Source organism: Rhizobium sp. FG113 (genome assembly GCF_057809895.1).
Genome location: NZ_JBMDKV010000017.1, coordinates 1 through 57,105, shown reverse-complemented (window position 1 = coordinate 57,105; position 57,105 = coordinate 1). Strand labels below are relative to the sequence as shown.

51 protein-coding genes and 3 pseudogenes (1 of these 54 only partly in view) are annotated in these 57,105 nt (G+C 57.9%); 39 read left to right on the top strand and 15 right to left on the bottom strand.

All coding sequences use genetic code 11. The features are described from left to right. On the bottom strand, positions 1 to 742 hold the 5' portion of the coding sequence (locus tag ACODTZ_RS28145) for a FecCD family ABC transporter permease (protein WP_489029749.1). Its footprint begins 353 nt before the window's first position; 742 of the gene's 1,095 nt are visible here — the first part of the coding sequence; the start codon lies at positions 740 to 742; its stop codon lies beyond the left edge, outside the window. A 2-nt stretch (positions 743 to 744) separates the two neighbouring features. Further along, on the bottom strand, positions 745 to 1,866 hold the full coding sequence (locus ACODTZ_RS28140; RefSeq protein ID WP_489029747.1) for an ABC transporter substrate-binding protein: 1,122 nt from the start codon (positions 1,864 to 1,866) through the stop codon (positions 745 to 747). Positions 1,867 to 2,051: 185 nt separating this feature from the next. On the opposite strand from ACODTZ_RS28140, the gene ACODTZ_RS28135 reads away from it, so the two are divergent. The 3 genes from ACODTZ_RS28135 (at position 2,052) to ACODTZ_RS28125 (ending at position 6,599) form a co-directional block, all read left to right on the top strand. Next, positions 2,052 to 2,954 carry a LysR family transcriptional regulator gene (locus ACODTZ_RS28135; RefSeq protein WP_489029745.1) on the top strand — a complete coding sequence of 301 codons (903 nt, stop codon included), beginning with the start codon at positions 2,052 to 2,054 and terminating at the stop codon, positions 2,952 to 2,954. 720 nt (positions 2,955 to 3,674) lie between these two features. Next, a complete protein-coding gene (locus tag ACODTZ_RS28130; protein ID WP_489029743.1) occupies positions 3,675 to 5,264 on the top strand; it encodes an MFS transporter in 1,590 nt (529 codons plus the stop codon). A 30-nt stretch (positions 5,265 to 5,294) separates the two neighbouring features. Continuing rightward, positions 5,295 to 6,599 carry an aminotransferase gene (locus ACODTZ_RS28125; RefSeq protein ID WP_489029741.1) on the top strand — a complete coding sequence of 435 codons (1,305 nt, stop codon included), beginning with the start codon at positions 5,295 to 5,297 and terminating at the stop codon, positions 6,597 to 6,599. 46 nt (positions 6,600 to 6,645) lie between these two features. On the opposite strand, the gene ACODTZ_RS28120 is transcribed toward ACODTZ_RS28125, so the two are convergent. Further along, positions 6,646 to 7,425 (bottom strand): FCD domain-containing protein, encoded by a 780-nt coding sequence (locus ACODTZ_RS28120; protein WP_489029739.1) that lies wholly within the window; start codon positions 7,423 to 7,425, stop codon positions 6,646 to 6,648. A gap of 229 nt (positions 7,426 to 7,654) precedes the next feature. Between ACODTZ_RS28120 and ACODTZ_RS28115 the strand changes: the two genes are divergently transcribed. The 5 genes from ACODTZ_RS28115 (at position 7,655) to ACODTZ_RS28095 (ending at position 14,516) form a co-directional block, all read left to right on the top strand. Beyond that, a complete protein-coding gene (locus tag ACODTZ_RS28115) occupies positions 7,655 to 9,298 on the top strand; it encodes an L-lactate permease (protein ID WP_489029737.1) in 1,644 nt (547 codons plus the stop codon). Positions 9,299 to 9,364: 66 nt separating this feature from the next. Continuing rightward, positions 9,365 to 10,822, top strand: coding sequence for an FAD-linked oxidase C-terminal domain-containing protein (locus tag ACODTZ_RS28110; RefSeq protein ID WP_489029735.1), 1,458 nt, complete (start codon positions 9,365 to 9,367; stop codon positions 10,820 to 10,822). Further along, positions 10,744 to 11,973 carry an FAD-binding protein gene (locus tag ACODTZ_RS28105; protein ID WP_489029733.1) on the top strand — a complete coding sequence of 410 codons (1,230 nt, stop codon included), beginning with the start codon at positions 10,744 to 10,746 and terminating at the stop codon, positions 11,971 to 11,973. The genes ACODTZ_RS28110 and ACODTZ_RS28105 overlap by 79 nt, the downstream gene beginning before the upstream one ends. A 1-nt stretch (position 11,974) precedes the next feature. Continuing rightward, a complete protein-coding gene (gene glcF / locus ACODTZ_RS28100; RefSeq protein WP_489029731.1) occupies positions 11,975 to 13,291 on the top strand; it encodes a glycolate oxidase subunit GlcF in 1,317 nt (438 codons plus the stop codon). A gap of 292 nt (positions 13,292 to 13,583) precedes the next feature. Then, positions 13,584 to 14,516 carry a sensor domain-containing diguanylate cyclase gene (locus ACODTZ_RS28095; RefSeq protein WP_489029729.1) on the top strand — a complete coding sequence of 311 codons (933 nt, stop codon included), beginning with the start codon at positions 13,584 to 13,586 and terminating at the stop codon, positions 14,514 to 14,516. A gap of 50 nt (positions 14,517 to 14,566) precedes the next feature. Here ACODTZ_RS28095 and ACODTZ_RS28090 read toward each other — a convergent pair whose 3' ends face one another. Further along, positions 14,567 to 15,751 (bottom strand): MFS transporter, encoded by a 1,185-nt coding sequence (locus ACODTZ_RS28090; protein ID WP_489029727.1) that lies wholly within the window; start codon positions 15,749 to 15,751, stop codon positions 14,567 to 14,569. Between the two features lie 72 nt (positions 15,752 to 15,823). On the opposite strand from ACODTZ_RS28090, the gene ACODTZ_RS28085 reads away from it, so the two are divergent. From ACODTZ_RS28085 to ACODTZ_RS28050, 8 genes and pseudogenes are all read left to right on the top strand, one after another. After that, positions 15,824 to 16,645 (top strand): AraC family transcriptional regulator, encoded by an 822-nt coding sequence (locus tag ACODTZ_RS28085; protein WP_489029725.1) that lies wholly within the window; start codon positions 15,824 to 15,826, stop codon positions 16,643 to 16,645. A gap of 261 nt (positions 16,646 to 16,906) precedes the next feature. Then, positions 16,907 to 17,599 carry a CBS domain-containing protein gene (locus ACODTZ_RS28080; protein WP_489029723.1) on the top strand — a complete coding sequence of 231 codons (693 nt, stop codon included), beginning with the start codon at positions 16,907 to 16,909 and terminating at the stop codon, positions 17,597 to 17,599. A 370-nt stretch (positions 17,600 to 17,969) separates the two neighbouring features. Beyond that, a complete protein-coding gene (locus ACODTZ_RS28075) occupies positions 17,970 to 18,323 on the top strand; it encodes an ArsR/SmtB family transcription factor (protein ID WP_489029721.1) in 354 nt (117 codons plus the stop codon). Continuing rightward, positions 18,317 to 18,754 carry an arsenic resistance N-acetyltransferase ArsN2 gene (gene arsN2, locus ACODTZ_RS28070; RefSeq protein ID WP_489029719.1) on the top strand — a complete coding sequence of 146 codons (438 nt, stop codon included), beginning with the start codon at positions 18,317 to 18,319 and terminating at the stop codon, positions 18,752 to 18,754. The genes ACODTZ_RS28075 and arsN2 overlap by 7 nt, the downstream gene beginning before the upstream one ends. A 15-nt stretch (positions 18,755 to 18,769) precedes the next feature. After that, positions 18,770 to 19,297, top strand: coding sequence for an arsenate reductase ArsC (locus tag ACODTZ_RS28065; RefSeq protein ID WP_489029717.1), 528 nt, complete (start codon positions 18,770 to 18,772; stop codon positions 19,295 to 19,297). Position 19,298: 1 nt separating this feature from the next. Continuing rightward, positions 19,299 to 20,357 carry an ACR3 family arsenite efflux transporter gene (arsB, locus tag ACODTZ_RS28060; RefSeq protein WP_489029715.1) on the top strand — a complete coding sequence of 353 codons (1,059 nt, stop codon included), beginning with the start codon at positions 19,299 to 19,301 and terminating at the stop codon, positions 20,355 to 20,357. 2 nt (positions 20,358 to 20,359) lie between these two features. Further along, a complete protein-coding gene (arsC, locus tag ACODTZ_RS28055; protein ID WP_489029713.1) occupies positions 20,360 to 20,785 on the top strand; it encodes an arsenate reductase (glutaredoxin) in 426 nt (141 codons plus the stop codon). Further along, positions 20,778 to 21,011: pseudogene (locus ACODTZ_RS28050) on the top strand (NADPH-dependent FMN reductase); the annotation flags it as partial. The gene arsC and the pseudogene ACODTZ_RS28050, both read left to right, overlap by 8 nt. Before the next feature lie 75 nt (positions 21,012 to 21,086). On the opposite strand, the gene ACODTZ_RS28045 reads toward ACODTZ_RS28050, so the two are convergent. After that, entirely contained in the window at positions 21,087 to 21,974 is an 888-nt protein-coding gene (locus ACODTZ_RS28045; protein ID WP_489029711.1) for a LysR family transcriptional regulator, read from the bottom strand. Here ACODTZ_RS28045 and ACODTZ_RS28040 point away from each other — a divergent pair. Next, on the top strand, positions 21,859 to 22,605 hold the full coding sequence (locus ACODTZ_RS28040; RefSeq protein WP_489029709.1) for an LOG family protein: 747 nt from the start codon (positions 21,859 to 21,861) through the stop codon (positions 22,603 to 22,605). The two genes, ACODTZ_RS28045 and ACODTZ_RS28040, sit on opposite strands and share 116 nt — an antisense overlap. 103 nt (positions 22,606 to 22,708) lie before the next feature. Here ACODTZ_RS28040 and ACODTZ_RS28035 read toward each other — a convergent pair. The 7 genes and pseudogenes from ACODTZ_RS28035 to ACODTZ_RS28005 form a co-directional block, all read right to left on the bottom strand. Then, a pseudogene (locus ACODTZ_RS28035) lies at positions 22,709 to 23,092 on the bottom strand (ATP-binding cassette domain-containing protein); the annotation flags it as partial. A 50-nt stretch (positions 23,093 to 23,142) separates the two neighbouring features. After that, positions 23,143 to 24,003: an SDR family NAD(P)-dependent oxidoreductase gene (locus tag ACODTZ_RS28030; RefSeq protein ID WP_489029707.1), complete on the bottom strand. Its 861-nt coding sequence runs from the start codon at positions 24,001 to 24,003 to the stop codon at positions 23,143 to 23,145. A gap of 80 nt (positions 24,004 to 24,083) precedes the next feature. Beyond that, positions 24,084 to 24,617: a Dps family protein gene (locus tag ACODTZ_RS28025; protein ID WP_489029705.1), complete on the bottom strand. Its 534-nt coding sequence runs from the start codon at positions 24,615 to 24,617 to the stop codon at positions 24,084 to 24,086. A gap of 29 nt (positions 24,618 to 24,646) precedes the next feature. Continuing rightward, a complete protein-coding gene (locus ACODTZ_RS28020; protein WP_489029703.1) occupies positions 24,647 to 26,005 on the bottom strand; it encodes a c-type cytochrome in 1,359 nt (452 codons plus the stop codon). Between the two features lie 10 nt (positions 26,006 to 26,015). Continuing rightward, complete coding sequence (locus tag ACODTZ_RS28015) at positions 26,016 to 27,794, bottom strand: GMC family oxidoreductase (RefSeq protein ID WP_489029701.1); 1,779 nt, start codon at positions 27,792 to 27,794, stop codon at positions 26,016 to 26,018. A 6-nt stretch (positions 27,795 to 27,800) separates the two neighbouring features. Further along, positions 27,801 to 28,508, bottom strand: a complete 708-nt coding sequence (locus ACODTZ_RS28010) for a gluconate 2-dehydrogenase subunit 3 family protein (RefSeq protein WP_489029699.1) — start codon at positions 28,506 to 28,508, stop codon at positions 27,801 to 27,803. 167 nt (positions 28,509 to 28,675) lie between these two features. After that, the gene (locus tag ACODTZ_RS28005; protein ID WP_489029697.1) at positions 28,676 to 29,605 is read right to left on the bottom strand and encodes a LysR family transcriptional regulator; all 930 of its coding nucleotides are present in this window, start codon (positions 29,603 to 29,605) and stop codon (positions 28,676 to 28,678) included. A gap of 145 nt (positions 29,606 to 29,750) precedes the next feature. Between ACODTZ_RS28005 and ACODTZ_RS28000 the strand changes: the two genes are divergently transcribed. Further along, positions 29,751 to 30,155 carry a CidA/LrgA family protein gene (locus ACODTZ_RS28000; protein ID WP_489029695.1) on the top strand — a complete coding sequence of 135 codons (405 nt, stop codon included), beginning with the start codon at positions 29,751 to 29,753 and terminating at the stop codon, positions 30,153 to 30,155. Beyond that, a complete protein-coding gene (locus ACODTZ_RS27995) occupies positions 30,152 to 30,877 on the top strand; it encodes an LrgB family protein (RefSeq protein WP_489029693.1) in 726 nt (241 codons plus the stop codon). The genes ACODTZ_RS28000 and ACODTZ_RS27995 overlap by 4 nt, the downstream gene beginning before the upstream one ends. Positions 30,878 to 30,884: 7 nt before the next feature. On the opposite strand, the gene bhcR is transcribed toward ACODTZ_RS27995, so the two are convergent. Further along, entirely contained in the window at positions 30,885 to 31,721 is an 837-nt protein-coding gene (gene bhcR, locus ACODTZ_RS27990) for an HTH-type transcriptional regulator BhcR (protein ID WP_489029691.1), read from the bottom strand. Positions 31,722 to 31,916: 195 nt separating this feature from the next. Between bhcR and bhcA the strand changes: the two genes are divergently transcribed. The 8 genes from bhcA to ACODTZ_RS27950 all read left to right on the top strand — a co-directional run bounded on the left by bhcA (position 31,917) and on the right by ACODTZ_RS27950 (position 42,662). Continuing rightward, positions 31,917 to 33,107, top strand: coding sequence for an L-aspartate--glyoxylate aminotransferase BhcA (bhcA, locus tag ACODTZ_RS27985; RefSeq protein ID WP_489029689.1), 1,191 nt, complete (start codon positions 31,917 to 31,919; stop codon positions 33,105 to 33,107). After that, complete coding sequence (gene bhcB, locus ACODTZ_RS27980) at positions 33,107 to 34,063, top strand: beta-hydroxyaspartate dehydratase BhcB (RefSeq protein WP_489029687.1); 957 nt, start codon at positions 33,107 to 33,109, stop codon at positions 34,061 to 34,063. The genes bhcA and bhcB overlap by 1 nt, the downstream gene beginning before the upstream one ends. A gap of 11 nt (positions 34,064 to 34,074) precedes the next feature. Then, positions 34,075 to 35,238, top strand: a complete 1,164-nt coding sequence (gene bhcC, locus ACODTZ_RS27975; protein WP_489029685.1) for a 3-hydroxy-D-aspartate aldolase BhcC — start codon at positions 34,075 to 34,077, stop codon at positions 35,236 to 35,238. A 78-nt stretch (positions 35,239 to 35,316) separates the two neighbouring features. Further along, a complete protein-coding gene (bhcD, locus tag ACODTZ_RS27970; protein WP_489029683.1) occupies positions 35,317 to 36,282 on the top strand; it encodes an iminosuccinate reductase BhcD in 966 nt (321 codons plus the stop codon). A gap of 151 nt (positions 36,283 to 36,433) precedes the next feature. After that, complete coding sequence (locus ACODTZ_RS27965) at positions 36,434 to 37,411, top strand: type I glyceraldehyde-3-phosphate dehydrogenase (RefSeq protein WP_489029681.1); 978 nt, start codon at positions 36,434 to 36,436, stop codon at positions 37,409 to 37,411. Between the two features lie 17 nt (positions 37,412 to 37,428). After that, complete coding sequence (locus ACODTZ_RS27960; RefSeq protein WP_489029679.1) at positions 37,429 to 39,705, top strand: NADP-dependent malic enzyme; 2,277 nt, start codon at positions 37,429 to 37,431, stop codon at positions 39,703 to 39,705. Positions 39,706 to 39,956: 251 nt separating this feature from the next. After that, a complete protein-coding gene (locus ACODTZ_RS27955) occupies positions 39,957 to 40,154 on the top strand; it encodes a heavy-metal-associated domain-containing protein (RefSeq protein ID WP_489029677.1) in 198 nt (65 codons plus the stop codon). A gap of 102 nt (positions 40,155 to 40,256) precedes the next feature. Further along, on the top strand, positions 40,257 to 42,662 hold the full coding sequence (locus tag ACODTZ_RS27950) for a heavy metal translocating P-type ATPase (RefSeq protein WP_489029675.1): 2,406 nt from the start codon (positions 40,257 to 40,259) through the stop codon (positions 42,660 to 42,662). Between the two features lie 589 nt (positions 42,663 to 43,251). On the opposite strand, the pseudogene ACODTZ_RS27945 reads toward ACODTZ_RS27950, so the two are convergent. After that, positions 43,252 to 43,587, bottom strand: a pseudogene (locus tag ACODTZ_RS27945) (DDE-type integrase/transposase/recombinase); the annotation flags it as partial. A 210-nt stretch (positions 43,588 to 43,797) separates the two neighbouring features. Then, entirely contained in the window at positions 43,798 to 44,340 is a 543-nt protein-coding gene (locus tag ACODTZ_RS27940) for a TetR/AcrR family transcriptional regulator (RefSeq protein WP_489029673.1), read from the bottom strand. Positions 44,341 to 44,670: 330 nt separating this feature from the next. Between ACODTZ_RS27940 and ACODTZ_RS27935 the strand changes: the two genes are divergently transcribed. The 12 genes from ACODTZ_RS27935 to istB all read left to right on the top strand — a co-directional run bounded on the left by ACODTZ_RS27935 (position 44,671) and on the right by istB (position 57,044). Next, the gene (locus ACODTZ_RS27935) at positions 44,671 to 46,125 is read left to right on the top strand and encodes an aldehyde dehydrogenase family protein (protein ID WP_489029671.1); all 1,455 of its coding nucleotides are present in this window, start codon (positions 44,671 to 44,673) and stop codon (positions 46,123 to 46,125) included. Positions 46,126 to 46,128: 3 nt separating this feature from the next. Then, positions 46,129 to 47,256 carry an ABC transporter substrate-binding protein gene (locus tag ACODTZ_RS27930; RefSeq protein ID WP_489029669.1) on the top strand — a complete coding sequence of 376 codons (1,128 nt, stop codon included), beginning with the start codon at positions 46,129 to 46,131 and terminating at the stop codon, positions 47,254 to 47,256. Further along, the gene (locus ACODTZ_RS27925; protein WP_489029667.1) at positions 47,253 to 48,281 is read left to right on the top strand and encodes an ABC transporter substrate-binding protein; all 1,029 of its coding nucleotides are present in this window, start codon (positions 47,253 to 47,255) and stop codon (positions 48,279 to 48,281) included. The genes ACODTZ_RS27930 and ACODTZ_RS27925 overlap by 4 nt, the downstream gene beginning before the upstream one ends. Next, positions 48,278 to 49,705 (top strand): amidohydrolase family protein, encoded by a 1,428-nt coding sequence (locus ACODTZ_RS27920; RefSeq protein WP_489029665.1) that lies wholly within the window; start codon positions 48,278 to 48,280, stop codon positions 49,703 to 49,705. Before ACODTZ_RS27925 ends, ACODTZ_RS27920 begins: the two co-directional genes overlap by 4 nt. Beyond that, positions 49,690 to 50,625, top strand: a complete 936-nt coding sequence (locus ACODTZ_RS27915) for an ABC transporter permease (RefSeq protein ID WP_489029663.1) — start codon at positions 49,690 to 49,692, stop codon at positions 50,623 to 50,625. Before ACODTZ_RS27920 ends, ACODTZ_RS27915 begins: the two co-directional genes overlap by 16 nt. Then, a complete protein-coding gene (locus ACODTZ_RS27910; protein ID WP_489029661.1) occupies positions 50,622 to 51,419 on the top strand; it encodes an ABC transporter permease in 798 nt (265 codons plus the stop codon). Before ACODTZ_RS27915 ends, ACODTZ_RS27910 begins: the two co-directional genes overlap by 4 nt. Beyond that, positions 51,416 to 52,486 carry an ABC transporter ATP-binding protein gene (locus ACODTZ_RS27905; protein ID WP_489029659.1) on the top strand — a complete coding sequence of 357 codons (1,071 nt, stop codon included), beginning with the start codon at positions 51,416 to 51,418 and terminating at the stop codon, positions 52,484 to 52,486. The genes ACODTZ_RS27910 and ACODTZ_RS27905 overlap by 4 nt, the downstream gene beginning before the upstream one ends. An 18-nt stretch (positions 52,487 to 52,504) precedes the next feature. Continuing rightward, positions 52,505 to 52,951, top strand: a complete 447-nt coding sequence (locus ACODTZ_RS27900) for a RidA family protein (protein WP_489029657.1) — start codon at positions 52,505 to 52,507, stop codon at positions 52,949 to 52,951. Beyond that, positions 52,944 to 54,110, top strand: a complete 1,167-nt coding sequence (locus ACODTZ_RS27895; protein WP_489029655.1) for a M20 family metallopeptidase — start codon at positions 52,944 to 52,946, stop codon at positions 54,108 to 54,110. Before ACODTZ_RS27900 ends, ACODTZ_RS27895 begins: the two co-directional genes overlap by 8 nt. Next, complete coding sequence (locus ACODTZ_RS27890) at positions 54,107 to 54,715, top strand: amidohydrolase family protein (protein ID WP_489029653.1); 609 nt, start codon at positions 54,107 to 54,109, stop codon at positions 54,713 to 54,715. The genes ACODTZ_RS27895 and ACODTZ_RS27890 overlap by 4 nt, the downstream gene beginning before the upstream one ends. Positions 54,716 to 54,792: 77 nt before the next feature. Further along, the gene (gene istA / locus ACODTZ_RS27885) at positions 54,793 to 56,289 is read left to right on the top strand and encodes an IS21 family transposase (RefSeq protein WP_174008068.1); all 1,497 of its coding nucleotides are present in this window, start codon (positions 54,793 to 54,795) and stop codon (positions 56,287 to 56,289) included. Next, the gene (istB, locus tag ACODTZ_RS27880; protein ID WP_174008066.1) at positions 56,286 to 57,044 is read left to right on the top strand and encodes an IS21-like element helper ATPase IstB; all 759 of its coding nucleotides are present in this window, start codon (positions 56,286 to 56,288) and stop codon (positions 57,042 to 57,044) included. The genes istA and istB overlap by 4 nt, the downstream gene beginning before the upstream one ends. The last annotated feature ends 61 nt before the right edge of the window (positions 57,045 to 57,105 follow it).

Sequence of the window (57,105 nt, the reverse complement as noted above, 5' to 3'; positions counted from 1 at the left end):
TCAAGCGCCAGGAGGAGGCGACGGAGAACGGTATGACGAAAACGAGAGCGGCAGCCAACAGACCGACTTTCTCCCAGTCTGTGCGAGCGATACTGCCGAGCGTCCAAAAGACCAGTTGCTGCAGCACATCTTCCGGTGCAATCAACTGCAGAAGCGAGACAATGGCGTTGCACGTGAACACAAGCGCTATACCAAGAAGGACAACCGTTTCCCGTCCGCCAGCCGCCAATTTGGACATAGCCTGCAGCAGCAATACCGAGCCGAAGGAAAACGCAAACGCCATCAGGGACATTGTCCAGTTTGGGGACACACCAGGCAGGACGAAATGAAACGTGATCGCAAGCGATGCACCGACCGCTGCTGCCGATGATACGCCAAGCGTGAATGGGCTCGCGAGGGGATTGTCCAGGACCGTCTGCATTTCTGCGCCGGCGAGCGCAAGCGCGCACCCGACCAAAAGAGACATGGCGGCATAAGGAAGGCGGACATTCCAGATGATCACTTGTGTCACCGGATCAAGTGCTGAAGGGGATAGTATCCCCTTCAGCAATTCGGCAATCGGCAGACCGGAAGGGCCTGTTGTCGCATCAATCGTCGCGGCCACAGCCATGCAGATCGCAAAGGCCAGAACGGTAAGGAGGCGCCTTCTTACCAAATGTCTGTATCGAAGGATCGCAGCCTGCGAGCGTGGCGTGGCGGAGCTTTCAGGGCGTGCTGCGCCGCTTCGAGGGATGCTTTCCATGTTCAATGCTTTTCTGCTGCGTCGACCCAATAGGTGCCCGTGTCAGGAAGTGGCAGATACTTGGCGTAAAGCTCATGTCTCGTCTGCTTTGGATCGAGATCCTTGAAGAGCTCCGGATGGATCCACTTTGCAAGTACTTCGACGGCGAGAATGTTGTATGGAGTATTGTAGAACTCGTGCCAGAGACCATGCGCCCGTCCTTCACGGATCGCAGTCAGGCTCGAAAATTCAGGTCGAGCCAACACATCCTGCAATGTCTTGGCGGCCGTCTCTTCATCGACCTGGGCCCCAAGCTGAAGTCCCGGCGCTCTGTTGCCCGTTGCCACATAGATGTCAGGCTGGGCCTTCAATGCATATTCAACGCTGATGTCGCCGATCGCTCCGGGAACCACCCCCTCGGCGATATTTTTCCCGCCGACAAGTCTGATGACATCTCCCATGCCACCATTGCCGGTGGTGTGTCCTGGCGCCTTCCATACACCGGCAAGAAGTTCAAGGAAGACTGTCGGCCGTTTGTCTTCCGGAATATCCTTCACTTGCTGCTTGATGCGGTTCAAATGTTGGTCGTAGAAGCTCAGGAAGGCATCGGCTTCCTGCTGGCGCCCCAATGCTGCGCCAAGCGCCTTCATGCTCTGTTCGGTGCCCTCGATCGGGTGAATGCGAAAATCCACAAAAATGACCGGGATGCCAGCCTTTTCCAAGACGTCGGCAATTGGGCTATGCTCACCCGGTCCATGTCCTGCAATGCTGAAAACAGCAAGATCGGGCTTAAGCGAAAGGATCTGCTCTACACTGACGCTCGCCTCGGACGTTTCACCGATCAGCGGAATATCCTTGGCTTCGGGGTATTTTTCCATGTAGCCGTTGAAGGTCTTTTCATCGAGTCTGCGAAGATCGTTCTGCCAGCCAACAATGCGCTTGAATGGTGCGTCATGATCAAGGAGTGCCATTGCATAAAACAGTCGCCCCTCGCCAAGGACAACGCGTTGCACGTGATCGGGCACGGTAACGTGACGGGAAAGAACATCAGTCACCTCCGCTGCGTGAGATGGAACGGCAGAAAAAGCTGCCGCAGCGAGAAGCGCTGATTGGAACAGGCGGGTGAATGCGCGAGCGAATTTCACGTAGGTACTCCTGGGCGTTGGGAAACTGGATTTCGAAGATACTTGAGTGACATAATCACGTTTGATTCCTATTGCCGCATCCAATGGAGGATTGGAATTGCATTGTCGTCAGGTCGACATGCATAGAATGAATTTTGGCCAATATATTTTGGTCACGTATGCATACTTATGAGATCGAAGGGGTCATGGTGCAGCACATCAACATCAATAATCTTGACCTGAATTTGCTCCGGGTATTCGACGCCGTCTATCGAGAGTCGAGCATATTGCGAGCCGCCCAACGTCTTGGTCTCAGCCAACCGGCCACCAGTCATGCGATTGGACGATTGAGGCGCGCTTTGGATGACGACCTTTTCGTCAGGACAGCGAATGGAATGATGCCGACCCACCGGGCAGAGAAGCTCGCCGGCCACGTCAGCAAAGCCCTGGAGGCGATTGAGACAGCCTTGCGGACGGAGGCGTTTGACCCGGCGTCGTCGGCCCATACATTTCGCCTGGCAATGGACAATTTCAGTGCGATTACAATGACGGGCAGGTTGATGGCCGCCGTCGAGACCGCCGCGCCGAATGTGAGGCTGGACATTCGCCCCAGTGGCACGATTGATGTGGACAGGCTCATGGATGAAGGCGAGCTCGATCTTTTTATAGGGCGGAAAAGCGAGGTCCGGGAGCGATTTGCGTCCAAGGAACTGACAACGGCTGATTTTGTGGTTGTTTGCGGCAACGATGCGATGGGTGAGAAAATGTTGTCGATAGACGAGCTTGTCGCCCGGCCGCATTTGCATCTCTCGTCAACCGGCGACGACACCAGCTTCCTCGACACCTGGCTGGCGGCCCGCGGTCAAAAGCGGGAGATCAAACACTCCGTTCCTTTGCTCGGCTGCATTCCGCTCATTGGAAAACTCGATGCATTTGTTGTCGTTCGCCGACCTTTGGCGGAAACACTCGCCGAGATGACGCCCATCGGAATAGCCGAGCTTCCGTTCCACTCGCCCAGACTCACCACGTGTTTGCGCTGGCACAGGCGGCTCGATCCACACCCAGCTCATCGCTGGCTCCGCGATCTCTGCGCGTGTCTGGAACAGTAGGTCGGCACCGCCATCATCCTGAACTCAACCACCCGCCGTGCCGGACCGCCGGCCGTTCCAATTCTCGTGCAACCGTTAGGCTTGCCGAGAAGCCCGGTATCATGATCTCTGAGGCTGAAAAGGAACGATGGGTCCCTCTTCCCCCAGGCGCAAAACAGCCCTCTTGACAAATTGCTCACTATACGGAACATTTATTCAGCATAGGGATCAATTGACCGGTCACGGTTTTCGGCCCCTGGGCTAAAAAAGAATAAATGGGAACAACGTCATGGAGCCAAAGCGCCCACATAAACGGCTTGCAAGTGTCGAAACATGTTCGCTCTCCTCATGGAGCAGCGTGCGATTTCGTCCATGCTTCGGCTGTCAGTAGGACACGAGCGGTCAACCACGCAAGCACGCGGGGCTCCGATCGGAAATTCAAACCGTCTCAGTGACATAGACTGAGGTCGATGGCTTTTGTCGTCGCCTCCGCGGAACAGGTTGTGCTGTCATCCGGCTCGGCGATGTCAATCGCAGGCCTGGGCATTGGCGCAAACGCGGAAGGCTGTCTGACCGAGGCTATCGTTCAGTATCGATACGGTTTGCCATGCTTCCCTTGAAACAATCCATTCCGGTCAGGTCGCCCGGGATGTTTGGACCGCTACCTGCCAGACTTGTCCATCAGCCGTGCGGTACCGTCACACAAAGTCAATCCTTCAGATGAAACGGGAGTAAATTCAAATGAGTAGCTGGGAAGAAAACGTGGCGACGCTACCGTCAACCAGGAAAACGGAATGGCGGCTTATCATCGCCTCCACACTCGGGGGCTTCTTCGAGTGGTATGACTTTTATGTTTATGCGGCGCTGGCAACGCTACTGGCACCGATGTTCTTCCCGGCAGGTAATGACAGCGCGGCGTTCATGGGGGCTCTGGCGACATTCGGCGCGGGCTTTCTGATCCGCCCTGTCGGCGCATTGGTCTTCGGGCGTCTCGGCGATCTGGTCGGTCGCAAGACGACGTTCCTCGTCACAATGTCGATGATGGGGCTGGCGACGATCGGCATCGGATTGATCCCGACTTATGAGACGGCTGGCATATGGGCGACGACCCTCCTGGTGGGACTTCGTCTCATCCAGGGTTTTGCTCACGGCGGCGAAACCGGTGGTGCGGTGACCTATCTGGCCGAGAGTGCGCCCGTCGATCAGCGTGGCTACCAGACGAGCTTCTTGCAGACGACAGCTGCGGGCGGCCTGCTCGTCTCGATCGCCGTGACGCTGGGTTTGCGACTGGTCATAAGTGAAGAGCAGTTTCAGGCCTGGGGCTGGAGAATTCCGTTCCTCGTATCCGTACTTTTGCTTGCAACCTCGATCTATATTCGTTCGAAGCTTCAGGAATCGCCGGTTTTCAAGAAGATGAAAGCCGCTGGCGAACTGTCGAAGGCACCGATTTCCGAAAGCCTTGGGGATCGGGAAAACCGGAAGAGAATGCTGCTTCTTCTCGGTATCTGTGCCGGGTTGGGAGCAATCTTTGGAACCTGTCTTTTCCAATCGATGTTTTTCCTTTCCAAGACACTGGCTCTGCCTGTTTCCCTCGTTCAGATCATCGTCTGCATCGCCCTCGTCGCCGCAACGCCCTTTTATCTTCTGTTCGGACGCCTATCGGACCGCATAGGGCGCAAGCCGGTCATGATCGCAGCATTCATTCTCCAGGCCGCAACGACGTTTCCGATCTTCTGGGGTTTGACGCACTACGGAAACCCGAGACTTGAGCAATTTCTGGCGAACGATCCTGTTGACGTGACGGCGCCGGCCTGCAAGTTCAGGGTGTTTGCTGCACCAACCACCGAATGCGATCGTATCACCGGTCAACTCTCGGAATTGGGCGTCGCGTTTGAAACGAAAGCTGCACCCGAGGGAAGTCAGGCGCAGGTCACGATCGGCGGCAAAGTCGTCGATGCCTCGAACCGCAACAGCCTTCGTGAAGCTTTCGTTGCCGCCGGCTGGCCGCAAAAGGCTGACGCTTCGGAAGCGAACTTGCCAGCACTCACGGCTCTGATTTTCCTGCTTAACCTATATCTCGCCATGGCGTTCGGCACGATTGCTGCCTTTATGGCCGAACTCTTCCCCAGTCGGCTGCGATACACGTCGATGTCTCTTCCGTTCCATCTCGGGGCCGGATGGGTCGGCGGCCTTCTTCCGTTCGGCGTCGCGGCCCTGAGCATCTACTACGGCTCGCCTTATGCAGGCCTCTGGTACCCTGTGGTTATCTCTGCTTTTGCAGCCGTCGTCGGTCTGGTTGCCATGCCGGAAACGCATAAACGTACGCTTTGAGCACGGCAAAGTCGTATCGGCCCAGGATGGATGGTGTTGATACGGCATGGCGGGAGACGCGCACGAGGCGCGTCTCCCGCTTCAGAGGGGCCGTATGTCTATGACATCGACGGCAAACGCTACCTGGATTCGATGGCAGGCTTGTGGTGCGCTTCGCTCGGTTTCGCGGATCAGCGGCTCGCCGATGCCGCCTACCGCGCCTATCAGAACCTTGGATATTACCACAGCTTCGGTGGAAGGGCCTCACCGGCGGCGATCGAGGCGGCCGAAACGATCGCCGGGCTGGTTCCGATCGACAATGCTCATGTCTTCTTCGCAACTTCGGGTTCGGAGACCATCGAAACAATGGTGAAACTGGCATGGCTCCATTTTCTTAGGAGAGGAGAAACGGCTCGCCGCAAGATAATTGCCCGCGATCGGGCCTTTCACGGCTCCACCATATTCGCGGCTTCGCTTACCGGTCTGCCGCACATGCACCGCGAATTTGGCTTGCCACTCACTGATATCGTTCGCGTCGGTTGCCCGGATCCCTATCGCGGCAAGCAGCCTAAAGAAGATGACGACACCTTCTCGACACGTCTGGCGAATGAACTCGAGGAAACAATCCTGCGCGAAGGACCGGACACGATCGCAGCGTTTATCGCCGAACCGATCAATGCCGGGGCAGGGGTGATCATACCGCCCGCAGGGTATTTCCCGAAGATCCAGGCGGTACTTCGCAAACACGGCATCCTGTTCCTTGCCGATGAAGTCGTCTGCGGCTTCTGCCGGACCGGCGAGTGGTTTGGAAGCCAGTCTCTTGCCATCCGGCCCGATATGATGGCGATGGCGAAAGGAATCTCCTCCTCCTACTTTCCGATTTCGGCTGTAGCGCTCTCAGAAGAAATCTATGACTCGGTGAGAGAGATCAATTCGGCAGGAGCAAACTTCGGACACGGCTTCACCAATTCGGGGCACCCGGTTGGCGCAGCGATCGTCAATGAGGTCATCCGCATTTACAAGGAGATGAACGCGACTGAACGCGTCCAGGAGCTTGGAAAGCGGATTTTGGCATCCGCTGTGGCAGAGCTCGGTGACATCGAGATTGTCGGTGATATCCGCGGCAAAGGCTTGCTTATTGGTGTCGAGATCGTCGAGGACCGTGAGGCAAAGCTGCCTTTTCCCGCTGATAGAGGCGTGCCTTTGGCAATCGAGCAGGCCGCGATGAAACGGGGACTGATCCTGAGACCGCAGGGAAACACGATTACGTTGTGCCCCCCAGTCATCATCTCTGACGCTCAAGCTGATGAGGTGGTAGACACAATCTCGGCCGTATTGCGCAGCCTTCCTCGCTGATCAAGGCCAAGTTTCATCAAGACTGTTCAGTGGTGGTCCCGGCAGCTCAGGTTTTTCCCGCGCTGAGGCCACCACTGTCGAGCCTTCGAAGTGAGATATCGAGCTTTGCTTCGGCTTCACGAATTTCCCTTGTTGCCCGGCGCAGATAGCTCAGATGCTCATGGGCTGCCGATTGGGCGGCATCTGGACGTTTTTCTATGATCGCTTGAGCTATAGCGAGATGCTGGTCTCGCAGAAGGTCACGCACATAGGGGATCGTGAACAGACGTTGGCGGTTGTGTAAAACATCCGTGCGCAGATTTCCAGATAGCGCACGCATGATCTGCAGAACGACCAGGTTATGGCTCGCCTCATAGATGGCGATATGCAGTTCAGCGTCAGCGTCAGCCTCGTCTTCCGGATTGTTAGCTTCATGCGCCTGCTTGATCCTCTCGACGCATTCCTTGATGCGCTGGATCTCCGGTTCGTTGGCCCGCTGAGCGGCCATAGCCGCAGCAGAGCTTTCAACCACATCGCGAAATTCGAGATAGTCGTCGGCGATTTCGCTGCGTTCTGATAACATCGCGATGAGGGGGTCAGTGATGCTTTTGGCACCGATCTGCGCGACTTTGACGCCCTTACCATCTTTGGTCAAAAAACCGCGCTCTTCCAGGGACTTAAGGGCGTCGCGCAACGTCGGGCGTGACACGTTCAGTTTTACTGCCAACTCTCGCTCTGGAAGGAGTGGATCGCCCGGGCGCAAGGAACACTCATAAATGAGGTTTTCGATGTGCCGCATGACCGCATCTGCGGCTCTTTCAGGCTTGTTCATCTTGTTGTCGCTCATGACTTCCAACTGCTGGGTAACTTACACTTACCGATAGCCTAGACGACTGGGCACACGCAACTTTTTTCCACGATGCGGAATAATTTATACCGCTTGACATTTACGGTAAAAATATTTTACCAAATATCAAGGGGCGCCGGGGAGGGGCCCTTTTCATCAAGCAAATGCCGGGAGTCGCCCGATCGCACAGCAGGAGGTGCGGACGATCGGCATAGGGAGGAAGCACTACATGCCCTGGTCACAGGTCTACGACCCATTTCACAACATGGTCATATCGACCCTGCTCGCCGCATTGCCGATTGTCGTTCTTCTGGGCGGCATCGGCATTTTTCATATGAAGGCCCATCGCGCCGCCATTCTGGGGTTGATCGTTGCCCTGATCGTGGCGATTTTCGGCTTCGGCATGCCTGCAAAAATGGCTGGCACCACCGCAGTCTACGGTGCCGCATACGGCCTCCTGCCCATTGGCTGGATCATCCTCAGCGTCATCTTTCTCTATCGACTCACCGAAAAGACCGGGCAGTTCAATATCTTGCGAGACAGCATCGCCGGCCTGACGCCCGATCGTCGCCTTCAGGTCCTGTTCATTGCTTTTTCTTTCGGAGCGTTTTTTGAGGGTGCGGCAGGCTTTGGAACGCCGGTCGCCGTAACATCTGCAATGCTGATGGGACTTGGCTTCGCACCGCTGGCCGCAGCCGGCCTGTCGCTGATCGCAAACACGGCACCAGTGGCCTACGGCGCACTTGGTTCGCCTGTGATTGCCCTTGCAGCAGTCACTGGACTAGACTTGCATGACCTGTCTTCGATGATTGGGCGACAGCTGCCCTTCTTCTCCGTTATCTTACCCTTCTGGCTCGTCTGGGCTTTCGCTGGACGTAAGGGAATGCTGGAAGTCTGGCCAGCGCTGCTGGTCGCGGGCGTATCCTTTGCTGTGCCGCAGTACCTTGTCTCGAACTTCCATGGTCCATGGCTCGTCGACATCATCGCCGCAATTTCCTCGATGGTATGTCTTGCCGGCTTCCTTCGTGTGTGGACACCCAAGAAGATCTGGACCTCCACTGGAAACGGCAGTGAGGAAGCGGAACCTGTTCTGCTGAAGCATAGCCACTCGAACGGCACCATCTTCAAGGCATGGCTGCCTTGGCTCATCCTGTCCGTCTTCGTCTTTGCCTGGGGTACACCGCAGATCAAAGTCTGGCTCGACTCAATCTGGGTCTACCGCCTGCCCGTTCCAGGACTGAATGAGATGGTCCTGAAAGTTCCGCCGATCGTCGAAGCACCACATGCCGAGGCTGCGATCTACTCACTCAACCTGTTGTCTGCCACCGGTACTGGCATTCTGCTTGCAGCCATCCTGTCGGGCTTTGTCTTGAAGTTCTCGCCTGTCAGCCTTGTACGCGAATACTTCAAGACGCTCTGGGTCGTCCGCTTCTCGCTCGTCACCATCGCCGCGATGCTGGCTCTTGGTTACGTGTCCCGTTTTTCAGGCACGGACGCGACTCTCGGCTTGGCATTCGCTCAAGCGGGTTGGATCTATCCATTCTTCGGTACCCTGCTGGGCTGGATGGGCGTTGCTCTGACGGGTTCTGACACAGCATCGAACGTATTGTTCGGCGGCCTGCAAAAGATTACGGCCGAACAGATCGGTGTATCTCCCATTCTCATGGCTTCAGCAAACTCAGCTGGTGGCGTCATGGGTAAGATGATCGACGCGCAGAGCATCGTTGTGGCTTCTACCGCGACCAACTGGTATGGTCAGGAAAGCAAGATCCTTCGCTATGTGTTCTTCCATTCGATCGCTCTTGCCTGCCTCGTTGGTATCCTCGTGATGGCACAGGCTTACGTCCCACCATTTACCTCCATGGTGCCGTAACTGGCCTGACGGCGAGGGGCTGAGCCCCTCGTCGAACATCTCAAAGCCAAGAGGAGGAGAATTCAGATGTCTACTATAGCGATGCCAGTGCCCGACGCGGCAATAATTGCCCGCAAGCCCGAGATCGTAGCGGCACTAGCAGCAGTGCTGCCGGCCGATGCGATCATTTCGGACCCGGAGGAGACGCGCGCATATGAATGCGATGCGCTGACAGCGTATCGCTGTCCGCCGCTTGCTGTCGTCCTGCCGCGTACGACAGAAGAAGTCGCGGCCGCAATGCGCATCTGTCATCAGCTGCAAGTTCCAGTTATTCCGCGCGGCGCGGGAACGTCCTTGGCCGGTGGAGCACTACCGACAGCCGACAGCGTGGTCATCGGAACTATGCGATTGAGAGAGATGCTCGAGATCGACACCGAAAACCGATTCATCCGGGTCCAGACCGGCGTTACCAATCTATCGGTCAGTGCAGAGCTCGAGCCAGAGGGCTTCTTCTACGCACCCGACCCCTCGTCACAACTTGCATGCACGATCGCCGGCAATATCGGCATGAACTCGGGCGGCGCGCATTGCCTGAAATATGGTGTGACGACAAACAATCTGCTCGGCGTGCGCATGGTCCTTTCGGACGGCGAGATCGTCGAACTTGGCGGACCGTATCTCGGTTCTTCGGGCCTCGATGTCCTTGGTCTGATCTGTGGTTCGGAAGGTCAATTGGCCATCGTCACTGAAGCAACGCTGCGCATCCTGCCCCGCCCTGAAGGCGCACGGCCTATGCTCATCGGCTTCGATAATGCTGAGACGGCCGGGGAGTGCGTGGCCCGCATCATCCGCTCGGGTCTGCTGCCCGTCGCGATCGAGTATATGGACGACGTTTGTCTGCGCGCGGTTGAAACCTTTGCAAAGGCGGGATATCCCGCATGTGCTGCGGTTCTGATTGTGGAGGTCGAAGGGTCAGAAGATGAAATCGCCGACCAGATCGAACGCATCAGGGTTCTCGCCTCCGCATTGAATCCAGTTGAGTTCCGCAGCAGCCGCAATGCTGATGAATCTCTGGCGATCTGGAAAGGTCGCAAGTCAGCATTCGGAGCGATGGGCAGGCTCGGCGATTATCTCTGCCTCGACGGGACGGTGCCTGTCTCAAAGCTGCCCTTTACGTTGAAGCGCATCGGCCAGCTTTCGAAAGAATATGGCCTGGAAGTGGCTAACGTCTTTCATGCCGGCGACGGCAACATGCACCCCCTCATTCTTTTCAATGCAAATCAACCTGGAGATCTCGAAAGGGCTGAAGCTTTCGGCAATGACATTCTGCGGCTTTGCGTGGATGTCGGTGGGTGCCTGACGGGCGAACACGGGGTCGGGATCGAGAAGCGCGACCTCATGACGAAACAGTATGCGCCGGAGGACATGGCCATCCAGATGGAGGTCAAGGGCGCTTTCGACCCGAAGTGGCTGCTCAATCCCGCGAAAGTCTTTCCTCTCGAGGTCAGTCAACGTTACCGCGAGGAGGCGGCAAGATGCTTATGAGGACAAGCGTCGAAGATACTTTCGGCAGACTAGATTCAGCTGCCCCGAAAACTGAACAGGATTTGGCCGCATTCATCTCGGACTGTTACGCGTCGAGGAAGAAATTGCGCGTATGTGGTGGTGGGACACGATTACGCCCGTCGATTTCAGAAGATGCGATCCTGACAACGAGAGAAATCAACGAGGTCGTCACCTATGAACCGGGTGAACTGACGCTCATCGTACGGCCAGGCGCATCCGTTGAAACCATTGAAGATTTGCTCGCAGCCGAGGGTCAGTCGCTCGCTTTCGAGCCCATGGATCACAGGGCTCTGCTGGGTTCCAATGGCACGCCGACGATTGGAGGCATGGTCGGCGCGAATGTGTCCGGCCCAAGGCGGATTCAGGCTGGCGCCTGTCGAGACCATCTACTTGGGGTTCGCTTTGTCGATGGGCAGGGCCGGATCATCAAGAATGGCGGGCGCGTTATGAAGAACGTGACCGGGATGGATCTGGGCAAGTTGATGTGCGGCTCGCACGGCACGCTCGGCGTGCTGTCGGAAGTTGCACTGAAGACACTTCCTCTGGCCGAAAGCCAGAAGACGCTCGTCTTTCATGGCCTGTCGGTCCGTGCGGCGGTCGAGCTCTTCTCGGCGGCGCTTGCCACACCATTCGAGGTATCGGGTGCAGCATTTCTTGATGGTACCGCCTGGCTAAGGGTCGAGGGTCTGACACGACAGGTGGAGTACAGATGCGCTCGGCTTACCGGCATTTTCCGTCATCGCGAAATCGATACGCTTGAGGCCGAGACGAGCCGCAGCCTATGGAAGTCCTTTCGCGATGTTCGCCACTTCGAGGACCAGTCGGATGCCGTGTGGCGTATCTTGGTCAAGCCGACAGACGCACCGGCTATAGCCGCATCTCTCCACACGCTCGGCGGCAAGATTTCACTCGATTGGGGTGGTTCATTGCTCTGGTATTGCGGAAACTCCGATCCATTGGCTGTCCGCGCGGCCGCCAAACAGGCCGTTGTAACCCTGGTTCGACCAGGAGCCAATTTCGATGGCTCGTTCTTCGCTCCCGAAGCACCCGGCGTGGCACGCCTCGCTGCGTCACTGAGAAAGACATTCGACCCCGCCGGGCTTTTGAACCCTGGGCTGATGGGAGGCTGAAATGCAGACAAATTTCAATGCGGAGCAGCTCGCCGATGCTGCGACCGCTCGCTCGAACGAAATTCTCCGGTCATGTGTACACTGCGGGTTCTGCACGGCAACATGTCCGACATACAAGGTATTGGGTGACGAACTCGACAGCCCCCGGGGCCGCATCTACCTGATCAAGGATATGCTGGAGAACAGCAAGATTCCTGATGAAAAGACGGTCAAGCATGTGGATCGTTGTCTCAGCTGTCTGAGCTGCATGTCGACCTGTCCATCGGGCGTGCACTATATGCATCTGATCGATCATGCCCGCGACTACATCGAAAAAAACTACAAGCGTCGTTGGGATGATCGCGCGCTTCGTTGGATCCTCGCCAAGATCCTGCCCTATCCTGGGCGGTTTCGCCTGGCGCTCTTCGGTGCCAAGCTCGCAAGGCCGTTTCGAAAGTTCGTCCCCGATGCTCGTTTGCGCGCAATGCTCGAAATGGCACCGGCCGAAATTCCATCGCCCAGCCCAAATGACAGACCGCAAACGTTTGCGGCGGATGCCCCGCGCAAGAAGCGTGTGGCGTTGCTCGTCGGATGCGCGCAGCGGGCACTGAATACGGATATCAACGATGCAACGATCCGGCTCCTGCGTCGGCACGGATGTGAAGTCGTCATCCCCAAGGGTGTCGGATGCTGTGGAGCACTGACCCACCATATGGGAAAGTCGCACGAGAGCCATGACATGGCGGCTGCCAACATCCGCGCACTTGTGGCAGAGATCGATGGCGAAGGACTTGATGCCGTGGTTATCAACACCTCCGGGTGCGGTACGACGGTGAAGGACTACGGCCATATGTTCCGGAATGATGCCCTGGCCGACGATGCGGCTCGAGTGGCAGCTCTGGCCAAGGACATTTCGGAGGCCATGATCGACATCGGTCTGAAGGACGCAACGCACGCGGCACCGCTACGTGTCGCATACCACTCGGCTTGTTCTCTGCAGCATGGGCAGCAGGTGCGTTCGCCGCCAAAGGACCTGCTGAAGGCTGCCGGCTTTCAGGTCCTTGAACCGCGCGACAGTCACATTTGCTGCGGTTCGGCTGGAACCTATAACCTCATGCAGCCGGAAATCTCCACACAGCTCAAGCAGCGCAAGGTTTCAACACTTGAGGCCCTGAAGCCCGAGGTGATCAGTGCTGGCAACATCGGCTGCATCATGCAGATTGGTTCAGGAACCGGTATCCCTATCGTCCATACCGTCGAATTGCTCGATTGGGCAACCGGAGGTCCGAAACCGAGAAACCTCACACTTGAGGAGAGTGGCGAATTGGTGCCCGCATAAGACAAATTGCAGAGTTTCATCAGAAGGGGCGCATTATCGGCGCCCTTTTTTGTGAACTTGAGAGACGCTGGAAAGTCCAGGCTAAATCGATTTAAATAGCGATCAAGCGGAATTTGGCTCAAAACAGGCCAGAGACCACAAATGTCGTGCGGAATTTATATGTTCGAGAGACGTTTTAGCTCGCCAAGCCGCTGTTTTTGTAAAGAAATTCTTAGAGCTTATTGTATAGAATTATCCGAACACTCGCGGCGGGGGGCGCGGATTACGAGAGCAGAATCGTGAGGCCGAATGCATGTTATCTGGACTTTCCGCAGCACAGGCGTCACAGGTTTTTTTCTGCCTCCCGATAGCGACGTGCGTCATTGATCGTGATTTTCGCTATCTCGCCGTAAACAAGAAGTTCGCAGATCTGGTCGCGGGCGATGTCTCAACGCTCATTGGCGCATCAATGACGGGCTACTGCCCGGAAACTCTGGTCGAAAATGCCCGGCGGGATTTTACCAATTTCGAAGGTGGCTCGATCGTTCGCGATCACGAAATCGAGTATCGGGGTGGATACTATCTTGTCTCCGTGAGCCCTGTGTTCGGCCCAGACAGCCGGTCGGTTATCGCAATTTCGGTCGCCCTCACGGATATTTCGAACAGAAAGACATTCGAGTCCGGTCTCGAAAACAATAACCGCCATCTGGCTTCGGCATATCGACGCGCGAAGGTGCTTGCCGATACCGATCCATTGACAGAACTCCTCAATCGCCGAGGACTGGACAAGACCTTCGAACGGGAGATCAGGCGAGCCCGGAGGGAGAGTGGACCGATATCGATCCTGATCATCGATATTGATTGGTTCAAGCTCTACAACGATCGCTATGGTCATCCTGCCGGCGATGCCGCCGTCGGAGCGGTTAGCAGCGCGATACGATCAGCCATTCGTCGACCAGGTGATTCCGCTGCCCGATACGGTGGAGAGGAGTTTCTTGTTATCCTCCCCCAGACCGATGCGAACGGTGCGAAGATCGTAAGCCAGGCGATCCAGAACGCATTAGCAAGGCTCAACATTTTACATGATGCGAGCCCGCTTGGGCAGTTGACCGTCAGCATCGGTGTCGCTGGAATACAAAAGGTAGCTGGAAGCCCTGACGCGTCTGAGATTATGGAATCGTTGATTTCGATCGCCGACAAATCGCTCTACCAGGCAAAAGCGTCCGGTCGGAACACGATCTGCTAGTCAAAGAAACAGGGGCGAACATCGATCCCCCCCTGTTTGGTGCGTGAGGCTCAAGCGTGTTCTGCGCGCCCGGCCAGGTAGCCGAAAGCTGACATCAGCAATGTGATGACAATGCATGCGATCAGCGGTGCGGCCCAACCGCCAGTGCGATCGTGCACGAAGGCAGCAGCGGGAGGGCCAGCGGCTGCAAGCGAATATCCGACGCATTGCGCCATGCCTGAAAGAGCGGCGGCGCGGTGAGGGTTGTGTGCCCGCAAGCTGACAAAGGCAAGGCCGAGGATAAAGGCAGCACCCGCGCTGAAGCCAAAAAGCGCAACCCAGAAGATTGCCCAGCCCGGCGCGAGCCAAAGCCCGAGCAGGGAGATGCCGGTCAACAGTGAAACACCGGCAGCCAAGCCCTTTTGATCGCGAAGCCTGCCAATAACAGGACCGAAAACAAGACCGGGCACAGCTGTCGCAAGTTGGGTAACACCGTGGAGTGAGCCGGCCTCGTCCGCCGAGTAACCAGCCGCAATCAGAATGGTTGGAAGCCAACCAACGATCACGTAGTACACCAGCGAGGTCAGGCCGAGGAAGATGGTGACCTGCCAGGCGAGGGCAGAATGCCAGATACGGCCTTCACTGACCGGCTCAACGGTGCGCCGCGTGGATGTGCTGGCGGAACCAAGCTGTGGCAGCCAAACCAAGGCTGCAACGATCGGGATAATCACGAAGAATCCGAGTGCGGTCCGCCAGTTCATACCAGAAAGCGATGCCAGCGGCACGGCCGAGGCAGAAGCGACGGCGGCGACAAGTCCGGCAGTCAGGGCATAGGCACCGGTCAGCTCGCCGACCTTGTCAGGGTAATCCCGCTTGAGCAGGCTCGGAAGCAAGACGTTGGCGACGGCAATGCCGGCCCCGAGGATAGCGGTCCCGAGGAAGAGAAATATGACGGGATTAAGCGAGCGAACAACCAGACCAGCCGCGATGAGCATCAGGGAAAGGAAAAGCGAGCGCTCGATGCCATAACGCTTGCCTATGATCGCTGCGAACGGGGACACAGCGGCGAACGCAAGCAAGGGTAGAGTGGTGAGGCCGCCCGCGAGTGCTCCACTGATGCCCGTCGTTTCACGGATCATGCCAAGAAGTGGGGCGACACCTGTGACCGGTGCACGAAGGTTGGCAGCGATCAACAGAATACCAATGACGGGCAGCAATGGTTGGGTGATTTGGGAACGTGATGCAAAGCTACGCATTTTTTTGATCTCAGTTTTGGGTTCAGTTGGTTTACACCTTTCTTTTCTTGCTGAATTTGCTTATTTTGCCTTATGATCTCTAAAACTGGCCAAAACGATTCTTTGCGATCCGCAGTCCTGACTTACGATCCGGACTTGACCGATCTCCCAGCGCTTGCCCTCCGACTGGACCTTGCAAAGGTGAAGGAGGAGACGCCGGTGCACCAGCATCGCAAGGGGCAGCTGGTTCTTGCCCTGCACGGCGGGGTTGTTTGCCAGGTTCCCGGTTCCTGGTGGATGGTGCCGCCGCAAAGCGGCGTTTGGATCCCTGGGGCGACACCGCATAGCAATCACGGGACCACAAACGCGCAATTATGTTGTCTTTTCGTTGACCCCGACGCAGTGTCGCTGCCGGACAAATGTTGCACCCTTTCCATCACTCCGATGTTGCGGGAGATGATCCTGCGACTTGCTGAAAACCCCGATGGATACGAAGCAGGCAGCCACCTTGAGCATATCGCCCGAGTGCTCCTTGATGAATTGGCCCTCATGCCGGTTGAGCAACTGCATTTGCCGATCTCCGAGCATCCGAAGGTCAGGGAAATGGCTGAAGCGCTGATAAAGGATCCAGCCGACAGGAGAACGCTTCCACAATGGGCAAGGCAGTTGGCACTGAGCGAACGCTCGTTGAGCCGTCTGATGCTGAGCGAGACCGGGCTCAGTTTTGGGCAATGGCGCCAGCAGTTGCATCTTATCGTCGCGTTGAGGGAGCTTGCAGCTGGGTATTCTGTCCAGGAGGTGTCGGGAGATCTCGGCTACAATTCGGTCACAGCGTTCATAACAATGTTCAAAAAAGCGACAGGGCAATCGCCAGCTCGATATTTCGCGCGCCGCAGCACAGCCGTTGGCACCTGAAGAACATCCATATATGCTGAAACAATTGGGGCGCTGGTCGTTTATCCAATCAGAGCAATCGATTTGCCGAGGCGATCATCGGTGTCATTGAAACACCGAATGCATCTTGGCAGAACTTAGCGATCGATTGACCGGAAACGCTGGTCAATTTTTCTCCATATTGGGTATCATCTTTTCCAAACGGCGCGGAGCTGCGGTGTCTTCCGGCCGTCAATAACCATCTGGATTCAGGGTGACACGATTATGCTTGTACGGGATATTATGACTTCGCCGGTGGTTGGCATCGAGGCCTCGGCATCTATTGTAGACGCCGCCAAGTTGATGCTGGCAAATCGGGTTAGCGGATTGCCGGTTTTCGATGAGAAAAAGCAGGTAGTTGGCGTTCTCACCGATAGCGATTTTCTGAGACGTTACGAGGTCGGAACTGTTCGCAAGCGGCCCAACTGGCTCGAATTCATTGTCGGACCTGGACGGCAAGCCGAGGAGTATGTCCGCTCCCATGGGCGCAGGGTCAAAGATGTTATGTCCCAGGATGTGATCAGCGTTTCTCCCGAAACACCGCTTGATCAGGCGGTGGAACTGATGTCGGAACGCAACATCAAGCGGTTGCCCATACTGGATCGTGGTCAACTCGTCGGTATCGTCTCTCGCGCCGACCTCATGAGGGCGATGTTGCTGTCTTTGGCAGCACAGCCAAGCTCGATCAACGGCGATGATGCCATCCGCCGTTCCATTCTCGCGGAGCTGGATCAGCAGTCGTGGTCGAGTGCAATACGTGTCAATGTTGACCATCGCAATGTAGAGCTTTCCGGCTTGATCTTCGATGAACGGGCCAGGCAGGCTGCGATCGTCCTGGCTGAGAACACAGCCGGCGTGCGTTCCGTTACGGATCAGCTTGGATATGTAGAACCGATATCTGGATTGTTCATCGAGCCATCGAAGACCGGAAGCTGATTCCCTGCCATTGATTGCTGGATCCTTATCCGCCCGGCACGAAAATCCGCTTCAGCACGCGCATTTCGATGCGCCTTGCTCAGGGAAAGCCGTGCAGATGTCTGGTCCAGAGCGATCAAGTCGCGACTTCGTTTTTTCTAAAGCCATGGTTAGATCGGAAAAATCGGCGCTGATGAAGATGTTGGCACAGGATACGCGCTGGCCACTTCTTGACGAACCGAGATCTGCTCTGGATATGAGCCGTGGTGACTTATGGTCACCTCAGGCTCCATCAACCTGCCTTGCAGGGTATCTGCGACTTTTAGCTGCGCATAATCCGCCTCCGAACGGAGGCGGTTGACTTCTCCAATGTATCCATTAATCTCGATATATGGAAAGCAACACGGCAATTGCGGCCCTTGCGGCCTTGGCACAGAACACCCGCCTCGAGACGTTCCGTCTGCTCGTGCGGCACGAGCCGGATGGAATTCCGGCAGGCGAGCTCGCCCGGCAACTCGAAGTCCCGCAAAACACGATGTCGGCGCATCTTGCGACGTTGTCCCGTGCCGGTCTGGTCAAGAGTGAACGCCAGAGCCGATTGATCATTTATCGGGCCGATCTCGACGGCCTGCGCGACCTGACGCTATTTCTGCTGAAGGATTGTTGCGGCGGTTCGACGGAGCTTTGTGCTCCCCTGATCGCAGAACTGACGCCATGCCGTACATCGGGGGCCAACCCATGTTGAGCGCAATCGCATTGCACGGAGTGGCCGGTAGCGACGCTCGTCTCCGCGAAGCGCTCCGTGCGGCGGATCTCCCGACCGATGACATTGAAGACGATGGCCGCGCTTTCTTTGAAGCAGCCTCAGTCGACGGCCAAACGATCGGATATGCCGGCCTCGAACGCTGCGCCGGCGATTATCTGCTGCGGTCTGTTGTCGTTCTGCCGGCACATCGGAGTCATGGGGTCGGCCGAGCCATCGTCGAGGCAACGCTGCGCGACGTCGATGGCAATGTCTTCCTCGCTACCACAAGCGCCGCCCCGTTCTTCTCCGCCATCGGGTTTTCCGAAGTTCCTCGGGCCGAAGTGCCGGCTGCGGTGCTGGCGACCCGCCAACTATCATCCATTTGCCCCTCATCGGCGACCATCATGAAGCTCAACAGGCCTCCGACCTAACCACGGACCACGACCATGACTGACAACACCTATAACGTGCTGTTCCTCTGCACGGGCAATTCCGCTCGCTCTATTCTCGCCGAGTCCATCCTCAACAAAGAGGGCGGCGGCCGGTTCAAGGCCTATTCCGCCGGCAGCCAGCCGAAGGGCGAAGTCAATCCGCACGCGCTGAAGGAACTGGATGCGCTCGGCTATCCATCGACGGGTTTCTCATCGAAGAGTTGGGACGTGTTCGCCCAGGCAGGTAGCCCAGAGATGGATTTCATCTTCACCGTCTGCGACAGCGCAGCCGGTGAAGCCTGCCCTGTATGGATTGGCCATCCGATGACCGCCCACTGGGGCGTCGAGGATCCGGCGGCCGTCGTTGGAGCTGAAGTTGAGATCCAGCGTGCTTTCGCCCAAGCTGCACGGTTTCTGAAGAACCGGATCACCGCCTTCGTCAACCTGCCCATCGCCTCGATCGACCGCCTGGCCCTCGAACAGCACGTTCGCCAGATCGGTTCATTGGAAGGCGCGTCGGTCAAATCCCCGAAGGCCAAGTAAGATGTCAACATTCGAGCGATACCTGTCCGTTTGGGTCTTCCTCTGCATCGCCGTCGGCGTTGCCCTCGGTCACCTGATGCCCGGCGTCTTCCAGATCATCGGCGGCGCCGAGATCGCCAAGGTCAACATCCCGGTCGCGATCCTGGTCTGGCTGATGATCATCCCGATGCTGCTGAAGATCGATTTCCGCTCACTGACGCAGGTCGGCTCCTACTGGCGCGGGATCGGCGTCACGCTGATCATCAACTGGGCGATCAAGCCGTTGTCGATGGCGTTGCTGGGCTGGCTGTTCGTCGGCTGGCTTTTTCGACCCTATCTGCCGACAGACCAGATCGACTCCTATATCGCCGGTCTCATCATTCTGGCTGCAGCACCCTGCACGGCCATGGTCTTTGTCTGGTCGAACCTGACGCGAGGCGAGCCGCTGTTCACCCTGTCGCAGGTCGCCTTGAACGACGCGATCATGGTGGTTGCATTCGCGCCGATCGTCGGCCTTCTGCTCGGTCTCTCGGCTATCACCGTGCCGTGGGCGACGCTTGCCCTGTCGGTCGCTCTCTATATCGTCGTCCCTGTGATCATCGCCCAGGTGCTGCGCAGCCGTCTAACGGCCGATGGAACGACCCGCGCACTCGATCGCTTGCTTGCGAAGCTGCAGCCGGTATCGCTCCTCGCGCTCCTCGCGACCCTCGTGCTTCTCTTCGCCTTCCAGGGCGAGCAGATCATCGCCCAGCCGGCCATCATCGCCTTGCTGGCTGTGCCGATCCTGATCCAGGTCTACCTGAACTCGGGGCTTGCCTACCTTCTGAACCGCTTGGCAGGCGAGCGCCACTGCGTCGCCGGGCCGTCCGCCCTCATCGGTGCGAGCAATTTTTTCGAACTCGCGGTCGCCGCTGCCATCAGCTTGTTCGGGTTTCAGTCGGGCGCGGCACTTGCCACCGTCGTCGGTGTCCTGATCGAGGTGCCCGTGATGCTGTCGGTCGTCTGGATCGTGAACCGCTCGAAGGGTTGGTACGAGGCATCGCCCGCCGTTTCCCGCAACACCATCATCGAAAGGCCCTGACCATGGACGCCACCATCTATCACAATCCCGCCTGCGGCACGTCTCGCAATACGCTGGCGCTGATCCGCGCCGCCGGGATCGAACCCACCGTCATCGAGTACCTGCAGAACCCGCCATCGCGCGAGCAGCTCTCGAAGATGATCGCAGATGCCGGCCTGACGGTCCGCGAAGCGATCCGTGAGAAGGGCACGCCCTATGCGGAACTCGGCCTAGACAATCCGGGCCTAACGGAAGAGCAATTGCTGGACGCGATGATTGCCACCCCGATCCTGATCAACCGACCACTCGTCATCACGCCGCTCGGCACCAGACTTGCTCGCCCATCGGAGGTCGTGCTCGACATCCTCCCGGCAGACGCCTTCAAAGGGCCATTCACCGAGGAAGACGGCGAGCAGGTCCTCGACGAGGAAGGAAAGCGCATTGTCTGATACATTTCCCGCACTGCATGACGACCATCTTCAGCCGATCTCGCCAGAGTCCCTTCGCCCGGCGTTCTCCACCCACAAGCCACGGATCCCGATCCTCTATGGATCGCTCCGGGAAGTGTCGTATAGCCGCCTCCTTGCCTTTGAGGTCCGGCGGCTGCTCGAGCGCCTGGGATGCGAGGTGCGGATCTTCGATCTCGCCGGGTTGCCGCTTCCCAACGAGGCGCCGGTTATGGGGTGAGATCGCCTTTGCCCTGATCGATGGAACGTTTCGCCGCAACACCGATTGATTTCCCGCTCTGGATCAACCGGCTTTCTGCCGGGCGAATATTTCACCGATGTAGTCGGTTACAGCGCGTATTCTAGCGCTTGAGCGGACGGCGCTGTGCATTGAAAGCCAGATCTCCTGATCCAGCTCGACGATATGCGGAATAACCGCATAGAGATCCGAGTTGCCGGCCGCAATGAAATTCGCCAGGACGCCGAGGCCGCTGTCATGAAGCACACCGTCGAATATGCCCAACGCATAACTGCATCGCATCCAGGGGACTGGCGCTCTGGGCAAGGCTCTCAACCATTTGTCAACGTCGAAGTCGGAGCGTGGTTCATCGAAACCAACGAAGGATAGACTATTCCAGTCCTGCCTGTCGATCTTGACGGCATTCGCATCGTGATAGGCTTTGCTCGAATACAATCCAAACGACAAGTTCCCAACCTTCCTTGCGGTCAATCCTGTTTGTTCGGGTCGAAAAGGTCGAATAGCGATGTCGGCCTCGCGGCGTGTCAGACTATAGGGGCGATGCGAGGTGATGATCTCGACCTGCACGTTTGGATAGATCATGCGGAAGTCGGCAAATCTTGTCGTGAGGAAATAGGACATCCATTCATCGGTATTTATTCTAACCGTGCCTTCGGCTGTATGTGCGCCGCGCTGATCACGGGTTCGCTCGATCTCGAACGCAATCTCCTCCATTTGCTCGGCCCAGGCGATGATCCTCAAACCGGCCGGCGTAGCGAAGCAACCGGTCTGAACGCGCTCAAGAAGCTTTTCGCCCAAGGCGGCCTCAAGCTCATCGATGCGCCTGGAAAGCGTGGCCGGGCTTAGACCGGTGCTCTCTCCAGCCCGCCGAAGTGTTCCCCAACGTGAGACGGCAACAAGCAGCCGTAGATCATCCCAGTTCGTATGTTTCAAAATTAAAACACCATGCGTTATTCATGTCTGTTTACATACAAATATAGAACATCAACAAGAGAGGGAAGATCTACAAGAAAGGGCATTTACCGTGAACATCTGCATTTTCGGGGGCGCCTCCCCACAGACTGAGCAATGCTTCCTCGAGCTCGGAGAAAGGATCGGCGCGGCAATCGCTGAAGCTGGCCACCTACTGATATTTGGGGGCGGAGCGAACGGGATGATGGGAGCAACCGCGACTGGTGCGCTCCGCCAAGGTGGCAAGGTGGTCGGTATTCTGCCCCGGTTCTTATTCGACAGGGAACCACCCCATCCCGGTGTTTCCGATATGCGGGTCGTCGACACGATGCATCAACGCAAATCACAAATGTACGAACTTGCAGACGGCTTTGTCGCTTTGCCAGGCGGTTTCGGCACGCTTGAAGAAACCGTGGAGATCATCACATGGCGGCAGTTATCGCTGCACGACAAACCGATCGTCTTCCTCGGTGAGGAAGGCTTTTGGTCCGGGATCGAAGCGACCTTCGACACCATGTTCCGCTCAGGGTTTCTAAGCCCTCGCGACAGGGGGTTGGTGTCCTTCACGCAAACCCCGGAGAAGGCTCTGAAACTTATCAGCGATCCGCGGTAATCTCAACCAAAGCCGAACTTCGAGCACCGACGAGTACGCGCCATTGCTCTGCACGCAGGACCGACGAGGGCAGGCGGATGTACGATCATCCCGTCAATGAAGATCAGCCACGCAGGCTATTGGAAATGAACTTGCGGAACCGCTCCGATCTCGGATTGCGGAATACCTCGTCTGCGGGGCCATCCTCTTCGATGACACCCTCGTGCAGGAAGACGACGCGGGTTGCCACATCGCGCGCAAACGCGATTTCGTGCGTCACCAGCAACATCGTCCGTCCCTCATTGGCGAGCGCGCGCATCACGGCAAGAACCTCGCCGACACGTTCGGGATCGAGTGCCGATATCGGTTCATCGAACAGCATGACCTCCGGATGCATGGCAAGTGCCCGGGCAATCGCCGCGCGTTGTTGCTGGCCGCCGGAAAGATGGGCCGGATAGGCGTCACGCTTGTCGGCGATACCAACTTTTTCGAGCAACGTCATCGCTTTATCAAAGTCCAACCTGGATACCGTTGGACCTTGTCTCAGCCTCAGCAAATTCACGCAAGGTTGTTGGCGCTATCGCCACCGGTCACGTCGTAGGCCGCGCCGGAAACCATGGCCGCTTCGTCGCTTGCAAGAAACACGACAACCGGGGCAATCGCATTCGGATCGATCCATGGCACCTCTAGTGGGGACTTGGCGGCCAAGATTCCCGCAGCCCGTGACTCCAGTTCTTGGATGGGGTCTTGGTTGGAAAGATCATTGACAGCTTGCGCGTAACGCTGCCGATGGCGGGTGAGGGGTGTATCGATCAAGCCGGGGATAACGGCATTGACGGTAATCCCATAGTGACCAAGCTCGAGTGCAGCGGACTTCATGAGCCCTAGAATTCCCCACTTTGAAGCTGAGTAGGCTGAACCGAACTTGGTTCCATGGCGGCCTTGAGTGGATGAGGTAACGATAATCCGACCGCCGCCATTGCCGACAAGATGCGGCCCAACGGCCCGGATAGCATTGAACGTTCCGGTCAGGTTGACATCAATTTGATCCTGCCAGTCCGCGTCGCTCATGTCCAGGATCGACCGGAACGCCTGTATGCCGGCATTCGCGAAAAGAATATCAATTTTCCCGAAGGCGGCACGCACATCCTCTGCTGCCTTTCTGAGCGCAATGGCATCACGTTGATCCAGTTGGAACTGTCGCCAATCCGCACCGGCTTCGGTCACAAGACGACCGGTTTCGTTCAGGTCTTCGATCGACGCCGGCATGACTTCCAACGTGCTACTGACGGGACCGGCTATATCAATGCCCACCACCGTTGCGCGTTCGCGCGCGAATGCAATAGCCGCAGCGCGGCCGATGCCACGGGCCGCACCAGTAATGATGGCAACTTTGCCTTTCAACCGTCCTGATGGCATTAAACTCTCCTTTTGAAATGAAAATGGCCGGCCCGCCGTAGAGGGTGGCCGGCCATTCTTATGGACTCCTGCAGACACTATTATGAGTTTTGCCCTTGCGATCGCGTTGCCTCGTGCAGGAACCAGCAACGCCGTTCCGTCTGATCGATCCATTCTTCCAGAAGGCTGGCTGTTGCAACGTCGGTTGCTTCGGAGCAAAGATTATGGGTCTGGCGCATCTCCGACAGGAGTTGCGCGTTGTCGCTTTCGAGCTCGGCAAGCATATCGTTAGCATCCACATAAGCGGCGTCGTTATCGGCGAGGCGCTGCTGGTGCGCGATCTGGCCGATCGAACGCAGAGTCACCCCACCAATCTTGCGAACACGCTCGGCGATTGGATCCGTCATCGCCAATATCTGCTGCGCCTGCTCATCGAGGAGGAGGTGATAGTCACGGAAATGCGGTCCGCTTACATGCCAGTGGAAGTTCTTCGTTTTGATATAGAGAGCAAAGCAGTCAGCCAGCAGGGCGTTGAGCCCACCGGAAATCGCCTTGACGCTTTCTTCATTGAAGCCAGAGTGAACGCGCAAAAATGCGCGTTCCTGTATGCTTGCGGCAGTCGTCCTGGTTTTCATCAGAATTTCCTTTCTTGGAGACACCCGATTTATTTCCGTTGGGGACTTTCAGCACCGACGGCGGAACGGACACGTTCGACCTGATCCGGGGTTACGGCCTTGCCGGAATTGCCCCAGCTCGAACGAACGAAAGTTGCAAGATCGGCGACTTCCTTATCCGTCAGCCGGTTTGCGAACGCAGGCATGGCAAAGTCAGTCGGCGCTTTGGCAGTTGGCGGGATCGTCGCACCCTTGAGAATGATGTGTATGATCGATGTCGGATCGTTTGCGTTCAACACCGGGTTCTCGGCGAGGGCCGGAAAGGTTTCCCGGTAACCTTTGCCCGAGGAAAGATGGCAAGCAGCGCAATTGTTGAGATAGTCCAATGCGCCAGGTCTTGAGACGTCTGCGTTTGCAAGCATTGCCTCCGTCCCGTCCTGCGAGGCGACCTTTTGCTCGCCCCCGTCGGCCGGAAGTGATTTCAGATAGCGTGCGATCGCTGTCAGGTCGGTAGTGGTCATGAACTGGGTACTGTGCTGGACCACATCGGCCATACCACCGAATGCCGCGGACTTCTCATTGCGGCCCGTCTGGAGGAACTGGACGATGTCGTTTTCTGTCCAGCTACCCAGCCCGGTGACAGGGTCGCCCCTGAGATTGTTGGCGACATGATTGTCGACAAAGCCACCGGACAAGTAATCCGGGCCGTCAGCTGCGGAAAGTGCCTTTTCCTGGAGACCTGGCCCACGCGGCGTGTGGCAGCTCCCACAATGCCCAAGGCTTTCGACAAGATAGGCTCCGCGAGCGATTACCGGATCAACGGATGCAGTAGCAACGGCCTCGGGAGCCTTCACCGTAGGACCAAACACCCAGCGCCAGTATGTCAACGGCCAACGCATCGATAGCGGCCAGGGGATGTCCACGGCGTGGTTTTTCTCCGCAACTGGCGTGACCCCTTTCGTGAAGAAAGCATAGAGCGCTTTCATATCGTCGTCGGAGACCTTGGCATAGGAAGGGAAGGGCATAGCCGGGTAAAGCGAGGCACCATCAGGCAGGATACCGCGTCGTACGGCGCGCTCGAAATCCCCATAGGTATACGAACCAATGCCGTTCTCTTTGTCGGGGGTAATGTTGGTCGAATAAACGGCCCCGATCGGCGTCTCGAGAGGCAAACCACCGGAGAACGGCTTGGCTCCCGGTGCCGTGTGGCAGGCGACACAGTCGCCCAGACGGGCGACGTATTCTCCATGCCGGACCAGTTCCGGCGTGATGGCCACGCCGAGGTCGGCGGTTGCGTCGCCACCTATGTTGCCGAAGGCAACCGTAGCAAGCCATGCGCCGACGGCACCCACTGCGCCAACGACAACGATGGCGCCGAACAGGCGAGTTTTGGTGATCTTGATCGTCATGTCACCATCCTCACGCCTGAACCAGCGGCCCAGGGTTCTTCAGGTACTGCGTCCTGATTGCATCGGCGGCCATGAAGGCAAGCGATCCGACGAGCCCGGTCGGGTTGTAGCCGAAGTTCTGCGGGAAGGCAGATGCCCCCGTGACGAAGAGATTGGGAACATCCCAGCTTTGCAGATACCTGTTGAGCGCGCTCGACTTGGGATCCGAACCGGTAATCACACCGCCAGTTGTATGTGTCGTCTGGTACTGGCGAACGTTGAAGTGATCCCCTGCCTGCCGGATTAGCGTCGAATGAGACTTTGGGTTCATTCGCTCGACAATTTCCAGAGCGCGATCGGTGACGAAGCGGCTCATCCGGTACTCGTTATCGTGCCAATCGAACGTCATGCGAAGCAGTGGTTGACCCAGGGAATCGCGGTACGTGGGATCGAGGTCGAGATAAGCATCCCGGTATGACATGACCGAACCATGGGTCACAACGTTGGTCGTATGGAGATAGTTTTCCTTGGCGGCCTTCTTCCATGACGCGCCCCAGCTCGGAGTGCCTGCTGGCACGGCAAGCTGCTGTATCGGCCGCCCACCAGTCTGGCCGCCGATGATGTATGCACCACCCACGAAACCGTGTGGCTTGTGGTCGAAATGGTCGGCATTGAACTCGTCGACGATCTGCGATCCGCCCGCTCCCGCGCCGATGAACGGATTGATCGGTACATCCTTGTCGAAGAACAACGAAGTCGAACTCATCATCTGATAGGCGTAGTTCTTACCGATGACACCCTTGCCACTGACGGGATCGTATGGTTCGCCGATGCCTGAAAGGAGCATCATGCGCACGTTATTTGTCTGATAGGAGGACAGGATCACGAGATCGGCAGGCTGGAAGATCTCTGCGCCGGCGGCATTGACATAGGTGACGCCTGTAGCACGTTTTCCGGTCGAATCGAGGTTGATACGCGTAACGTGGCTCTGGGCTCGCAATTCGAAATTGGGGAGCTGGAACAGAGCCGGCAAGATGGTCGTCTGTGGGGAGCCCTTGGAATAGAGATAGCAGCCGAAGCGCTCGCAAAAGCCGCAGAGATTGCAAGGACCGAGCCGCACGCCATAGAAGTTCGTATAGGGTTCCGAACAGTTTGCGCAGGGCTGCGGGAATGGTTTGTAGCCGAGTTCACGGGCCGCCTTTGCAAACAGGAGTGCCCCGTAGGTATCGGCGACAGGCGGCGTCGGGTATTCTCGAGAGCGCTTCCCTTCGAAGGGATTGCCGCCTTCGGTCGGAACGCCATTGATGTTACCTGCTTTTCCTGAAGCACCGTTAAGATGCTCAAACTTGTCAAGGAACGGCTCCAGCTCGTCGAACGTGACGTCGTAGTCCTGAATGGTCATGTCATCGGGCAGGAATTTCCTGCCGTAGCGCTCGACATTGTGGCTGAAGAATTTTAGGTCCTCTGGCGACGGGCGGTAAAGCTGGCCGTTCCAATGGGTTCCGGCTCCGCCGACATGGTCCGGCAGAAGAAACGCATTGTATTGACGATACGGGACGGCCGTGTCCCCCATCTTGTGCCGAACCGTGACCGTCTCCAGGGAGAGCTTGCGGAAGAGCTCGCCACGGACGCCGTATTTCAATTCGTCAACGGCCTTGGGGTAGGTGTAGTCAGGCGACGTGTTGCGGTTCTCGCCGCGCTCGAGCGCGACGACATTGAGGCCCTCGCTCGCCAATTCCATGCTCAGGATCGAGCCTGTCCAGCCGAGGCCGATGACGACGGCGTCGACGGATTTCATAACTGTAGTCATCTGCTATTACGCCTTCTCACCAAGGATTGAGACGGGGCCGAGGGGATAGGCCGTTCCTGGCTTCTTCATCCAGTCCGTGAAGTCGGCACGCGCGCCCGGGAAACCGATCATCTTCCACGAGCCCATCTTGTAGTTTCCGCCGTACATGGGGTCAGCAAAGTAGCCTTCCTTGGTGTTGGCAAGCAGCTGCAAGAAAAACTCGTCAGATTTGACGCTGGGGAGTGTAATCTCACCCTTCTGAAGCGCGGTCAAAACCACGTCCTGAGCGGTTGAATCGAGCTCAGCGAAATCCTTTTCGCTGGTCTTGCGACAGTATTCATTGAGTTCCTTGATCGCGACACGATAAAGCTCGCGGGGCGCATAGCGCATCTGGTAGCCGAGTGTGAAATCCGACTCCGGATGGAACGGGCCCTGCAGGTACCAACGCGCACCGTGGCCGTAGTCCGTTTCCATCTGCCTGTCGATAAATTCCGGCACGTGCAGGTCCAAGGCGCCGGGACCATCTTCATTCGAAGGGATCAGGCGATCGGCCGCGGCCTGGATGAAGCTCCACTCGGCTTCATTGAAGTATGTGGGGGTGTATGTATTCTGGCTTAGCTCGTCGGCACGCGCCGACATGTTGTCGAACGGCGTGGTTGCAAATGCCGTAAGGGGGATTGCGGTAAGTGCACCTTTGAGAAAATTTCTCCGGTGAACCTCGGGTGTATCTGACATAGCCTCTCTCCTTTCCTTCATTCGGGACGATGTCGCCGCGCTATGCGCAGCGCCATCCCCGCCGTGGATAGAGGCTAGATTACCTTGAGATAAAGAGGACGGTTACGACCTGCCCGGCAAATAACTCTTGCGAAATGGGTAGTGTCTGAAAGGCACATACATGGAGGTCAGATATTTTCCCAATAGGGCGGCGTTCCGAACTTCTGCACTATAAAGTCGAGAAATACCCTGACTTTCGGCGAAACGACCTTTTTCGGAGCGTAGACTCCCCAAATCGGCGAATCTATGTCTGCTGCGATATTCCAGTTCATCTCGACCATCAAGGGCGTGAGGCGATTTGCCCTGACGTCGTCAGCGATCAACCAAGTCGGCAAAAGCGCGATACCCTGTCCGGCAATGGTCGCATCACGAAGCGCCTCCGTGTCGTTGGTTCTGAGATGACCGCTGACAGATATTTCCTCCATGATGGTACCGGCTTCATTGGTTGGCTTGAAATACCAGTGAACGGTCTGCCCGACCGTGAAGGTGAGACATTCATGCTCCGATAGCTCGTCGGGTGACTTGGGAGTTCCGAAGGCCTCCAGGTATTCCGGGGCGGCCACCAACAGCCTACGCTGTGTGGACAGCCGTTTAGCGATCAAAGTAGAATCATGCTGGGCGCCTATTCGCACGGCTAGGTCAGTACCCGTTTCCAGAAGATCGACCGTGAGATCCGTAAGGGTCGCGTCGAGTGTGATTTCGGGGTAACGCTCGAGAAACTCTTTCATGAAGGGCATGATGTGGCGCCTGCCAAAGGCGCTTGGAATATTGATGCGCAACACCCCCTGAGGACGCCCGTTCAAGGATGACGTGGTTTGCCGCGCCTCCTCGAGGTCGGCGAGCACCTGCGCGGCCTTTGAATAAAAGACGTTCCCCGCCTCGGTCAGCTTGAGCCGCCGTGTTGTGCGGTTAAACAGTGCCGTACCAAGATCTGACTCCAACGCCGCCACATAGCGGGAAACCGTGGACACTTTCATGCCGCTTTCTGATGCAACTTTCGAGAAACTCCCGAGCTCTACGGAACGCACGAAGGCGCCCATTGCGGCGAAATAATCCATCTGGTGAGCGCTCCCTTTTGCGCAACAATCTTTTGCGTACAGAGACGTTTCTAGTCCCTTAGAACCGCATTACCTGAAAACAGTCGTAGTGAACGGAGTAAAAGCCCTGACGAAATACAGCGTTTTCTCCTTTTGTTTATTCTGAATGGACGCTGCCATGCTGGGCGCAATGTTAATTCTTGTTGGATGCCAACTTATCGGTGAACTGGTTCGCCGTGTTTTCTCCCTTCCGGTCCCAGGGCCGGTAATCGGGATGATATTCCTGGCCGCCGTTCTGATCTTCCGAGGGGAAGGCAAGGCCGATCGTGAAACACGATCCGACCTGACATCGGTATCGAATTTCCTCATCCGGTTCATGGGCCTGCTTTTCGTTCCGGCGGGCGTCGGGATCATCTCCGAGTTCAAGGTGATCGAAACGGAATGGCTGCCGATTGTCGTCGGCGTTTTCGGATCGACCGTTCTCAGCCTGGCGGTGACCGGAGTGATGATGCACTGGCTCTCGCATCGACAGAGCCCGAAAAACGATAGCGAAGGAGTGGCAGGCAAATGATCAAGAGCGATGCAATTCTCAATCTTTGGGTCCCGCTGTCCGCCACACCCCTTGTATGGCTCGTCATTACGATCGGAGCTTATCTGGCTGGCGCCCGGCTTCAAAAGCAACTCGGAGACTCGCCCGTCGTGAGCCCGGTTTTGCTGGCGATCATCGTGGTATCTGCGATCGTCCTTTTGACGGGCACCAGTTACGACGCATACTTCTCCGGTGCTCAGTTCATCAACTTCCTGCTTGGACCTGCCACCGTGGCGCTGGCAATACCGCTTGCGAAGAATTTCGATCTGATCCGGCGGGACGTCCGCAGCGTCGGTCCTGCGATGATCGCTGGCTCGCTTACCTCGGTTGTCAGCGGCGTGGCGATCGTCTGGGCTCTCGGCGGGACACCCGACGTTGCTTTGTCGATTGCGCCGAAAGCCGTAACGACACCGATCGCCATGGCTGTGTCGGACGAAATTGGTGGCGTGCCTGCTCTGACTGCGGCGCTGGCTATCCTTGGAGGCATTATTGCCGCGGTTGTCGGCCAGGCTATCCTGCAGCGGCTCAAGGTGCGCGACTGGCGTGCGCATGGTCTCGCGGCCGGGGTAGCCGGAAGCGGGGTTGCGGCCGCGCAGGTCGCCGGTCGTAGCGAACTCGCCGCCGCGTTTGCTGCGGTAGGGATTGCCTTGAACGGGTTGTTTACTGCACTGATGGTGCCGCTTCTGCTTCAATTCTGGCATTAGAACCTCATCAGTCCGTCGCCCGAGGACTGGCAAGAGCAGGCGACCCGAGTTGCCGGGAAATCTCATTGGCCGCCTCCGACACGAGGTGGCCAATTTCCCGTACTCTATTGTCAGGCATCCGGATCGTCGGACCTGAAACGGAAACACCGGCGACCGCTTCACCGTAGCTATTGACGATAGATGCCGCAACGCACCGCATGCCAATCGTTCGCTCCTCATCATCGAACGAAAAACCACGGCGCCGCGTTTGTTGGATTGCCTCACGCAATTCGTTGGCGTTGGCGATCGTTTTGTCGGTAAACCGCGTAAACTTCGCCGTTTTGAGAAAAGCGCCCAGCCGCTCTTCGTCGAAAGCACTAAGCAGCGCCTTGCCGATCCCTGAAGCGTGAAGCGGAGAACGTGTCCCCGGCGGAAAGAACGCACGGATCGTGTCATGCGTCTCGACCTGGCTTACAAACAGGACGTCCCCATCCCGCTCTATGCCGAGGTTCGACGTTTCGCCCGTCTTGACCATCAGATCACGCATAACGGAGCGACTGCGCTCCACGATATTCGTTCGTCGCAGAAATGCCGATCCAAGACGGAATGCTTCAGGACCGACGAACCACTCCTGCCGTTCTGTGTTACTCTCGACATAACGCCTGTGTTCAAGGGTCGCTAGAACGCGGTGCATGGTCGCCGGTGACTGATCCAGGAAATCAGCCAGTTCCGTCAGGGTAATGCCCTCGTGTGAAGCCAGCGCCTCCAGCACGTCAAGCGCGCGATCGAGTGCCTGGATCCCGGCGGCTGGCTGCTCGGGTTTCGCGCCTTTGGGACGTCCTCTTTTGCGAAGGGGTTGCTGCATGTGATCCTCGTTCTGACTCGTTCGAGCCCATAAAAAATATGCGCATGAAATGGGATTGCGAACAATGAAAAATTATAAATTATTGTATTTGCTAACTTAAATTAATTTTCATGCTCAAATGAAAAACGATTTCAAAAAAATTTACTTATTGTCCTGGCCATGGTAGCAATATTCATAACCAAGGAGGAGCCGCCAATGAGCACTCAAAACCCAATCTTCATTCCAGGCCCGACGAACATTCCGGAGGTGCTTCGCAAGGCCGTCGATATGCCGACGATCGACCATCGTAGCCCGCTTTTCGGAAAGATCCTGCACCCCGCGCTGGAAGGCGTGAAGAAGGTGCTCAAGACCACGCAGTCCGAGGTCTTCGTCTTCCCGTCCACCGGCACGGGTGGGTGGGAAACCGCGATCACCAACGTCCTGTCTGCGGGTGACAAGATCCTGGCAACCCGCAACGGCATGTTCAGCCACCGCTGGATCGATATGTGCCAGCGCCATGGTCTCGATGTTCAGGTCGTCCTGCAGGAATGGGGCGAAGGCGTTCCTGCCGACAAGTTCGAGGAAATCTTGACGGCCGACAAGGCGCACGAAATCAAGGTTGTCCTTGCAACGCACAACGAGACGGCAACCGGAGTACGTTCGGACATTGCAGCTGTTCGCAGGGCACTCGACAACGCAAAGCATCCTGCCTTGCTCTTTGTCGATGGCGTCAGCTCGATCGGCTGCTACGATTTCCGCATGGACGAGTGGGGCGTCGACGTTGCCGTGACGGGTTCGCAGAAGGGCTTCATGCTCCCGCCGGGCCTCGCCATCGTCGGCTTCTCACCCAAGGCGCTGGCCGCCGTTGAATCCGCGACGCTGCCGCGGACGTTCTTCGACATTCGCGACATGGCCAAGGGGTACGCCAACAACGGTTTCCCCTACACGCCGCCGGTCGGATTGCTGAATGGCCTTAAAGTGGCGACCGATATGCTGCTGGAGGAGGGGTTGGACGACGTATTTGCGCGCCACCACCGGATCGCCGAGGGTGTCCGCCGCGCAGTCTCTGCATGGGGCCTCAAGCTCTGCGCAGCCCGTCCTGAACTCTATTCCGACAGTGTCAGCGCCATCCGCACACCGGAAGGTTTTGACGCCAACAAGATCGTCGCCCATGCGCTGAACGCCTATGGCGTCGCATTCGGAACGGGTCTTGGGGATGTCGCAGGCAAAGTCTTCCGCATTGGCCATCTCGGCAGCCTGACCGACGTCATGACGCTCTCCGGCATTGCGACGGCCGAAATGGTGATGGTGGACCTCGGCTTGCCGATCACCTTGGGCTCCGGCGTTGCGGCCGCTCAGGAACACTATCGCCAGAGCGCAAACACCGCACAGAGGAAGGCCGCGTAATGAGCGAGATCTACATTCCCACTTACGACGACATGCTCGCCGCGCACGAGCGGATCAAGCCGCATATCCGGCGCACACCGATCCGCACCTCGGACTACCTCAACGAGCTCAGCGGTGCCCAGCTGTTCTTCAAGTGCGAAAACTTTCAGGAGCCGGGCGCCTTCAAGGTGCGCGGCGCCGCCAACGCCGTCTTCGGACTGGACGACACGCAGGCAGCCAAGGGCGTAGCCACGCATTCGTCAGGCAATCATGCTTCGTGCCTGTCCTACGCGGCGATGCTGCGCAAAATTCCGTGCAACGTGGTGATGCCCCGCACGGCGCCACAGGCCAAGAAGGACACGGTCCGCCGTTATGGTGGCAAGATCACCGAGTGCGAGCCGTCGACGACGTCTCGCGAGGAAACCTTCGCGAAGGTTCAGGCCGCGACCGGGGGCGACTTCGTTCACCCCTATAACGATCCGCGCGTCATTGCGGGTCAGGGTACTTGCTCAAAGGAGTTCGTGGAGCAGACGGACGGGCTTGAATTTGTCGTCGCACCGATTGGTGGCGGCGGCATGATCTCGGGCACCTGCCTTACGCTGTCCACGCTCGCCCCTGAGACCAAGGTCATCGCCGCCGAACCCGAGCAGGCCGATGACGCCTATCGCAGCTTCAAGGCCGGTTACATCATTGCTGACGATGCACCGAAGACCATCGCGGACGGATTGCTCGTCCCGCTGAAGGATCTGACCTGGCATTTCGTCTCCAATCATGTCTCCGAAATCTACACGGCGTCGGACCAGGAGATCATCGATGCCATGAAGCTCGCATGGAAGCACTTGCGCATTGTGCTGGAGCCTTCCAGCGCCGTGCCGCTCGCAACCATCTTGAAAAATCCCGAGGCGTTTGCCGGCAAGCGCGTTGGCGTCATCGTCACCGGCGGCAACGTCGATCTCGACAAGCTGCCCTGGAACTGAGGAGAGGAACTATGAACGCACATGCAGATTTTACCGGCCTTGAGGTCGGATACGACGTTCCCGCACTGCCCGGCATGGATGAAAAAGACATCCAGACGCCTTGCCTGATCCTTGATCTCGACGCTCTGGAGCGCAACATCAAGAAGATGGGCGACTATGCCAAGGCCCACAACATGCGTCATCGCGCCCACGGCAAGATGCACAAGTCTGTCGACGTTCTGAAGCTCCAGCAGGAGCTCGGCGGCGCTATCGGCGTCTGCTGCCAGAAAGTCTCGGAAGCGGAAGTCTTCGTCCGCGGCGGCATCAAGGATGTGCTTGTCTCCAACCAGGTCCGCGATCCCGCGAAGATCGACCGGCTGGCACTCCTGCCTCAGCACGGCGCGCGCATTATCGTCTGCGTCGACGATCTGGCAAACGTTGAAGAGCTGTCCAAGGCAACCAAGAAGTACGGCACGACGCTCGAGTGCTTCGTCGAGATCGACTGCGGCGCCGGTCGTTGCGGCGTGAAGACCACACCTGAGGTACTCGAGATCGCCAAGGCGATCGACGCAGCTCCGGGTCTGAAGTTCACCGGCATCCAGGCCTATCAGGGCGCCATGCAGCACATGGACAGCTATGAGGACCGCAAGGCGAAGCTCGACGCTGCAATCGCTCAGGTCACTGATGCTGTCGAAGCGCTCAAGGCAGCAGGGCTTGAACCTGAGCTTGTCTCGGGCGGCGGCACCGGATCCTATTATTTCGAATCCAATTCCGGCGTCTACAATGAGCTGCAGTGCGGTTCCTACGCATTCATGGACGCCGACTACGGCCGCATCCACGACAAGGACGGCAAGCGCATCGACCAGGGCGAATGGGAGAATGCGCTGTTCATTCTGACCTCGGTGATGAGCCATGCCAAGCCGACCCTCGCTGTGGTCGACGCAGGTCTGAAAGCGCAGTCCGTCGACAGCGGTCTTCCTTTCGTTTACGGCCGCGACGACGTGAAATACATCAAATGCTCGGACGAGCACGGTGTGGTCGAAGATCTGGGCGGCGTCCTGAAGATCAACGAGAAGCTTCGGCTGGTGCCCGGCCATTGCGATCCGACCTGCAACGTTCACGACTGGTATGTAGGGGTACGCAACGGCAAGGTCGAAACGCTGTGGCCTGTTTCGGCGCGCGGCAAAGCGTACTGATCAAGCCAAGCATAAGAGATAGCGACCGGGGGCATTTTTAATGCCCCCGGCATTGTCACAAAAGCGGGAGGAATTCTCATGATCATTGTCCCTGAACGCGAAATTGCAGGACTTATTTCGGCATCGGATTGCTTCACGGCTGTGGAGCAGGTTTTCGCGTCGATGGCCAGAAAGTCCGCCTACAATTTCCCTGTCATCCGCGAAGCGATCGGCCACGCGGACGCGCTCTACGGTTTCAAATCGGGTTTTGATCGGGAGAGTCTGGCGCTGGGCCTCAAATCCGGAGGCTTCTGGCCCAACAACATGGCCAAGAGCCTGACCAATCACCAGTCGACCGTGTTCCTGTTCGATGCCGATACCGGAAAATGCCGCGCGGTTGTCGGTGGCAACCTGCTGACAGCACTTCGGACGGCGGCGGCCTCGGCTGTATCCATCAAATACCTCGCCCGGCCCGATTCTCGGGTCCTTGGCATGGTCGGCGCAGGACATCAGTCCACCTTCCAGCTGCGAGCGGCTCTCGATCAGCGGCCGTTCGAAAAGGTCATAGGCTGGAACCTCCATCCCGAGGCTCTCTCGCGCCTGGAAAAGGTTGCCGCCGAGCGTGACATTCCGTTTGAAGCGGTCAATCTTGATCGGTTGGGCGCGGAAGCGGACGTCATTATCACCATCACTTCGTCTTTCTCTCCGATCCTGAAGGCTGCGCAAATTCGCCCCGGCACCCATCTCGCTTGCATGGGAACCGACACCAAGGGCAAGCAAGAGGTCGAGGCCGAACTGGTGGCCGCATCTGTGATCTTCACGGATGAGGTGGCACAGTCCATAAGTATCGGCGAAGCACAGCATGCCGTAGCCCAGGGCCTGATTACGCCACAGCGTATTCTCGAACTTGGTGCCGTCATCAACGGAGACCGTACCGGCCGCCTCACGCCGGAAGAGATTACCCTTTTCGACGGCACGGGCGTGGGTCTGCAGGATCTTGCAGTGGCGTCGGCGGCTGTGGATCTGGCGGTTCAGAAGGGCGTCGCCATTGAGGTCGATTTCTAGTCAGGGCGAGACTGTTCTGGTGACCTGTAAGACAAGGGGTAATAGCAGTGTTGTGTGGAGGGCTGCCTAAAGCAGCGCATAAAGGATTTGCGTTCGGACGCTCGCTCCTGAAAGGCAGCTCGATCATCTTCGGGCCTTTAGGATGTAAACCATGAGGGTGGCAATCAATGGGTTCGGCCGTATCGGCCGTTCTATTCTTCGACTTGCGATAAAGAGCGGTGACTTCGACGTTGTGATGATCAACGACGTCGCACCTCTTGAGATTTCCGCGTACCTGTTCGAGTTCGACAGTGTGTTCGGGCCTTGGCAGGGACGGGTTTCTCACGAGGACGGGTTCCTCGTGGTCGACGGCCGTGCCATCCCCTATCACAGCAACGGTTCGATCGGGAACCTGGATCTGACAGCTGTTGATATCCTCCTGGAATGCACGGGACATCGTGATGCCGTGGCGTTTTCCCGTTCCGCGCTAAAAGCGGGTGCTCGACGTGTCGTCATATCGGGCCCAGCGCGGGATGCTGATGTGACGCTGGTTATCGGCGCCAACGAGTCTTCCTTCAAAGACCAACGGATCGTCTCAAACGGCTCATGCACTACCAATGCCATCGCACCTCTGCTTCGCGTCGTCGATGAGCAATTCGGTATCATTGCAGGTCAGATGACGACGGTGCATTGTTACACCAGCAGCCAACCCACCGTGGACCAACCAAGGGCAGACCCTGCGCGGAGCAGGGCGGCCGCATTGTCGATGGTTCCAACTACGACAAGTGCACATCATCTTTTAGGTGAAATACTCCCGCATCTCGCTGGTCGAATCGAAGCCCGTGCACTACGGGTTCCAACTGCCAGTGTTTCCGCAATCGATATCACCGTCGCCATAGAAAAGGCATCCGATATCAAAACTATCTACGGCGTGCTCGAGGACATTTGCCAACGGTCCTACGTTCTCGGCTGGACCGACAAGCCGATGGTTTCTGTAGATCTGCGCGGGCGGCCGGAATCGCTCATCGTTTGTGGCCCGGAGCTTTCATTGTCCGCCACCGGCGGGCTTCTTAGAATTTTTGGCTGGTACGACAACGAGTGGGGGTTTGCCAATCGCATGCTCGACATGGCGTTGCTGATCGGTCGGTGACATCAGGAGGAGAGAAAATGACCGAAGATAATACTCGCAGCATCAAGCGCCAGGAAGCACTCGACTATCATGAGTTTCCTCGCCCTGGAAAACTCGAGATCCGTGCGACGAAGCCAATGGCGACGGGGCGGGATCTCTCGAACGCCTATTCTCCCGGCGTCGCCGAGGCCTGCCTGGAAATCGAGGCAAATTCCGCTGACGCCGCCCGCTACACCGCCAAAGGTAATCTCGTCGCCGTGATCTCCAACGGCACGGCCGTTCTGGGCTTGGGAAACATCGGCGCCCAGGCATCGAAGCCGGTTATGGAAGGCAAGGCGGTTCTGTTCAAGAAGTTCGCCGGCGTCGACTGCTTCGATATTGAAATCAACGAAAGCGATCCCGAGAAGCTGGCTGAGATCGTCAGCAAGCTTGAGCCGACCTTTGGCGCAGTCAATCTGGAAGACATCAAGGCACCGGATTGCTTCATCGTCGAAAAGCTTTGCAGGGAGAAGATGGGGATCCCCGTCTTCCACGATGATCAGCACGGCACGGCGATCGTTGCATCTGCCGCTGCGCTCAACGCACTTCAGATTTCTGGAAAGAAGATCGAGGATCTGCGGGTTGTTGCGGTCGGTGCAGGGGCAGCTGGTATCGCCTGCCTCAAGATGCTCATTGTCATGGGGCTACGTAAGGAAAACATCACGCTTCTCGACAGCAAGGGTGTCATCCACGACGGGCGCAACGATTTGTCGTTCGAGAAGCGAGAGTTCTCGCGGCATACCGAAGCCCGCAATCTCGATGATGCAATTGTCGGCGCGGATCTTTTTCTCGGCGTGTCCGGGCCGGGCGTACTGACGAAGGAAATGGTCGCAAAGATGGCGCCGAAGCCTGTGATCTTTGCGCTTGCCAATCCAAATCCCGAAATCATGCCGGAAGAGGTGCGGGAGGTTTCACCGGACGCGCTCGTCGCCACCGGGCGCTCCGACTATCCCAATCAGGTCAACAACGTCCTCTGCTTTCCGTTCATTTTCCGCGGTGCTCTCGATGTCGGTGCAACCGAAATCAACGACGCAATGAAACTTGCATGCGTCGAGGCGATTGCCGGCCTCGCCAGAGCTCCGATTTCTGCAGAAGTCGGGCAGGCCTATCAGGGCGAGCGACTGAGCTTTGGTCCAGAGTACCTAATTCCTAAACCGTTCGACCCCCGTCTTCTGCCCACGATCGCCTATGCCGTCGCCAAAGCCGCCATTGATTCTGGTGTTGCGACCCGTCCGGTCGATCTTGAGAGCTACCGCGCCTCGTTGAACGGGCAGGTGTTCAAGTCGCATACGATCATGCGTCGGGTGTTCGAGGCCGCTCGGGCATCCGAACGTCGGATCGTGTTCGCAGAAGGTGAGGATGAAAGGGTGCTGCGGGCGACACGCACGATCAGCGAGGAGCTTGGCGCAAAGCCGATCCTGATCGGTCGTGCCGATGTGGTTGAAGCACGCATTGAGCGTGAGGGTCTGAACCTGCGCAGGGGACAGGACTTTGAAATCGTCGATCCGCAGGATGACCCACGCTACCGGGAATATTGGACGAGCTATCATGCGATCATGCGCCGCAAGGGGGTCACCCCCGATCTGGCCCGCACGGTGTTGCGCACGAATACCACCGCCATTGCCGCTCTCATGGTGCATCGCGGCGAAGCAGATAGCATGATCTGCGGTACCTTCGGTCAGTACAACTGGCACCTCAATTACGTTTCGCAGATCCTGGCAGATGACCTGAACGCACCGGTCGGTGCGCTTTCGTTGATGATTCTCGACGATGGACCGCTCTTCCTTGCCGATACGCACGTCCATCAATCGCCGTCCGGCGCCGAGGTCGCGAATATCGCCAAATCGGCTGCGCGCCACGTCCGCCGCTTCGGTATCGAACCGAATGTCGCGCTGATTTCCGACTCCGAATTTGGCAACCTTGCAAGTGTGTCGGGAACGACTGTGCGAGAGGCCATCAATTTGCTGGACAAGGAAGCGCTTTCATTCTCCTACGAGGGTGAAATGCATGTCGACGCCGCATTGGATGTTGCGCACCGCGACCGCATCTACCCGGACGGCCGGCTTTCGGGTCGTGCCAATGTCCTGGTGTTCTCCAATTCGGAGACCGCGACCGTAGCGCGAAATATCCTGCGGTCGGTTGCGAAGGCGACGGAAGTCGGTCCGATCCTGATGGGTATGAGCAACAAGGCGCATATTGTCACCCCGTCGATCACGGCACGCGGTCTCCTCAATGTCGCGGCGCTCGCAAGTTCGAACGTATCAAGCTACGCTTGATTTCCCGATTATCGGCTGAGGTTGTGATGGTCCGCATTCACGAATGCGGACCATTATCTATTTGTGATCTCATAATCGCTTGAAGCGACTGTGTATCCTGCAACCGCGGTCGCGCCTGGCCGAAACGAACAGGTTCCCTCCGAGCTTGAGACAACTCAACTTTCTATCAAAATTCTGTACTTTTGACCCTTGACCTTCCCACGATGGGAAGCCCTACCTAGTCGGGCGTGAGAGAAACCAAGGAGCATCTCATGCAACTCAAGATCCAGAATATGACCTGCGGCGGATGTGCCAGGGCGGTCAAGACAGCGATATTTGAAATCGACTCGGCGGCAGTAATCCATGCGGATCCCGCAACGCGAACGGTGGAAGTCGAATCCACACTGCCACTAGCCGACATCCGTAACACGTTGATCGAGGCCGGTTATCCGCCGACGTCAATCGAATAGAACTATCAAGAAGACACTGGTTCTCTATTGTCCGCGCTAAGGTTGTATACCGCTTCGCGGCGTGCAACGTGGCTGGACGACATGAAAGAAAGGACGATCGTAATGACGGCGGAGCACCATCATCACGGCAGCAGCAATCATACGGGAAATTCCACCGGCAGTATCGTCAAGGATCCGGTGTGCGGCATGGATGTTGATCCGACAAAGTCGCCGCATACCTCAAGCTACGCCGGCGTAACGCAACATTTCTGCTCCGCCGGGTGCAAGGCCAAATTTGACGCCAATCCCGGACAGTACAGTGCCAATCCATCGGACGATCATTTCCACCACGCGCATGTGGCAGGCCACCATCACCACGCCACCAGCGCTACCCTGTCCGTCGTGCCCGCCGGAACTATCTGGACCTGCCCGATGCATCCTGAGATACGCCAGGATGGCCCAGGCGCTTGCCCAATTTGCGGGATGGCTCTGGAGCCGTTGATAGCAACGGCGGAAACCGGACCAAGTCCGGAACTTAAAGATATGACACGCCGATTCTGGATCGGTCTTGTGCTTGCACTGCCGGTTTTCATATTGGAGATGGGATCGCATCTTGTCCCAGCTTTACACCATCTCGTCCCGCAGCATATTTCCGTATGGATCCAGTTTGTTCTGGCGACGCCGGTCGTGCTGTGGGCCGGATGGCCTTTCTTTGAACGGGGTTGGGCTTCGCTGGTCAACCGCAAGCTCAATATGTTCACCCTGATTGCTATGGGTACAGGGGTCGCCTGGTCCTATTCTGTCGTCGCGCTTCTCGCGCCCGATATCTTCCCAGCGGCATTTCGTTCGGCGGACGGAATGGTTGCGGTTTATTTCGAAGCGGCGGCGGTCATCACTGTGCTGGTCCTGCTGGGGCAGGTACTGGAGTTGCGGGCGCGCGAACAAACATCCGGCGCGATCCGTGCGCTGCTCAACCTTGCGCCAAAGACCGCCCGGCGGATCGGTACCGATGGCGTCGAGACGGATGTTGCCGTTGAGGACGTGATGATTGGCGACCGCCTGCGCGTGCGCCCGGGAGAAACTGTACCGGTGGACGGGCTGGTTGAAGAAGGCCGGTCTTCACTCGATGAATCGATGATAACCGGCGAATCCATGCCCGTAACACGTTCCGCTGGCGACCGCGTGGTTGGTGGCACCATGAACCAAACCGGTGCGTTGGTCATAAGTGCGGAAAAGGTCGGTCGGGATACGATGTTGTCACGCATCGTGCAGATGGTGGCCGATGCACAGCGCTCACGTGCTCCAATCCAGCGGATGGCGGATCAGGTGGCAGGCTGGTTTGTGCCTCTCGTGATCCTGGTTGCGGCTCTGGCCTTTGCAGGCTGGGCAATTTGGGGGCCCGAGCCGCGCTTTGCCTACGGGCTGGTCGCGGCCGTTTCCGTGCTGATCATCGCATGCCCCTGTGCGCTTGGGCTCGCGACACCGATGTCAATCATGGTTGGTGTCGGCAAGGGCGCAGGTCTGGGCGTTTTGATCAAGAACGCAGAAGCGCTCGAGCGGCTGGAGAAGGTTGATACCCTGGTGGTCGACAAGACCGGCACACTGACGGAAGGCAAACCCGCTGTGACAGCGATTGTTGCAGCTGATGGATTTGCCGAGGATCAGGTCCTGCGGCTGGCGGCTTCGGTTGAAAAGGCGTCGGAACATCCCCTGGCTCTGGCGATTGTTGCCGCAGCTGACGACCGCGGCATCGATGTTCCTGCCGTGCGTGAGTTTGATAGCCCGACCGGCAAGGGTGCGATGGGACTGGTTGACGGTCAACGTGTCACGCTTGGCAATGCTGCTTTCTTGTCAGAGAAGGGCATTGAGGCCGCCGCACTTTCCATACGCGCGGATGCACTGCGTGCCGATGGCGCCACGGCAATCTACATTGGTATCGACGGCAAGGCGGCGGGCATTTTCGCGATTGCCGACCCGGTTAAAGCGACCACGCCGGCGGCGTTGAAAGCGCTGCATCACGAGGGCATCCGGATCGTTATGCTGACGGGTGACAACCGCACGACAGCAGAAGCCGTCGCACGGCGCCTCGGCATCGATAACGTTGAGGCCGATGTTCTACCCGATCGCAAGGCCAGCGTCGTTGAGCGGCTCAAGGCGGAAGGCAGGATCGTCGCTATGGCTGGCGACGGTGTGAACGATGCTCCGGCGCTTGCTGCCGCAGATGTCGGGATTGCGATGGGTTCCGGCACGGATGTCGCGATCGAAAGTGCAGGAGTCACGTTATTGAAGGGCGACCTGACTGGTATCGTCAAGGCCCGCCGCCTTTCCGAAGCTGTGATGGGCAACATTCGCCAGAACCTCATCTTCGCCTTTATATACAATGCGGCGGGGATCCCGGTTGCGGCGGGCCTCCTCTATCCAGTAACCGGTTGGCTTCTGTCTCCGATCATTGCCGCGGCGGCTATGGCGCTTTCGTCGGTCAGTGTGATCGGCAATGCTCTCAGGCTTCGAGCGCGGCGATTTGAGTGAATGGCACGCGGCATGGCGGCATGGCGGCATGGCCGCATAAACTACATGACTACTATCTGACGCGTCGGTATCGGTCCGGTGAAAACCGGGACCGATACCCATGATCAACCAGCATTCGAGAATGCGGTGTGCATCCCTGCGATACGCTCGAAGGATTGTCTTTTCGGTTTACACGCGTGTCCGCATGCCATGAGGTGACCGACCGGGAAAAGGGGCGGATCGGTTCAGCTTGATTGTGCCCTCAATACTGGACCGAAATGGATGCCAATACGAGGCGTCCGCAAGACGAAGTTCCAACATGGGCACGCAACGAGGCTGTCTTCGACAATGCATTTCTGATTGACCCGGTCGAGGACATAACCCGGCCTAACGGGTCGACGGATTCAGAACGCGTTCCTAGGCAATTCGACAATGCCCTGGTTACTTCGAATACGAAGATTACCAGTGGCAGGAAATGATGGGTACCATCACCTGAACCCTAGATCGCCCTGAGACCGTTGGGAATATTTATTGCTACATCGCGCGATATGAACCGCCTTTAGTTCTCCTGACTGCGCAAATTTGGAAGTTTCTTTCGCCCATATTTTCTATAAACCCTGCGACGTATCCTCTCCCGCTTCAAAAGATTGAAGAAGCTCTCGGCCACCGCATTATTATGGCAGTTGCCACGTCGGCTCATCGAGTGAACCAGATTGTGGTGCTTGAGGAACGAGGCCCAGTCCATGCTGGTGAACTGCGAACCCTGATCCGAATGAACCAGCACCTTGTCCTTCGGCTTTCGCCTCCACACCGCCATGAGCACAGCCTGCAATACGACTTCGGTGGTCTGTCGGCTCTGCATCGCCCAGCCGATGACCCGGCGAGAATAGAGGTCGATGACGACCGCAAGGTAAGCGAAGCCCCCGCAGGTTCGGAGTGGAGTAAGAAGCGCAGACGCGCTTCTCCTCCCCGAACCGTACGTGCACCTTTCAGCGCAGACGGCTCTCTGTGTAGCTGGCCAGATCACCTTCGATGATCCAGCGGTCCCTCGTCGTGTCCACTCCATCCTGAAGCTGTATCCTCACGGTGCGGACGGCATTAGACGCGTCAAGACTGCTTGATCGTTGACGGGTTGGGCACCCGCGGTGCCCCAATATTACTTTTCTTTCGGGATCAGGTCCTGAATGTCGTCGAAGATATTCGCCCATTCAGCGGCACTGAGATCGAAAAGGCCCAGGCCTCTGACGAGGAAGGCACCCTCGATTATGATCAATGCGAGCGTCGCTCGCCGTTTGTCTGTGCCGGTGAGTTGTTGGATGTCTTCTGAATAGGCTTCCCTGATCTTCTGGAGATGTTCCGGCATCTGCGAGATCGTAGCCATGATGCTGGCAGCCTTTGCACGAATGCTCGGCGTTTCGTGCTTGGAAGCGACGATACGCGCAAACAATCTCGCATGGCGATACTCGCGAAAGGGCGGAAGCTCCTTCTGCAGTTCGGCCTCGAAACGGCTCATCTCCCGATCGAACAGCGCTTCGATCAGAAGCTCCTTCGAAGGGAAGGAATACAAGAGGCCACTCTTGCTGATGCCAGCTCTTTTTGCCACCGCGTCCAGCGTCAATCGGGCAGCGCCGAGATCGAGCGTAACGTCGCCCGCTGCATCAAGTATTTTTTCATTATCGATAGTTTTTCGGCGTCCCACGAAAATACCTCTTTACAGACCAATTGGTCGGAAATAATATTCGACCAGTTGGTCTGCTATAGCGCTTACTGTTTGTCAGATCAAGTGGTTAAGCTTTATGCATCACGCAGCACGTGATGCCTTAAATGCGTTCATATGCCCAATTGATATGCGAAATGACTGTCTTCGAAGATCGTCTTTTAACACGTTGACAGATTGGTGCACATGAATAAGGTAGACGCACAATAGTGGCCGATCTACGGTCCGGGTGAACAAAAAAACGGAGGTGTGCACATGTCGGTCTCGGCAGCTGTGTCTATGGACGCTTTTGCGTTTGAACAGAATTCCAAAATGGTCATTGCAGGACGCTGGGTGGACGCCCACGACCACGCGACCGTTCCTGTCTTCGATCCGGCGACCGGAAAAGAAATTGCCAGGATCCCGAACGCCGGTCCCCGCGACGTCGACGACGCGGTGAAGGCCGCGCGCGCTGCTCTGGATAGCGGCCCGTGGAGCGTGATGCCCGCCCGCGAACGTGGTCGGCTGCTGCGCAATCTGTCGGACCTGATCAGCAAGAATGCGGAAGATTTCGCGCGACTAGAAGCGCTGGACAATGGAAAGCCCTACGCCGCGGCCCTTGCCTACGACGTAACAAAATCCGCTGAATGGTTCGAATATTTCTCCGGCTGGCCGACAAAGATGGAAGGCCGGGTCATCCCGGCGGATGCGCCCAACAGGATGATCTACACCGTGCGGCACCCGATCGGTGTCGTGGGACAGATCATACCCTGGAATTTCCCGCTGATGATGGCGGCCTGGAAATTGGCGCCTGCACTTGCGGCGGGATGCACGATTGTTCTCAAGCCGGCGGAAGAAACGCCGCTTTCGGCACTGCTCCTGGCCCGGCTGGTTCAGGAAGCCGGGTTCCCCGATGGCGTGCTGAACGTCGTCACCGGCGTCGGAGAAAACACCGGCGTCGAGATGGTGAAGCACCCCGGCATCGACAAGATCGCCTTCACGGGTTCTACGGCCGTCGGCAAGAGCATCATGGCGGGTTCCGCGCCGCATCTTCGCCGCCTCACTCTCGAGTTGGGGGGCAATAGCCCGAACATCCTCCTCGGCGATATCGATGTCGAGAGCGTCGCCTCTCAATTGGCCGATGCCGCCTTCGCCAATCATGGTCAAAATTGCTGCGCAGGCACGAGACTTTTCGTGCCTCGCAGTCAGGAGCGCGAGATCGCCGAGAAAATCGGCGCCATCGCCCGCGCGATCAAAGTTGGACCGGGCCTGGAGCCGACGTCCCAGATGGGTCCGCTGATTTCGGAAATACAGCAAAAGCGTGTCCTGTCCCTCGTATCGGATGGCACTGCCGCCGGTGCGGACGTTGTCGCGGGCGGAAACCGCCCTTCGTCCCATCCGGAGGGCTTCTTCTTCGAGCCGACGGTGGTCTCGAACGTTCGCGACGACATGCCGCTCGTCCGCGAGGAGATCTTCGGCCCGGTGATCACGTTGTTGCCCTACGACACCGTCGATGAGGCAATCAATCGCGCGAATGCCACGGAATACGGACTGGCTGCCGGTATCTGGACGCGTGACCTGGCACTTGCCCATCAGGTCGCCGCCAAGATTCGAGCCGGTACGGTTTGGGTCAACACCTACAACGAAACGAGTCCAGCCGTGCCGTTCGGGGGATTTGGACATAGCGGCTACGGCCGGGAACACGGCGAGGGAGTCCTGGAACACTACACGGAGACGAAGTCCGTTTGGGTCAACATGGACCCGTCCGTCAAAATCAAAGGGGAATGAATCATGGGCAGCAAACATATCCTCCAGCCTCACAGTCGCCGTACCTTCATAAAGTCAGCCGCAATGTTTGGGTCGTTGCTGAGTGGCGGCAGTTTCGTATTCAGCCAGGCCGCCGCTCAGGACGGAGCACAGATCGTTTTTGCCGGATGGCAGGGCGAAGATGACGCGACGGTTGCAGAACCTTTCCTGAAGGCAACGAAATCCACGATCACGGGCACATACGTCAACAGCGGCGACGAGCTGCTGACCAAGCTGCGCTCCGGTGGCCTTGGGACGATTGATGTGATCTCGCAGAACAAGGACTACATCCCCCTTTCGATCAAGGCGGGCCTCGTTCAGCCTCTGGATCTCAGCAAAATCCCGAACGCATCCAAGCTCTTTCCGGTCCTTGCGAAAGCGCCGTGGGCGCAAAGCAACGGAGACGTCTACGCCATTCCGCTGTCCTGGGGCGACAGTCCGATCGTCTGGGATCCGAAGAAATGGGATGCGCCACCGGACAAATATTCAGACCTGGCCGACGCGAAATACAAGGGCCAGCTCGTCTGCCTCGACGACGCCTACTCGGTTCTTTGGCTGTTTTCCAGTTCCCTCGGGCATCCAGACCCGTCGCGCATAACACAGGCGCAGCTCGACGAAGTGACCAAACTCGCGAATTCGGTGAAGAAGAACATCGTCCTCGTCGGTTCGTTCGGCGATATGACGGACATCATTGTCCGTGGCGACGCTTCTATGGCGTTTGCGGCATGGGAACTGATGGTCGAGATGGCGGCGCCCAAGGGCGTTACGCTCAAGTCCGGCCTGACCGGAAAGGACAAGGGCTTCCTCTGGTCCGACGCCTATTCGATCCCCAAGGATGCGCCAAACCTCGAAGCTGCCTATGGCTTCATCAATCACATGATTGGTGCGGACGCCAATGCCGTCCTGGCGGTGAATACCGGTTCGGGCGCATCCAACCAGGATGCCGTTGCCCTGATCCCCGCGGAAAAGCGGGCTCAATACAACTACGACCTGGTCAAAGGTGACCCGGCCGCAAACCCGATGTCACTCAGCGTCTTGCCGCCCCTGGAGCCCGAGGGCGACATCGTCGGCATCGCTGCATGGCGCACAGCATGGCAGGAGTTTAGAGCATGAGCAGCACATTGAAGTACCTCGGCTGGCGAGGTCTCGATAAGCCCGACGTCAGTCAGCTATACTTGGCGCCGAACAATCTGAGACTCGAGTCAGAATACGTCAAGAATGGGTCGAACCTAGTGCGGCTCCTCTATGGCCGTCGGTCGGGCGACGTCGATTTGATCACGCCGTCCACGGATTTTGGACCGCGCACGACCTGGGAGCTCGAGCCGCTTCTCGAGCCCCTCGACATGAGCCGCATTCCGGCGGCGAAGGATATCTTCGACGGTTTCCGTCCCTATCCCTGGGATATGACGGGTTCGCCGCTGACGCTGCCGTTGCTGTGGGGGGATTCCCCCATAGTCTATAATCCAAAGATCGTCGATGGCGTGCCGAACAGCTACGCCGACCTCGCAGATCCCTACTGGAAGGGCAAGGTCGCCGTTCGCAATGAGATGTACTGCGTATTGTGGATGTTCTCGGCGACGCTTGGCCACAAGGATCCGGGTCGCATCACGTTGGACCAGCTTGCCGATGTGAGAGAGCTTGCGCGCCGCATCCGCGAAAATGCGGTGGTTGCGCAGAACTATCGTGAAATGACGGAACTGATGGTGCGCGGCGAGGTCGGCATTGGCGTTTCCGCCTGGCAGCCGATGTGCCATTGGGCCGATGTGGAAAGCGGCGTCGAGCTTCGCTTCGGCACGCCGAAGAACGATCCAAAATACTGGTGGGCTGACGGCTATGCCATCATGAAGTCCGCGCCGAACAAGGATCGTGCCTACGAGTTCCTGAACCACATGCTCCTGCCGGCAAGCAATGCCTCGCTGGCCTGGGAGATGCAGAGCTGCTCGGTCTCGCGCCAAGGTTTCAAGCTGATGCATCCGCGTCTTCAGGGTTTCTACGACAAGTCACTTGTCGAGACCGAAGGCCAGGAAATCGGCCCGTTGACGCGCAGCGTCTCCTACCTCCCGCCGCTCCATCGTGAAGGTGATATTGCCGGCGATGCGGATTGGCAGGCGGTCTGGCTGGACTTCCTCCTGTCATGAGCGAAGGATCCAACCCCAAGAAGACCTGTGATCTTCTCTATTACGGCGCGTTTCTCGTCACTGTCGACGCAGAGCGCAGGATATTCGGGGACGGCGCAATTGCCGTCTCCGGGAAAAAGATCGTGGCGCTCGGCAAGACGGACGATGTCCGTGCTCAATGGAAGGGTGCGCGCGAGGTCGACGTCAAGGGTGCGCTCGTTCACCCCGGCTTCGTCGAGTGCCACATGCACATTTCGATCCATGCGGGTCGCAATGCCATCACCGAGCCTGTCACATGGGATTCCCAACAGAATTTCTACTCGGACCTCTGGAACGCGGTCGATGACGAAGACGAATATCTAGGCTCCAAGCTCGCCTGCCTGGAACTTGCACTCCATGGTGCGACTGCCTTTATGGAATGCGGAACGGTTCTTCAGCCAGACGCAGTTGCACGTGCGGCCGAGGATGTCGGCATCAGAGCGGTGCTCGGCGACCCATTCCTGTGGGACGAAGGTGGCTTCGGCGGACGGGGCGACGTTTCTCCCCCCGTGCATCGTGCTCCGTCCGATCACAAGCGGGCGATGTCGCTCCTCGGTGGACAGCTCTTCCGCAATGCAGATCCGACGGCACTGGTTCAAGGTCATGTGGCGATCATCGGCATGGCGACCTGCTCGGAAGTGCTGACCACGACCGCCAAGGAAGTCGCGCGGGCAAACGGCGTCACGCTCAACCAGCATCAAAGCTACGGCGAAGATGACGCCCGAGACGACGACAAGCGCTTTGGTATGCATCCAATGGTGAAGTTCAAGGAGATGGGGATCCTCGATGAGGGCACCACCTTTGCGCACATGAACTATATCCGCGACGACGAGGTCGATGCCATGACCGGCACGGGTATGTCGATCGTTTGGTGTCCACTGGCCTCGGCAATGTATGGCGTCGGCGCCACCACGGCGGGCAAGCATTTCCGGATCGGCCAGTGCGGGTGCAATGTGGCGCTTGGCTCGGACTCTCCGAATTATACCGGTCGCTTCGACACTGGCGCCCAGGCATTTGCCGCAGTGCTCGCCTCACGAGAGCAGGCAAGATCGGCCGACGCCTTGAAAGCCGAGGACGGCCTGGTCATGGCGACCATCAACGGTGCCAAAGCCATCGGCCTGTCCGATCGCATCGGTTCGCTGGAAGTTGGAAAGCTCGCTGACTTCGTGGTTCGACGGACTGATATCGTGGAAGCGGTTCCCCGCAACAACCGAATTCAAAACCTCATCTATTCAAGCAGGTCGAAGGGTATCTCGACGGTGGTCGTGAACGGTCGTGTGATTGTCGAAGGCGGCATGAGCACGCAGGTCGACATCGAGCGGGTCCTCTTCGATGCCCAGCGGTCTTCCGACCGGGTCTTGAAGAAGATGGGGCTCAGGATTGAACAACCATGGCCGATACTCTGAACTTTCGTTCCGACAAGTATCCGAAAGCCGCTCTAGGGGCATCGATACTCATGCGACCCAGTCAGATACTCGCTCGGTTGGACAAGACGACAGTTGCGCTGCTGGGGATTTCCCCAGCGGCCCTCATCTGGCTCCTCTTGTTTGCCGCGCCGATCCTGATCTTTGTCATATACGGTTTCTTCAAAACCGGCATCCTCGACATCGAGTACGTGTTCACCTTCGATGCCTATATCAGGGCATTTTCGACCGGTCTCTATCTGAAGGTGCTGGGTTCGACGTTCCTGATCGCGATCTCGACCGCGGTGAGTGTCTGTCTGATCGCCTTCATATTCGCCTATTATGCAACATTTCATTTCCGCAGGCAGCGCGAGGGTCTGCTCGCGCTCATCATGATTTCGCTCTTCAGCGGTTATCTGGTTCGAATCTATGCCTGGCGCACGATCCTTGGTTCTCAGGGCATCATCAACGACACCCTTGTCCGGCTCGGACTGACGGATCAGCCGCTCAGCTTTCTGCTGTACAGCAAGTTTGCGGTCATCCTCGTCCTGATCAACATCCTGCTGCCCTTCGCGATCATTCCTCTCTATTCCGCCCTCGGAAACGTGCCGCGTGACGCGATCGAGGCTGCCCGCGATCTGGGTTCCTCGCCGCTGAACGCAATCCGCACCGTGGTCATTCCGCTCGCACATCGAGGCATTGTGACGGCCTTCGCCTTCTCGTTTGTCCTGGCTGCGGGCGACTATGTGACGCCGCAGCTGGTTGGAGGCGTCTCCAGCCAGATGGTCGGGAACGTCATCGCGGATCAATTCGGCGCCAGCTTCGACTGGCCCCTCGCATCGGCACTCGGCGTCATCTCGACCATTGCCGCAGCTGTCGTGATCCTCGTTTTCTCGATCCTCTTGAGGAGGGTGGCCAAATGAAGCTCGGTCTCGCTGCAGAACTTCGGCTATCGAAGGCTTTTGGACGCACGGTCATCACTCTCGTCCTGCTGACCCAGTTCTTGCCGGTCGTGCTCATCGTGCTGTTTTCCTTTCACGCATCGCCGCGATTGTCGTTCCCGTTCGATGGCTTTTCTCTTCGCTGGTACGAAGCTGTGTGGAGCCAACCGCGATTTGTCGCCGCGCTTTCCCATTCGCTGACGGCCGCTTTGATTACGGCCGTCGTCTGTGGGATTGCGGGGACGCTGGCGGCCTTCGCGATCCAAGTCTTTGGGTTGAAGACCAGGTCCGCAGCGGAGGGGGTGTTCACCATCCCGAATGTCACGCCGCCTTTGCTTCTTGGGGTTGGGCTTGCTCTGCTCACGCAGTTCTTCGGCATTGCGCGGGGAATGCCGACAATCGTCGCCGGGCACATTATCGTCGCGCTTCCTTTTGTCGTGCTCGCCATGCGATCGAAAGTTGCGGAGTTCGACTTCGGCCTTCTCGAAGCCGCGCGCGATTTGGGCGCAACTCCACTCCGAGCTTTCGTCGACATCACGCTACCGCTGATGCGCACCGCGGTCATCAGCTCGTCGTTCCTGGCGGCAGCGCTATCCATGGATGAGTTCATCGTAGCGCAGTTCATCCGGGGCAATACCGACACAGTCCCGACCTTCGTGTTCGGCCAGCTGCGGCGCGGCGTCGACCCTTCGATCAACGCAATGGCATCGGTGGTCCTGCTGATCACGCTCGTCCTTGCGGGCGTCGCGCAACTTGTTTCGAGGAGAGAACCATGACCGCCATCGCAATTGCTGCGCAGAAAGTCTCCCGCAGCTACGGCCATTTTACCGTCCTGCACGACATTAACCTCGATATCAAAGCTGGTGAATTCGTTTCGCTCGTGGGCCCGAGCGGCTGCGGAAAAACAACATTGCTGCGTATCCTCGGCGGCTTTGACCGGCCGAGTGCGGGCTCGGTTCATCTTGACGGCCAAGATGTTACCGACGTCCCCCCTGAGCGGCGGCATACCAACATGGTCTTCCAGCGCGGGGCGCTGTTTCCCCATCTGACGGTCGCCGAAAACATTGGATATCCCCTGAAACGCATGGGCGTGGCGGCCACGGAGATCAAGCGTCGTGTCGACGACATGCTTTCGCTGATCAGGCTGCCCGGCTTCGGAGAGCGGCGTCCGGCTGAATTGTCCGGAGGTCAGGCACAGCGCGTTGCACTGGCGCGCGGGCTCATAGGCCGGCCGAAGGTGCTCCTGCTCGATGAGCCGTTCTCTGCGCTCGATCTATCCCTGCGCAAGGAGTTGCAGCTTGAACTCAAGCGAATCCATCGCGAATTCGGATGCGCCTTCGTCTTCGTCACGCACGACCAGGAGGAAGCCCTCGTGCTCTCCGATCGCATCGTGATCATGAACAAGGGACACATTCTCCAGGATGGTTCTCCGAAGTCGATCTACCGTGAACCGGCCGATGTCTTTGCCGCACAGTTCATCGGCGAGATGAACCTTCTCCCCGGCAAGCTGAAAATGATCGCCGGCGACCGGTCGACCGTCGAGATCGGTCGCCGAACGGTCGACGCCAGCAGTGTGCTTGGCACGAAGATCGGAGATCCCGTTCTCCTTTCCATTCGCCCCGAGAACATCATCGTCAAGCGCAGCGACAGTGAAGATGCCGGCGTGGTCGATGAAGTGATCTATGTCGGGAACCGATGGCGGGTCCGAGTGACCTGCCCTCAGATGGCTCAGTCCCTCTGGACCGAATTGCCGGTTTCCTCCGATTTCGAGGGGATCGTTCGTGGCGATCGAATTTCACTCGCGCTCAGCGCAGAACACAGCCGGTTGCTGCCGGCGCAATAACATAATCGGGAGATGAACGTGTCCTTACAGAACAGCAAATCTGCTGCCAGCAGCCGCCAGTACATCAAGCCGGAAGACCATTGGGACTGGCACATTCCGACGCCATTCAGCCAGGTTATCAAGGCGGGCCGGACGGTCTATGTCGGCGGTCAGCTCTCGGCCGACGAAAAAGGCAATGTGATCGGGCTCGGTGATATCGAGACTCAAACGCGCAATGTCTTCGAAAACATCACCAAGATGCTGGCGGCTGCCGGCGCCAAGTGGTCGGACGTCGTCAAGCTCAACACCTACTACGTCTTCAACGGCGACAACGCCGAGGCCCAGGCCTTCTGGGAGAAGATGACGCGCGTTCGTCTGGAATACCTTCCAAATCCGGGTCCCGTCGCCACGGCCGTTCGTGTCGCTGGTCTGATGTATGATGGCTTCCTCGTCGAGGCCGATGTCATAGCCGTCGTCGATGAGTAATGATCGGACATGGCCGAAAGCCGCCGCTGAGACCTTTGAACTGGCGCAAGCGCTGGTGCAATTGGACACGACCGTCCCAGCCGGCAACGAGAGCCGAGCTGCGGCGCTTGTCGCGGAGCGACTCCACCCGCTCGGTTTCGCAATCGAGCGATACAAGCTGGCCGAAGGGCGAGAAAGCCTGATCGCGAGGCTCAATCCGGGTGCGGCGCAGCCTGCTATATGTCTCTGCGGCCATCTCGATACAGTGCCGATCGGCAACCAGGCCTGGCAGCACGACCCCCACGGCGGCGACATTGCCGATGGGAAGCTGTGGGGCCGCGGCTCGACCGACATGAAAGGCGCCGTCGCCGCGATGGTCACCGCCTGCGAGCGCCTCGCCAAAGCGGAGTATACTGGCAAGGTCGTCCTGGCTCTCTGTGCTTCGGAGGAGACAGGCTGCCAGGGAGCGATCAACATCGCCGACAGGATCGGCGATGTTGGCGCACTGGTGATCGGCGAGCCTACCAACAATTCCGTTGCTGTTGCTCACAAAGGCGTGCTGTGGCTTCGTCTCGTATCGGTCGGAAGGGCCGCGCACGGTTCAATGCCACATCTCGGCAAGAACGCGATCCAGATGATGCTGAGCGCCGTTTCTCAGCTTGATCATATCAGCTTCGATGTGGTGCCTCATGCACTTCTCGGAAAGCCAACCCTAAACATCGGCACGATCGCCGGCGGAGCGGCGACCAATATCGTCGCCGATCGCTGTGAGGTAACACTTGATGTTCGATTGGTGCCGGGCCTGAACGCCAGCGACGCCATTGAAGCCATCAAGGCTTCGCTCGGGCCTGAGATCGCCGTCGAAATCACTCTGGCGCTCGATGCTGTCGAGACCGATCCCGAAGACGGCTGGATCAAGAGCGTCTTGCGGCGGGTAAACGAACTCGGCGTCGCCGCGCCCGATCCGATTAGCGTTAGCTATTTCACGGATGCATCCGTCTTACAGCCCGCTTTGAACTTTCCACCCGTCGCGATTGTCGGTCCCGGCAATCCGGCGCTTGCCCATCAAGTCGACGAGTCTTGTTCAATCGAGGAGATCTGGCGATCGAGCCAGCTCTTCGAGGGCCTGGCTCGCGATTGGGCCTCTGCAGCTCCCAACCAAGAAGGGGAAACCAAATGACTGACCAGGCAGCACAAAAACTAGCGAAAGACCGCCGTCATCTCATTGATGTTCTGATGAACAAGACGGTGTTTGCCGACAAGGTTCTCAAGGGCGGAAACGTTGTCAACGTGATCTCCGGCGAAATCTACAAGGCCGACGTGGCAATTGCCGGCCAGTACATTGTGCGCGTTGGCGATTGCGGATCGTTGACGGGCCCAAATACCGAGGTCGTGGATATGGCCGGTGCGCACGTTATGCCAGGCCTTATCGACGCGCACATGCATTTTGAGAGCGCGATGCTCAATTGCACCGAGTTCACCCGCCTTTCGCTGCCGACCGGAACCACGTCCCTGGTCTCGGACCCACACGAGATCGCGAACGTCCTCGGTCCGGACGGCGTGGAGGAGATGGCAAAGGAATGCGCGCTTCTTCCTAATCGCGTCCATACCCGTGTCCCGTGCCGCGTTCCCGACGTTCCTCTCGTCGAAACTTGCGGCGTCGACATAACCTTCGAAGACGTGCCGCGGATGCTAAAAATGCCGACCGTCGATGGCATCGGAGAGATGCAGTCGGTCGGTGTGAGAGCGGCGGTGCAAAAACCTACCACGGTAGCGGCGGGATAGTCCCGCTTCGGGCGGCGTAAAAGTCGGCCACCTATTTACCTTTTGCAATCATTGCAGGAGGGCTGGGGATCTATACCGTGGAACTATATCTGAAGGTCCGTCTGGCTTGCTCGGAAGGCATGAGCCGGCGTCAGGCTGCAAAGCATTTCAACATATCTCGCGACAGCGTTTCCAAGATGCTGTCCTATTCGACGCCACCGGGCTATCAGCGGCAATCACCGATCCGGCGACCGAAGCTGGATGCGTTCGTTTCGACGATCGATCACTGGCTTGATGAGGACGTGAAGGTGCCGCGCAAGCAGCGCCATACGGCCAAGCGGGTGTTCGACCGGCTTCGAGACGAGCGCGGGTTCACTGGCGGCTACACGATCATCAAGGATTATATGCGCGAGCGGGATCAGCGTCGCCAGGAGGTGTTCGTGCCGCTGGCGCATCCGCCAGGACATGGGCAGGCCGATTTCGGCGAGGCGGTGGTTGTCATTGGCGGCGTGGAGCAAAAAGCGCATTTCTTCGTGCTCGATCTTCCCCACAGCGACGGCTGCTATGTGCGGGCCTATCCGGCGGCGGTGGCAGAGGCATGGGTCGATGGCCACATCCATGCGTTCGCCTTCTTCGGGGCTGTGCCGCAGTCGATCGTCTACGACAATGATCGCTGCCTTGTGGCGAAGATCCTGCCCGATGGCACACGCAAGCGTGCATCGCTGTTCAGCGGCTTCCTGTCCCATTACCTGATCCGGGATCGTTACGGACGGCCGGGCAAGGGCAATGACAAAGGGAATGTCGAGGGTCTCGTCGGTTATAGCAGGCGCAACTTCATGGTGCCGATCCCGCAGTTTGCGACATGGGAGGCATTCAACACCTGGCTGGAAGAGCAATGCCGCAAGCGCCAGCGCGACAGGCTGCGGGGCGAGAGCGAGACGATCGGAGAACGGCTGCAGCGCGATCTTGCTGCCATGCGCCGATTGCCGGCGTCGCCATTCAATGCCTGCGACCAGACGAGTGCCAGAGTCACGGCCCAGTCGCTCGTTCGCTACAAGACCAACGACTATTCCGTGCCGGTCGCCTATGGCCATCAGGATGTCTGGGTCCGGGGCTATGTCGACGAGGTGGTGATCGGCTGCCGTGGCGAGATCATCGCCCGCCATCCTCGGTGCTGGGAACGGGAAGACGTCGTCTTCGATCCTGTGCATTACCTGCCGCTGATCGAACAGAAGATCAATGCGCTGGATCAGGCCGCCCCTCTCCAGGGCTGGGATCTGCCCGAAGAGTTCGCCACGCTGCGCCGCCTTATGGAAGGCCGCATGGCAAAGCATGGCCGGCGTGAGTACGTGCAGGTTCTTCGCTTGCTGGAGAGCTTCGAACTCGCCGATCTGCATGCGGCGGTGAAGCAGGCCCTGCAACTCGGAGCAATCGCCTTCGACGCGGTCAAGCATCTGATCCTGTGCCGGGTGGAGCGCCGGCCGCTGCGGCTGGACCTGTCCATTTACCCCTACCTGCCAAGGGCGACGGTCGAGACGACCTCGGCGAAAGCCTACATGCGACTTCTGTCGTCGGATGCGGGAGAAGCCGCATGAGCACCGAAGCACCAGAGATCCTTCTGTCCCATTACCTCAAGACCCTGAAGCTGCCGACTTTCCAGCGTGAGTATCAGAAACTGGCCCGGCTATGCGCCACCGAAGGCGTTGATCATGTCGGATACCTCACCCGGCTTGCCGAGCGGGAGATGATCGAGCGGGATCGCCGCAAGGTCGAACGCCGTATCAAGGCGGCTAGGTTCCCGGTCGTCAAAAGCCTGGACAGCTTCGACTTCGCAGCCATCCCCAAACTCAACAAGATGCAGGTGCTGGAACTGGCGCGATGCGAATGGATCGAGGGCCGGGAGAACGTCATCGCTCTTGGTCCCAGCGGAACGGGCAAGACCCATGTGGCCCTCGGCCTCGGCTTGGCCGCATGCCAGAAGGGCCTGTCCGTCGGCTTTACCACGGCGGCAGCTCTGGTCAGCGAGATGATGGAGGCACGTGACGAACGGCGTCTGCTCCGGTTTCAGAAGCAGATGGCGGCCTACCAGCTTCTCATCATCGATGAACTGGGCTTCGTGCCACTCTCCAAGACCGGCGCAGAATTGCTGTTCGAGCTGATCTCGCAACGCTACGAACGGGGCGCCACCCTGATTACCAGCAATCTTCCTTTTGACGAATGGACGGAAACTCTGGGATCCGAGCGTCTGACCGGCGCTCTGCTCGACCGCATCACCCATCACGTCAACATCCTCGAAATGAACGGCGACAGCTATCGTCTCGCCCAAAGCCGCGCCCGAAAGGCAGGCTGAAACCCTTCGAAAAATCGCCGCGCGCGCATGAGACCCCCGCTCGGGCTACGCCCTCCCGCGG

Excerpts from the sequence above, each read along its gene's own strand:
- ACODTZ_RS28015 (WP_489029701.1), bottom strand. The coding sequence starts at position 27,794 with ATGACTACAGTTATGAAATCCGTCGACGCCGTCGTCATCGGCCTCGGC.
- ACODTZ_RS27965 (WP_489029681.1), top strand. The coding sequence starts at position 36,434 with ATGAGGGTGGCAATCAATGGGTTCGGCCGTATCGGCCGTTCTATTCTT.
- ACODTZ_RS28095 (WP_489029729.1), top strand. The coding sequence starts at position 13,584 with ATGTTATCTGGACTTTCCGCAGCACAGGCGTCACAGGTTTTTTTCTGC.
- ACODTZ_RS28125 (WP_489029741.1), top strand. The coding sequence starts at position 5,295 with ATGGTGTTGATACGGCATGGCGGGAGACGCGCACGAGGCGCGTCTCCC.
- ACODTZ_RS28135 (WP_489029745.1), top strand. The coding sequence starts at position 2,052 with ATGGTGCAGCACATCAACATCAATAATCTTGACCTGAATTTGCTCCGG.
- arsB (WP_489029715.1), top strand. The coding sequence starts at position 19,299 with ATGTCAACATTCGAGCGATACCTGTCCGTTTGGGTCTTCCTCTGCATC.
- ACODTZ_RS28030 (WP_489029707.1), bottom strand. The coding sequence starts at position 24,003 with ATGCCATCAGGACGGTTGAAAGGCAAAGTTGCCATCATTACTGGTGCG.
- ACODTZ_RS28080 (WP_489029723.1), top strand. The coding sequence starts at position 16,907 with ATGACTTCGCCGGTGGTTGGCATCGAGGCCTCGGCATCTATTGTAGAC.
- ACODTZ_RS27895 (WP_489029655.1), top strand. The coding sequence starts at position 52,944 with ATGAGTAATGATCGGACATGGCCGAAAGCCGCCGCTGAGACCTTTGAA.
- arsC (WP_489029713.1), top strand. The coding sequence starts at position 20,360 with ATGGACGCCACCATCTATCACAATCCCGCCTGCGGCACGTCTCGCAAT.
- ACODTZ_RS27935 (WP_489029671.1), top strand. The coding sequence starts at position 44,671 with ATGGTCATTGCAGGACGCTGGGTGGACGCCCACGACCACGCGACCGTT.
- ACODTZ_RS28085 (WP_489029725.1), top strand. The coding sequence starts at position 15,824 with ATGATCTCTAAAACTGGCCAAAACGATTCTTTGCGATCCGCAGTCCTG.
- ACODTZ_RS27905 (WP_489029659.1), top strand. The coding sequence starts at position 51,416 with ATGACCGCCATCGCAATTGCTGCGCAGAAAGTCTCCCGCAGCTACGGC.
- bhcB (WP_489029687.1), top strand. The coding sequence starts at position 33,107 with ATGAGCGAGATCTACATTCCCACTTACGACGACATGCTCGCCGCGCAC.
- bhcR (WP_489029691.1), bottom strand. The coding sequence starts at position 31,721 with ATGCAGCAACCCCTTCGCAAAAGAGGACGTCCCAAAGGCGCGAAACCC.
- glcF (WP_489029731.1), top strand. The coding sequence starts at position 11,975 with ATGCAGACAAATTTCAATGCGGAGCAGCTCGCCGATGCTGCGACCGCT.
- ACODTZ_RS28025 (WP_489029705.1), bottom strand. The coding sequence starts at position 24,617 with ATGAAAACCAGGACGACTGCCGCAAGCATACAGGAACGCGCATTTTTG.
- ACODTZ_RS27955 (WP_489029677.1), top strand. The coding sequence starts at position 39,957 with ATGCAACTCAAGATCCAGAATATGACCTGCGGCGGATGTGCCAGGGCG.
- ACODTZ_RS28075 (WP_489029721.1), top strand. The coding sequence starts at position 17,970 with ATGGAAAGCAACACGGCAATTGCGGCCCTTGCGGCCTTGGCACAGAAC.
- ACODTZ_RS28120 (WP_489029739.1), bottom strand. The coding sequence starts at position 7,425 with ATGAGCGACAACAAGATGAACAAGCCTGAAAGAGCCGCAGATGCGGTC.
- ACODTZ_RS27915 (WP_489029663.1), top strand. The coding sequence starts at position 49,690 with ATGGCCGATACTCTGAACTTTCGTTCCGACAAGTATCCGAAAGCCGCT.
- ACODTZ_RS28065 (WP_489029717.1), top strand. The coding sequence starts at position 18,770 with ATGACTGACAACACCTATAACGTGCTGTTCCTCTGCACGGGCAATTCC.
- ACODTZ_RS28110 (WP_489029735.1), top strand. The coding sequence starts at position 9,365 with ATGTCTACTATAGCGATGCCAGTGCCCGACGCGGCAATAATTGCCCGC.
- ACODTZ_RS28000 (WP_489029695.1), top strand. The coding sequence starts at position 29,751 with ATGGACGCTGCCATGCTGGGCGCAATGTTAATTCTTGTTGGATGCCAA.
- ACODTZ_RS28005 (WP_489029697.1), bottom strand. The coding sequence starts at position 29,605 with ATGGATTATTTCGCCGCAATGGGCGCCTTCGTGCGTTCCGTAGAGCTC.
- ACODTZ_RS27995 (WP_489029693.1), top strand. The coding sequence starts at position 30,152 with ATGATCAAGAGCGATGCAATTCTCAATCTTTGGGTCCCGCTGTCCGCC.
- ACODTZ_RS27930 (WP_489029669.1), top strand. The coding sequence starts at position 46,129 with ATGGGCAGCAAACATATCCTCCAGCCTCACAGTCGCCGTACCTTCATA.
- ACODTZ_RS28040 (WP_489029709.1), top strand. The coding sequence starts at position 21,859 with ATGCGCCTGGAAAGCGTGGCCGGGCTTAGACCGGTGCTCTCTCCAGCC.
- istB (WP_174008066.1), top strand. The coding sequence starts at position 56,286 with ATGAGCACCGAAGCACCAGAGATCCTTCTGTCCCATTACCTCAAGACC.
- ACODTZ_RS27960 (WP_489029679.1), top strand. The coding sequence starts at position 37,429 with ATGACCGAAGATAATACTCGCAGCATCAAGCGCCAGGAAGCACTCGAC.
- ACODTZ_RS28130 (WP_489029743.1), top strand. The coding sequence starts at position 3,675 with ATGAGTAGCTGGGAAGAAAACGTGGCGACGCTACCGTCAACCAGGAAA.
- bhcC (WP_489029685.1), top strand. The coding sequence starts at position 34,075 with ATGAACGCACATGCAGATTTTACCGGCCTTGAGGTCGGATACGACGTT.
- ACODTZ_RS28090 (WP_489029727.1), bottom strand. The coding sequence starts at position 15,751 with ATGCGTAGCTTTGCATCACGTTCCCAAATCACCCAACCATTGCTGCCC.
- ACODTZ_RS28020 (WP_489029703.1), bottom strand. The coding sequence starts at position 26,005 with ATGACGATCAAGATCACCAAAACTCGCCTGTTCGGCGCCATCGTTGTC.
- ACODTZ_RS27920 (WP_489029665.1), top strand. The coding sequence starts at position 48,278 with ATGAGCGAAGGATCCAACCCCAAGAAGACCTGTGATCTTCTCTATTAC.
- ACODTZ_RS27890 (WP_489029653.1), top strand. The coding sequence starts at position 54,107 with ATGACTGACCAGGCAGCACAAAAACTAGCGAAAGACCGCCGTCATCTC.
- ACODTZ_RS28010 (WP_489029699.1), bottom strand. The coding sequence starts at position 28,508 with ATGTCAGATACACCCGAGGTTCACCGGAGAAATTTTCTCAAAGGTGCA.
- arsN2 (WP_489029719.1), top strand. The coding sequence starts at position 18,317 with ATGTTGAGCGCAATCGCATTGCACGGAGTGGCCGGTAGCGACGCTCGT.
- ACODTZ_RS27910 (WP_489029661.1), top strand. The coding sequence starts at position 50,622 with ATGAAGCTCGGTCTCGCTGCAGAACTTCGGCTATCGAAGGCTTTTGGA.
- ACODTZ_RS28115 (WP_489029737.1), top strand. The coding sequence starts at position 7,655 with ATGCCCTGGTCACAGGTCTACGACCCATTTCACAACATGGTCATATCG.
- ACODTZ_RS27950 (WP_489029675.1), top strand. The coding sequence starts at position 40,257 with ATGACGGCGGAGCACCATCATCACGGCAGCAGCAATCATACGGGAAAT.
- ACODTZ_RS27925 (WP_489029667.1), top strand. The coding sequence starts at position 47,253 with ATGAGCAGCACATTGAAGTACCTCGGCTGGCGAGGTCTCGATAAGCCC.
- bhcA (WP_489029689.1), top strand. The coding sequence starts at position 31,917 with ATGAGCACTCAAAACCCAATCTTCATTCCAGGCCCGACGAACATTCCG.
- bhcD (WP_489029683.1), top strand. The coding sequence starts at position 35,317 with ATGATCATTGTCCCTGAACGCGAAATTGCAGGACTTATTTCGGCATCG.